Annotated in this window: 68 protein-coding genes (2 of these 68 only partly in view); 51 read left to right on the plus strand and 17 right to left on the minus strand. The window is 68.4% G+C overall.

What is annotated here, in order from left to right; all coding sequences use genetic code 11:
- Together ACIO3S_RS20000 and ACIO3S_RS20005 are read right to left on the minus strand one after the other, a co-directional pair.
- Positions 1-62 carry the start of a DUF4129 domain-containing protein gene (locus ACIO3S_RS20000; protein ID WP_400467363.1) on the minus strand. The gene continues 550 nt to the left of window position 1, outside the view, so the window shows 62 of its 612 coding nt (coding positions 1-62); the start codon lies at positions 60-62; its stop codon lies off the left edge, out of view.
- Entirely contained in the window at positions 59-1,150 is a 1,092-nt protein-coding gene (locus ACIO3S_RS20005; protein ID WP_400467366.1) for a hypothetical protein, read from the minus strand. The genes ACIO3S_RS20000 and ACIO3S_RS20005 overlap by 4 nt, the downstream gene beginning before the upstream one ends.
- Positions 1,151-1,564: 414 nt before the next feature.
- On the opposite strand from ACIO3S_RS20005, the gene rpsJ reads away from it, so the two are divergent.
- The 39 genes from rpsJ (at position 1,565) to rplQ (ending at position 25,692) form a co-directional block, all read left to right on the plus strand.
- Positions 1,565-1,873, plus strand: a complete 309-nt coding sequence (gene rpsJ / locus ACIO3S_RS20010; RefSeq protein ID WP_008360994.1) for a 30S ribosomal protein S10 — start codon at positions 1,565-1,567, stop codon at positions 1,871-1,873.
- A 10-nt stretch (positions 1,874-1,883) separates the two neighbouring features.
- A complete protein-coding gene (gene rplC, locus ACIO3S_RS20015; protein WP_091052379.1) occupies positions 1,884-2,540 on the plus strand; it encodes a 50S ribosomal protein L3 in 657 nt (218 codons plus the stop codon).
- A 2-nt stretch (positions 2,541-2,542) separates the two neighbouring features.
- Positions 2,543-3,436, plus strand: a complete 894-nt coding sequence (rplD, locus tag ACIO3S_RS20020; RefSeq protein ID WP_160027006.1) for a 50S ribosomal protein L4 — start codon at positions 2,543-2,545, stop codon at positions 3,434-3,436.
- Positions 3,433-3,729, plus strand: a complete 297-nt coding sequence (gene rplW, locus ACIO3S_RS20025; RefSeq protein ID WP_008360999.1) for a 50S ribosomal protein L23 — start codon at positions 3,433-3,435, stop codon at positions 3,727-3,729. Before rplD ends, rplW begins: the two co-directional genes overlap by 4 nt.
- Before the next feature lie 16 nt (positions 3,730-3,745).
- Positions 3,746-4,582, plus strand: coding sequence for a 50S ribosomal protein L2 (gene rplB, locus ACIO3S_RS20030; protein ID WP_160027008.1), 837 nt, complete (start codon positions 3,746-3,748; stop codon positions 4,580-4,582).
- A gap of 3 nt (positions 4,583-4,585) precedes the next feature.
- Positions 4,586-4,867, plus strand: a complete 282-nt coding sequence (gene rpsS, locus ACIO3S_RS20035; protein ID WP_008361004.1) for a 30S ribosomal protein S19 — start codon at positions 4,586-4,588, stop codon at positions 4,865-4,867.
- Positions 4,864-5,283 (plus strand): 50S ribosomal protein L22, encoded by a 420-nt coding sequence (gene rplV, locus ACIO3S_RS20040; protein ID WP_160027010.1) that lies wholly within the window; start codon positions 4,864-4,866, stop codon positions 5,281-5,283. The genes rpsS and rplV overlap by 4 nt, the downstream gene beginning before the upstream one ends.
- Positions 5,283-6,110 (plus strand): 30S ribosomal protein S3, encoded by an 828-nt coding sequence (gene rpsC, locus ACIO3S_RS20045; protein WP_008361007.1) that lies wholly within the window; start codon positions 5,283-5,285, stop codon positions 6,108-6,110. Before rplV ends, rpsC begins: the two co-directional genes overlap by 1 nt.
- A gap of 3 nt (positions 6,111-6,113) precedes the next feature.
- Positions 6,114-6,533, plus strand: a complete 420-nt coding sequence (gene rplP / locus ACIO3S_RS20050; RefSeq protein ID WP_008361009.1) for a 50S ribosomal protein L16 — start codon at positions 6,114-6,116, stop codon at positions 6,531-6,533.
- Complete coding sequence (gene rpmC / locus ACIO3S_RS20055; protein ID WP_008361011.1) at positions 6,533-6,775, plus strand: 50S ribosomal protein L29; 243 nt, start codon at positions 6,533-6,535, stop codon at positions 6,773-6,775. Before rplP ends, rpmC begins: the two co-directional genes overlap by 1 nt.
- 2 nt (positions 6,776-6,777) lie before the next feature.
- Positions 6,778-7,056 carry a 30S ribosomal protein S17 gene (gene rpsQ / locus ACIO3S_RS20060; RefSeq protein ID WP_091052388.1) on the plus strand — a complete coding sequence of 93 codons (279 nt, stop codon included), beginning with the start codon at positions 6,778-6,780 and terminating at the stop codon, positions 7,054-7,056.
- Between the two features lie 172 nt (positions 7,057-7,228).
- Complete coding sequence (gene rplN, locus ACIO3S_RS20065) at positions 7,229-7,597, plus strand: 50S ribosomal protein L14 (protein ID WP_008361015.1); 369 nt, start codon at positions 7,229-7,231, stop codon at positions 7,595-7,597.
- On the plus strand, positions 7,597-7,956 hold the full coding sequence (gene rplX, locus ACIO3S_RS20070; RefSeq protein ID WP_141806214.1) for a 50S ribosomal protein L24: 360 nt from the start codon (positions 7,597-7,599) through the stop codon (positions 7,954-7,956). The genes rplN and rplX overlap by 1 nt, the downstream gene beginning before the upstream one ends.
- Positions 7,957-7,958: 2 nt before the next feature.
- Positions 7,959-8,519: a 50S ribosomal protein L5 gene (gene rplE / locus ACIO3S_RS20075; protein WP_091052391.1), complete on the plus strand. Its 561-nt coding sequence runs from the start codon at positions 7,959-7,961 to the stop codon at positions 8,517-8,519.
- A 1-nt stretch (position 8,520) separates the two neighbouring features.
- A complete protein-coding gene (locus ACIO3S_RS20080) occupies positions 8,521-8,706 on the plus strand; it encodes a type Z 30S ribosomal protein S14 (protein WP_017932844.1) in 186 nt (61 codons plus the stop codon).
- A gap of 86 nt (positions 8,707-8,792) precedes the next feature.
- The gene (rpsH, locus tag ACIO3S_RS20085; RefSeq protein ID WP_040755997.1) at positions 8,793-9,200 is read left to right on the plus strand and encodes a 30S ribosomal protein S8; all 408 of its coding nucleotides are present in this window, start codon (positions 8,793-8,795) and stop codon (positions 9,198-9,200) included.
- A gap of 22 nt (positions 9,201-9,222) precedes the next feature.
- Entirely contained in the window at positions 9,223-9,777 is a 555-nt protein-coding gene (rplF, locus tag ACIO3S_RS20090; protein WP_378817831.1) for a 50S ribosomal protein L6, read from the plus strand.
- The gene (gene rplR / locus ACIO3S_RS20095; RefSeq protein WP_008361025.1) at positions 9,777-10,160 is read left to right on the plus strand and encodes a 50S ribosomal protein L18; all 384 of its coding nucleotides are present in this window, start codon (positions 9,777-9,779) and stop codon (positions 10,158-10,160) included. The genes rplF and rplR overlap by 1 nt, the downstream gene beginning before the upstream one ends.
- Before the next feature lie 34 nt (positions 10,161-10,194).
- Positions 10,195-10,806 carry a 30S ribosomal protein S5 gene (gene rpsE, locus ACIO3S_RS20100; protein ID WP_160027014.1) on the plus strand — a complete coding sequence of 204 codons (612 nt, stop codon included), beginning with the start codon at positions 10,195-10,197 and terminating at the stop codon, positions 10,804-10,806.
- A complete protein-coding gene (gene rpmD, locus ACIO3S_RS20105; protein WP_008361029.1) occupies positions 10,806-10,988 on the plus strand; it encodes a 50S ribosomal protein L30 in 183 nt (60 codons plus the stop codon). The genes rpsE and rpmD overlap by 1 nt, the downstream gene beginning before the upstream one ends.
- Before the next feature lies 1 nt (position 10,989).
- Complete coding sequence (gene rplO / locus ACIO3S_RS20110; protein WP_091052397.1) at positions 10,990-11,430, plus strand: 50S ribosomal protein L15; 441 nt, start codon at positions 10,990-10,992, stop codon at positions 11,428-11,430.
- A gap of 183 nt (positions 11,431-11,613) precedes the next feature.
- Positions 11,614-12,924: a preprotein translocase subunit SecY gene (secY, locus tag ACIO3S_RS20115; protein WP_160027016.1), complete on the plus strand. Its 1,311-nt coding sequence runs from the start codon at positions 11,614-11,616 to the stop codon at positions 12,922-12,924.
- Positions 12,921-13,496: an adenylate kinase gene (locus ACIO3S_RS20120; protein ID WP_400467380.1), complete on the plus strand. Its 576-nt coding sequence runs from the start codon at positions 12,921-12,923 to the stop codon at positions 13,494-13,496. The genes secY and ACIO3S_RS20120 overlap by 4 nt, the downstream gene beginning before the upstream one ends.
- 30 nt (positions 13,497-13,526) lie before the next feature.
- The gene (gene map / locus ACIO3S_RS20125) at positions 13,527-14,342 is read left to right on the plus strand and encodes a type I methionyl aminopeptidase (protein WP_350840758.1); all 816 of its coding nucleotides are present in this window, start codon (positions 13,527-13,529) and stop codon (positions 14,340-14,342) included.
- 7 nt (positions 14,343-14,349) lie between these two features.
- Entirely contained in the window at positions 14,350-14,961 is a 612-nt protein-coding gene (locus tag ACIO3S_RS20130; RefSeq protein ID WP_400467382.1) for a 4'-phosphopantetheinyl transferase family protein, read from the plus strand.
- Between the two features lie 271 nt (positions 14,962-15,232).
- Positions 15,233-16,318 (plus strand): enterochelin esterase domain-containing protein, encoded by a 1,086-nt coding sequence (locus tag ACIO3S_RS20135; RefSeq protein WP_400467384.1) that lies wholly within the window; start codon positions 15,233-15,235, stop codon positions 16,316-16,318.
- Between the two features lie 30 nt (positions 16,319-16,348).
- Positions 16,349-17,386 (plus strand): LLM class flavin-dependent oxidoreductase, encoded by a 1,038-nt coding sequence (locus ACIO3S_RS20140; protein WP_400467386.1) that lies wholly within the window; start codon positions 16,349-16,351, stop codon positions 17,384-17,386.
- A gap of 326 nt (positions 17,387-17,712) precedes the next feature.
- The gene (locus ACIO3S_RS20145) at positions 17,713-18,984 is read left to right on the plus strand and encodes an ATP-binding protein (RefSeq protein ID WP_400467388.1); all 1,272 of its coding nucleotides are present in this window, start codon (positions 17,713-17,715) and stop codon (positions 18,982-18,984) included.
- 29 nt (positions 18,985-19,013) lie between these two features.
- Positions 19,014-19,463 carry a roadblock/LC7 domain-containing protein gene (locus ACIO3S_RS20150; RefSeq protein WP_091052410.1) on the plus strand — a complete coding sequence of 150 codons (450 nt, stop codon included), beginning with the start codon at positions 19,014-19,016 and terminating at the stop codon, positions 19,461-19,463.
- On the plus strand, positions 19,460-19,804 hold the full coding sequence (locus ACIO3S_RS20155) for a DUF742 domain-containing protein (RefSeq protein ID WP_160027031.1): 345 nt from the start codon (positions 19,460-19,462) through the stop codon (positions 19,802-19,804). Before ACIO3S_RS20150 ends, ACIO3S_RS20155 begins: the two co-directional genes overlap by 4 nt.
- 34 nt (positions 19,805-19,838) lie before the next feature.
- On the plus strand, positions 19,839-20,372 hold the full coding sequence (locus ACIO3S_RS20160) for a GTP-binding protein (protein ID WP_400467548.1): 534 nt from the start codon (positions 19,839-19,841) through the stop codon (positions 20,370-20,372).
- A 33-nt stretch (positions 20,373-20,405) separates the two neighbouring features.
- Positions 20,406-21,659 (plus strand): styrene monooxygenase/indole monooxygenase family protein, encoded by a 1,254-nt coding sequence (locus ACIO3S_RS20165; RefSeq protein WP_400467391.1) that lies wholly within the window; start codon positions 20,406-20,408, stop codon positions 21,657-21,659.
- A 233-nt stretch (positions 21,660-21,892) separates the two neighbouring features.
- Positions 21,893-22,114, plus strand: coding sequence for a translation initiation factor IF-1 (gene infA, locus ACIO3S_RS20170; RefSeq protein WP_011757309.1), 222 nt, complete (start codon positions 21,893-21,895; stop codon positions 22,112-22,114).
- A gap of 27 nt (positions 22,115-22,141) precedes the next feature.
- On the plus strand, positions 22,142-22,255 hold the full coding sequence (gene rpmJ / locus ACIO3S_RS20175; protein WP_008361054.1) for a 50S ribosomal protein L36: 114 nt from the start codon (positions 22,142-22,144) through the stop codon (positions 22,253-22,255).
- A gap of 160 nt (positions 22,256-22,415) precedes the next feature.
- The gene (gene rpsM, locus ACIO3S_RS20180) at positions 22,416-22,793 is read left to right on the plus strand and encodes a 30S ribosomal protein S13 (protein ID WP_008361056.1); all 378 of its coding nucleotides are present in this window, start codon (positions 22,416-22,418) and stop codon (positions 22,791-22,793) included.
- A gap of 86 nt (positions 22,794-22,879) precedes the next feature.
- Positions 22,880-23,281, plus strand: coding sequence for a 30S ribosomal protein S11 (gene rpsK / locus ACIO3S_RS20185; protein ID WP_091052417.1), 402 nt, complete (start codon positions 22,880-22,882; stop codon positions 23,279-23,281).
- A gap of 34 nt (positions 23,282-23,315) precedes the next feature.
- On the plus strand, positions 23,316-23,924 hold the full coding sequence (gene rpsD, locus ACIO3S_RS20190; RefSeq protein ID WP_160027044.1) for a 30S ribosomal protein S4: 609 nt from the start codon (positions 23,316-23,318) through the stop codon (positions 23,922-23,924).
- 149 nt (positions 23,925-24,073) lie between these two features.
- Positions 24,074-25,090 carry a DNA-directed RNA polymerase subunit alpha gene (locus tag ACIO3S_RS20195; protein WP_008361061.1) on the plus strand — a complete coding sequence of 339 codons (1,017 nt, stop codon included), beginning with the start codon at positions 24,074-24,076 and terminating at the stop codon, positions 25,088-25,090.
- A gap of 74 nt (positions 25,091-25,164) precedes the next feature.
- Entirely contained in the window at positions 25,165-25,692 is a 528-nt protein-coding gene (gene rplQ, locus ACIO3S_RS20200) for a 50S ribosomal protein L17 (RefSeq protein WP_160027046.1), read from the plus strand.
- Between the two features lie 48 nt (positions 25,693-25,740).
- Here the strand turns inward: rplQ and ACIO3S_RS20205 are convergent, their stop codons facing one another.
- Positions 25,741-26,409, minus strand: a complete 669-nt coding sequence (locus ACIO3S_RS20205) for a hypothetical protein (RefSeq protein WP_400467397.1) — start codon at positions 26,407-26,409, stop codon at positions 25,741-25,743.
- 69 nt (positions 26,410-26,478) lie between these two features.
- Entirely contained in the window at positions 26,479-27,426 is a 948-nt protein-coding gene (locus ACIO3S_RS20210) for a ketopantoate reductase family protein (protein ID WP_400467399.1), read from the minus strand.
- 44 nt (positions 27,427-27,470) lie between these two features.
- Here ACIO3S_RS20210 and truA point away from each other — a divergent pair, with 44 nt between their 5' ends.
- The 4 genes from truA to ACIO3S_RS20230 all read left to right on the plus strand — a co-directional run bounded on the left by truA (position 27,471) and on the right by ACIO3S_RS20230 (position 30,533).
- Positions 27,471-28,334 (plus strand): tRNA pseudouridine(38-40) synthase TruA, encoded by an 864-nt coding sequence (gene truA, locus ACIO3S_RS20215; RefSeq protein ID WP_160027052.1) that lies wholly within the window; start codon positions 27,471-27,473, stop codon positions 28,332-28,334.
- Positions 28,321-28,938 (plus strand): methyltransferase, encoded by a 618-nt coding sequence (locus ACIO3S_RS20220; protein ID WP_350840774.1) that lies wholly within the window; start codon positions 28,321-28,323, stop codon positions 28,936-28,938. The genes truA and ACIO3S_RS20220 overlap by 14 nt, the downstream gene beginning before the upstream one ends.
- Positions 28,939-29,015: 77 nt before the next feature.
- Positions 29,016-29,918 carry a hypothetical protein gene (locus ACIO3S_RS20225; RefSeq protein WP_400467401.1) on the plus strand — a complete coding sequence of 301 codons (903 nt, stop codon included), beginning with the start codon at positions 29,016-29,018 and terminating at the stop codon, positions 29,916-29,918.
- Positions 29,919-30,152: 234 nt separating this feature from the next.
- Positions 30,153-30,533 carry a hypothetical protein gene (locus tag ACIO3S_RS20230; protein ID WP_400467403.1) on the plus strand — a complete coding sequence of 127 codons (381 nt, stop codon included), beginning with the start codon at positions 30,153-30,155 and terminating at the stop codon, positions 30,531-30,533.
- 4 nt (positions 30,534-30,537) lie between these two features.
- Here ACIO3S_RS20230 and ACIO3S_RS20235 read toward each other — a convergent pair whose 3' ends face one another.
- Both ACIO3S_RS20235 and ACIO3S_RS20240 read right to left on the minus strand, forming a co-directional pair.
- Complete coding sequence (locus tag ACIO3S_RS20235) at positions 30,538-31,839, minus strand: cytochrome P450 (protein WP_400467405.1); 1,302 nt, start codon at positions 31,837-31,839, stop codon at positions 30,538-30,540.
- A gap of 131 nt (positions 31,840-31,970) precedes the next feature.
- Entirely contained in the window at positions 31,971-32,897 is a 927-nt protein-coding gene (locus ACIO3S_RS20240) for an alpha/beta hydrolase (protein ID WP_400467407.1), read from the minus strand.
- 119 nt (positions 32,898-33,016) lie between these two features.
- On the opposite strand from ACIO3S_RS20240, the gene ACIO3S_RS20245 reads away from it, so the two are divergent.
- Both ACIO3S_RS20245 and ACIO3S_RS20250 read left to right on the plus strand, forming a co-directional pair.
- Positions 33,017-34,714 carry an ABC-F family ATP-binding cassette domain-containing protein gene (locus ACIO3S_RS20245; protein WP_400467408.1) on the plus strand — a complete coding sequence of 566 codons (1,698 nt, stop codon included), beginning with the start codon at positions 33,017-33,019 and terminating at the stop codon, positions 34,712-34,714.
- Complete coding sequence (locus ACIO3S_RS20250) at positions 34,711-35,733, plus strand: GNAT family N-acetyltransferase (protein ID WP_400467410.1); 1,023 nt, start codon at positions 34,711-34,713, stop codon at positions 35,731-35,733. The genes ACIO3S_RS20245 and ACIO3S_RS20250 overlap by 4 nt, the downstream gene beginning before the upstream one ends.
- A gap of 111 nt (positions 35,734-35,844) precedes the next feature.
- Here ACIO3S_RS20250 and ACIO3S_RS20255 read toward each other — a convergent pair whose 3' ends face one another.
- Genes ACIO3S_RS20255 through ACIO3S_RS20265 form a run of 3 tightly spaced genes read right to left on the minus strand, consistent with a single transcriptional unit; the run spans position 35,845 to position 38,096 of the window.
- The gene (locus ACIO3S_RS20255; RefSeq protein WP_400467412.1) at positions 35,845-37,200 is read right to left on the minus strand and encodes a S1C family serine protease; all 1,356 of its coding nucleotides are present in this window, start codon (positions 37,198-37,200) and stop codon (positions 35,845-35,847) included.
- Positions 37,201-37,245: 45 nt separating this feature from the next.
- Positions 37,246-37,518 carry a hypothetical protein gene (locus tag ACIO3S_RS20260; protein ID WP_400467414.1) on the minus strand — a complete coding sequence of 91 codons (273 nt, stop codon included), beginning with the start codon at positions 37,516-37,518 and terminating at the stop codon, positions 37,246-37,248.
- A 38-nt stretch (positions 37,519-37,556) separates the two neighbouring features.
- Complete coding sequence (locus tag ACIO3S_RS20265) at positions 37,557-38,096, minus strand: MarR family transcriptional regulator (protein WP_160027069.1); 540 nt, start codon at positions 38,094-38,096, stop codon at positions 37,557-37,559.
- Between the two features lie 70 nt (positions 38,097-38,166).
- Here ACIO3S_RS20265 and ACIO3S_RS20270 point away from each other — a divergent pair, with 70 nt between their 5' ends.
- Positions 38,167-39,414: an MFS transporter gene (locus tag ACIO3S_RS20270; protein ID WP_400467416.1), complete on the plus strand. Its 1,248-nt coding sequence runs from the start codon at positions 38,167-38,169 to the stop codon at positions 39,412-39,414.
- Here ACIO3S_RS20270 and ACIO3S_RS20275 read toward each other — a convergent pair.
- The 5 genes from ACIO3S_RS20275 to ACIO3S_RS20295 all read right to left on the minus strand — a co-directional run bounded on the left by ACIO3S_RS20275 (position 39,411) and on the right by ACIO3S_RS20295 (position 43,732).
- Complete coding sequence (locus tag ACIO3S_RS20275) at positions 39,411-40,049, minus strand: HAD-IA family hydrolase (RefSeq protein WP_400467418.1); 639 nt, start codon at positions 40,047-40,049, stop codon at positions 39,411-39,413. The genes ACIO3S_RS20270 and ACIO3S_RS20275 overlap by 4 nt on opposite strands.
- Complete coding sequence (locus ACIO3S_RS20280) at positions 40,046-41,350, minus strand: citrate synthase (RefSeq protein WP_400467420.1); 1,305 nt, start codon at positions 41,348-41,350, stop codon at positions 40,046-40,048. Before ACIO3S_RS20280 ends, ACIO3S_RS20275 begins: the two co-directional genes overlap by 4 nt.
- A gap of 69 nt (positions 41,351-41,419) precedes the next feature.
- On the minus strand, positions 41,420-41,611 hold the full coding sequence (locus ACIO3S_RS20285) for a hypothetical protein (protein ID WP_350840797.1): 192 nt from the start codon (positions 41,609-41,611) through the stop codon (positions 41,420-41,422).
- Between the two features lie 35 nt (positions 41,612-41,646).
- Complete coding sequence (locus ACIO3S_RS20290) at positions 41,647-42,675, minus strand: helix-turn-helix domain-containing protein (RefSeq protein ID WP_400467422.1); 1,029 nt, start codon at positions 42,673-42,675, stop codon at positions 41,647-41,649.
- A gap of 52 nt (positions 42,676-42,727) precedes the next feature.
- Positions 42,728-43,732: an alpha/beta hydrolase gene (locus tag ACIO3S_RS20295; RefSeq protein ID WP_400467424.1), complete on the minus strand. Its 1,005-nt coding sequence runs from the start codon at positions 43,730-43,732 to the stop codon at positions 42,728-42,730.
- 173 nt (positions 43,733-43,905) lie between these two features.
- On the opposite strand from ACIO3S_RS20295, the gene hrpA reads away from it, so the two are divergent.
- From hrpA to ACIO3S_RS20315, 4 genes are all read left to right on the plus strand, one after another.
- The gene (gene hrpA, locus ACIO3S_RS20300; protein ID WP_400467426.1) at positions 43,906-47,805 is read left to right on the plus strand and encodes an ATP-dependent RNA helicase HrpA; all 3,900 of its coding nucleotides are present in this window, start codon (positions 43,906-43,908) and stop codon (positions 47,803-47,805) included.
- A 112-nt stretch (positions 47,806-47,917) separates the two neighbouring features.
- The gene (locus tag ACIO3S_RS20305) at positions 47,918-48,514 is read left to right on the plus strand and encodes a hypothetical protein (RefSeq protein WP_400467428.1); all 597 of its coding nucleotides are present in this window, start codon (positions 47,918-47,920) and stop codon (positions 48,512-48,514) included.
- A 240-nt stretch (positions 48,515-48,754) separates the two neighbouring features.
- Entirely contained in the window at positions 48,755-49,165 is a 411-nt protein-coding gene (locus ACIO3S_RS20310) for a type II toxin-antitoxin system PemK/MazF family toxin (RefSeq protein ID WP_378834412.1), read from the plus strand.
- Positions 49,166-49,307: 142 nt separating this feature from the next.
- Complete coding sequence (locus ACIO3S_RS20315; protein WP_400467430.1) at positions 49,308-50,639, plus strand: ABC transporter substrate-binding protein; 1,332 nt, start codon at positions 49,308-49,310, stop codon at positions 50,637-50,639.
- 85 nt (positions 50,640-50,724) lie between these two features.
- Here ACIO3S_RS20315 and ACIO3S_RS20320 read toward each other — a convergent pair whose 3' ends face one another.
- Positions 50,725-52,011, minus strand: coding sequence for an HRDC domain-containing protein (locus ACIO3S_RS20320; RefSeq protein ID WP_400467432.1), 1,287 nt, complete (start codon positions 52,009-52,011; stop codon positions 50,725-50,727).
- Positions 52,012-52,069: 58 nt separating this feature from the next.
- Positions 52,070-52,708 (minus strand): DUF3000 domain-containing protein, encoded by a 639-nt coding sequence (locus tag ACIO3S_RS20325; RefSeq protein WP_160027100.1) that lies wholly within the window; start codon positions 52,706-52,708, stop codon positions 52,070-52,072.
- Positions 52,709-52,778: 70 nt separating this feature from the next.
- Here ACIO3S_RS20325 and hemE point away from each other — a divergent pair, with 70 nt between their 5' ends.
- The gene (gene hemE / locus ACIO3S_RS20330) at positions 52,779-53,861 is read left to right on the plus strand and encodes a uroporphyrinogen decarboxylase (protein ID WP_400467434.1); all 1,083 of its coding nucleotides are present in this window, start codon (positions 52,779-52,781) and stop codon (positions 53,859-53,861) included.
- Here hemE and ACIO3S_RS20335 read toward each other — a convergent pair.
- Positions 53,840-53,869, minus strand: the end of a protein-coding gene (locus ACIO3S_RS20335; protein ID WP_160027104.1) for a LysR family transcriptional regulator. Its footprint extends 900 nt past the window's final position; the window shows 30 of its 930 coding nt (coding positions 901-930); its start codon lies beyond the right edge, outside the window — the gene reads right to left on this strand; the stop codon is at positions 53,840-53,842. The two genes, hemE and ACIO3S_RS20335, sit on opposite strands and share 22 nt — an antisense overlap.

A 53,869-nucleotide genomic window follows, 5' to 3' on the forward strand; every position in this document is an offset into this window, starting at 1 on the left:
AGCCAGGAGCGACCCTCCTCGGGCGTCGGCGCCAGGGGAGGGGTCTGTTGGAGGAGGATCATCTGCTCAGCAGCCCGGCCTGCTCCATCAGCTCGACCTCGTAGGACTCCTTGCGGATGCGCTGGTCGAGATACTGCAGGTTGGTCACCGCGCCGCTGAACGGGGTCACGATCGCAGCGGAGACCACGGTGGAGACGGCGCTGCCGGCGATGGTCGCCAGGAAGTAGAGGTCCGGCTGGACGATGCCCACGACGCTGGCGACCAGGCTGATCGGGAAGGCGACGATCTGGGAAGCGAAGCCGACGATGATCGCGGCCAGCAGCCAGATCCCGAAGAGCCGCCAGAACTGCCTCGCCGACAGCTTCCAGGCCCGTCCGATGGCGCCGAAGACACCGGTGCTCTCCAGCATCAGCGCCGGCACCGCGAGCAGGTAGAGCCGCACCGTCAGGAAGAGGACGGCCACGATCAGCAGCAGGAACATCAGGATGCCGACCAGGATCGCCGGGACGGGGCTGTCGACGACGAGCGCGAGCACCACCACGGGAGTCGCCGCGATCGCCAGGACCAGGGTGAAGGTCACCGCGCTCAGCAGTGCCAGCCCGATCAGCCGCCAGCGGTTGCCGTGGGTCGCCGCCCACGCCTGCGCGAGGGTGAGCTTGCGGCCGATCGCGGCGGCATGGGCGACGTGGGAGATCATCCCGGCCACCAGGATCGCGCCGATCGCCTGCAGGACCGAGCCGAGGAAGAAGGAACCGAAGGCCACCAGCACGCCGATGATCTCGGAGCCACCGGGCGAGTAGTTCGGGTCCTCGATGGTCGTCCCGAACCACTCCAGGCTGTCGCCGGTGATGGTCATCGCCGCGGTCACGCCCAACGGGATGGCCATCGCGACCGCCGCCACGAGGACCGAGGCGCCGACCGTGGCGCCGGGGTTGAAGCGTACGAGCCGGAAGGCGCCGTCGAGCATGTCGCCGAGGCCCAACGGACGCAGCGGGATCGCTCCCGGCTTGTGGGCCGGCGGCAGCGGCTGGGCCCACGCCGGTTGCACCGGCTGGGACTGCACCGGCTGGCCCGGCGGGGGTGGGGTCGACGGGTTCGCCGCGCCCTGGTGAGGTTGCTCACCCGGTGGGGGTGGCCACACTCCTGACATCTGGATGCTCCTCGTCGCGACGACCGGCGAACTCGCTCGGTTGGGGGCATCCTCTCAGAGCGACCCAGACGACATCGTTGATTTGGAGCCACCTGCGTACGCGTGACAAGATTCTCTGGTTGCTCCGGTGAACTGTTCGCTGGGGTGCGCACACCTTGACTACTGAATCGCGTCACCTGAGCAGGCTGATCAGCCTGTCCGGATGTGGTCTGTGGTCGCCGTGTGCCCATCCCGAAGGCGTGGTTCCAGTGAAGCTGATGGTGAAAGTCCCGTCGAGAACTCGGCGTTCGCTTGTGGAAAATAAGCGACACGCCCGACCGCGGGGGTCGGAGCCAGAGGTGAGCAACCGGGCCGACTCAGCCGGAGGAAGCCTGTAGCACGCGGCACGCTGACCAAGAAGGACGAGAGAGACAGATGGCGGGACAGAAGATCCGCATCAGGCTCAAGGCCTATGACCACGAGGTGATCGACACCTCGGCGCGAAAGATCGTGGACACGGTCACCCGTACGGGTGCCAAGGTCGCCGGCCCGGTGCCGCTGCCGACCGAGAAGAACGTGTACTGCGTCATCCGCTCGCCCCACAAGTACAAGGACTCGCGCGAGCACTTCGAGATGCGCACCCACAAGCGCCTCATCGACATCATCGACCCGACCCCGAAGACTGTTGACTCCCTCATGCGGCTCGACCTGCCTGCTGGTGTCGACATCGAGATCAAGCTCTGAGGTTGACGACATGACGATCGAACGCAACGTGAAGGGTCTCCTGGGCACCAAGCTCGGCATGACCCAGCTGTGGGACGAGAACAACGTCGTCGTCCCCGTGACCGTCATCGCGGCGAACACCAACGTCGTGACCCAGGTCCGCACCCCCGAGGCCGACGGCTACAACGCCGTGCAGATCGGCTACGGCGAGATCGACGGCCGCAAGGTGAACAAGCCGGGCGCCGGCCAGTTCGAGAAGGCCGGCACCACGCCGCGCCGCCACCTGGCCGAGATCCGCACCGCCGACGCCGCGTCGTACTCCGCCGGCCAGGAGCTCCCCGTCGACACCTTCGCCATCGGCGAGGAGATCGACGTGACGGGCACCTCGAAGGGCAAGGGTTTCGCGGGCACCATGAAGCGTCACGGCTTCTCCGGTGTCGGTGCCTCCCACGGTGCCCACCGCAACCACCGCAAGCCGGGATCGATCGGCGCTTGCGCCACCCCGGGTCGCGTGTTCAAGGGCGTCCGCATGGCCGGTCACATGGGTACTGACACCGTCACCACCCAGAACCTGACCGTGCACGCCGTCGACACCGAGAAGGGCCTCATCCTGGTCAAGGGCGCCATTCCTGGCCCCAAGGGTGGCCTCGTGGTCCTCCGCTCGGCTGCTAAGAAGCTGGAGGCCTGATCATGGCTATCAAGACTGTCAAGGTCGACTTCCCGGCTGAGATCTTCGATGTTGAGGTCAACATCCCGCTGATCCACCAGGTCGTCGTCGCGCAGCAGGCCGCTGCGCGCCAGGGCACGCACTCCACCAAGACCCGCGGCGAGGTCCGCGGCGGTGGACGCAAGCCCTACAAGCAGAAGGGCACCGGTCGCGCCCGTCAGGGTTCGACCCGCGCGCCGCAGTTCGCCGGTGGTGGCACCGTCCACGGCCCGCAGCCGCGTGACTACAGCCAGCGCACCCCCAAGAAGATGAAGGCTGCCGCCCTCCGCGGTGCCCTCTCCGACCGGGCTCGTGCCGGCCAGATCCACGTGGCCGAGTTCACCCTCGAGGCGCCCTCGACCAAGACCGCGCTGACCGCCCTCAAGGCGATCTCGGACGTCAAGCGTTACCTCGTCGTCCTGGACCGCTCCGAGTCCGTCGCCGCGCTGAGCCTGCGCAACGCCCCTGAGGTGCACCTGCTCTGGGCCGACCAGCTCAACACCTACGACGTCCTCGTCTCCGACGACGTCGTCTTCTCCAAGCCGGCCTTCGAGGTCTTCATCTCGGGCAAGCCGGTCGTCGCCGCCAAGGAGACCGTCACCATCGGTGAGGTCGAGAAGGACGCGATCAAGGAGGCTGCCGTCGAGCCCGCCAAGGAGATCGACCTCCCCGAGGGCGCTGTCGCGCCGCTCGAGGACGGCTCGGCCCCCGAGGGCTTCGACATCAAGGGCAACGTCAAGGGCAAGGACAAGAAGTTCCACGCCCCGGGCGGCCGTTGGTACGAGTCCACCAAGGCGGAGTTCTACTTCAAGTCCGCCGAGGACGCCATCGCGGCTGGTTTCGTTGAGGCCGGCAAGAAGAAGGAGGCCGACAAGTGAGCACGCTGCACTACGACCCCCGCGACATCCTGATCGCGCCGGTGGTCTCCGAGAAGAGCTACGGCCTCCTCGACCAGAACAAGTACACCTTCATCGTTCGCCCCGACGCGAACAAGACCGAGATCAAGATCGCGGTCGAGAAGGTGTTCGACGTCAAGGTGACCTCGGTCAACACGATCAACCGCAAGGGCAAGGCCCGTCGTACGCGTTACGGCCTGGGCAAGCGCCCCGACACCAAGCGCGCGATCGTCTCCCTGGCTGAGGGCGACCGCATCGACATCTTCGGCGCGTGAGAAGGACTGACTGAACATGGCTATTCGTAAGTACAAGCCGACCACCCCGGGCCGTCGTGGCTCGTCGGTGGCCGACTTCGCCGAGATCACTCGGACCACGCCGGAGAAGTCGCTGACGGTGCCCCTTCCCAAGAAGGGCGGCCGCAACAACCAGGGCCGTATCACCACCCGCCACAAGGGTGGTGGCCACAAGCGGGCCTACCGGATCATCGACTTCCGTCGCTACGACAAGGACGGCGTGCCGGCCAAGGTCGCTCACATCGAGTACGACCCGAACCGCACCGCCCGTATCGCCCTGCTGCACTACTTCGACGGCGAGAAGCGCTACATCCTCGCTCCCGTCGGCGTGAGCCAGGGCACCGTCGTGGAGTCCGGTCCCACCGCCGACATCAAGCCCGGCAACAACCTCCCGCTGCGCAACATCCCGGTTGGTACCACCATCCACGCTGTTGAGCTGCGTCCGGGTGGCGGCGCGAAGATCGCCCGCTCCGCCGGCATGAGCGCCCAGCTGGTCGCTCGTGAGGGCTCCAAGGCCACGCTGCGTATGCCTTCGGGTGAGATGCGCTTCGTCGACGTGCGCTGCCGCGCCACCGTCGGTGAGGTCGGCAACGCCGAGCAGTCCAACATCAACTGGGGTAAGGCCGGCCGTATGCGGTGGAAGGGCGTTCGCCCGACCGTCCGCGGTGTCGTCATGAACCCGGTCGACCACCCGCACGGTGGTGGTGAGGGTAAGACCTCTGGTGGCCGTCACCCGGTCAGCCCCTGGGGTAAGCCCGAGGGCCGTACGCGTAAGCGCAAGGCCTCTGACTCGCAGATCATCCGCCGCCGTAAGAGCGGGAAGGGTAGGAAGTAAGCAATGCCTCGCAGCCTGAAGAAGGGCCCCTTCATCGACGACCACCTTCAGAAGAAGGTGGACGCCGAGAACGAGAAGGGCACCCACAACGTGATCAAGACCTGGTCGCGCCGCTCGATGATCGTGCCCGAGATGATCGGTCACACCATCGCGGTGCACGACGGTCGCAAGCACGTCCCGGTCTTCGTGTCCGACTCGATGGTCGGTCACAAGCTGGGCGAGTTCGCCCCGACCCGCACGTTCAAGGGTCACATCAAGGACGACCGGAAGGGACGCCGTCGATGACCACCACCGAACGGCAGCGCATCAGCGCCCGCCGCGACTCCCTGCTCGGCGACCAGCCGGGTGCCTTCGCGAGTGCCCGCTTCGTGCGGATCACCCCGCTGAAGGCACGCCGCGTCGTCGACCTGGTCCGCGGCCTGCCCGTCGACGAGGCTCTGTCCCTGCTGCAGTTCGCGCCGCAGGCAGCCTCCGAGACTGTTTACAAGGTTCTCGAGAGCGCCATCGCCAACGCGGTGACGACCGAGGGTCTGGACCGTGACGACCTCGTCGTCTCGGTCGCCATGGTCGACGAAGGTCCGACCATGAAGCGCTGGCGTCCCCGCGCCCAGGGCCGTGCGACCCGCATCAACAAGCGGACCTCGCACATCACCCTGGTCGTGCAGCCGGCCGACGTCGTCGAGAAGGGCGGTAAGAAGTAATGGGTCAGAAGATCAACCCGAACGGCTTCCGCCTGGGCATCTCGACCGACCACAAGTCGCGTTGGTACGCCGACAAGCAGTACAAGGAGTACGTCGGCGAGGACGTCAAGATCCGCAAGCTGCTCAGCAAGGGCATGGAGCGGGCCGGCATCGCCAAGGTCGAGATCGAGCGCACCCGTGACCGCGTCCGTGTGGACATCCACACCGCGCGTCCCGGCATCGTCATCGGTCGCCGCGGCGCCGAGGCCGACCGCCTCCGCACCGAGCTGGAGAAGCTCACCGGCAAGCAGGTTCAGCTGAACATCCTCGAGGTCAAGAACCCCGAGGTCGACGCTCAGCTGGTCGCCCAGGGTGTCGCCGAGCAACTCAGCGGTCGCGTGCAGTTCCGTCGCGCGATGCGCAAGGCCATGCAGACCACCATGCGCTCCGGTGCCAAGGGCATCCGGATCCAGTGCTCGGGTCGTCTGAACGGCGCGGAGATGTCGCGTACCGAGTTCTACCGCGAGGGTCGCGTGCCGCTGCACACCCTTCGCGCGGACATCGACTACGGCTTCTACGAGGCCCGCACGACCTTCGGCCGCATCGGCGTGAAGGTCTGGATCTACAAGGGCGAGGTCTCCGGATCGCGCGCCGAGCGTCAGGCCGCCCAGGCCGCCCGTGCGGGCGTCCCGGGTCGCGGTGGCAACGACCGTCGCGGTGGCCGCGGCGACCGTCCGTCGCGTGGCTCCCGTGGTGACCGCCCGAACCGCGCTGACCGCGCGGCGAAGACTGAGGCGCCGGCTGCCGCTGAGGCTCCCGCCGCCGAGACCACGTCCCAGGAGGGCTGACCCATGCTGATGCCCCGTCGCGTCAAGCACCGCAAGCAGCACCACCCGAAGCGCACTGGCGTGGCCAAGGGTGGCACGAAGCTGGCCTTCGGTGACTACGGCATCCAGGCGATCGAGGGTCACTACGTGACCAACCGCCAGATCGAGGCAGCGCGTATCGCGATGACTCGTCACATCAAGCGAGGCGGCAAGGTGTGGATCAACATCTACCCCGACGTCCCGCTGACCAAGAAGCCTGCCGAGACCCGCATGGGTTCCGGTAAGGGTTCGCCCGAGTGGTGGGTCGCCAACGTCAAGCCGGGCCGCGTCATGTTCGAGCTCTCCGGTGTCGACGAGAACACGGCCCGCGAGGCGATGCGCCGCGCGATCCACAAGCTGCCCATGAAGTGCCGTTTCATCACGCGAGAGGCTGGTGAGTTCTGATGGCTAACTCCCTGCAGGCGTTCGAGCTGGACGAGCTCACCGACGTCGACCTCGAGGCGAAGCTGCGCGAGGCGAAGGAGGAGCTGTTCAACCTCCGGTTCCAGGCGGCCACCGGCCAGCTGGAGAGCCACGGTCGGCTCCGCACCGTCAAGAAGGACATCGCCCGGATCTACACCGTGGTGCGTGAGCGCGAGCTCGGCATCCGCGTGGCCCCGGGCACCGAGACCACCGAGGAGGCCTGATCATGGCTGAGTCCACCACGGACACCACCGAGCGCAACACGCGCAAGGTGCGCGAGGGCCTCGTCGTCAGCGACAAGATGGACAAGACCATCGTCGTCGAGGTCGAGGACCGCGTGAAGCACCCGCTCTACGGCAAGGTCATGCGCCGTAGCAGCAAGCTCAAGGCTCACGACGAGCAGAACACCGCCGGCATCGGCGACCGCGTCCTGGTCATGGAGACCCGGCCGCTGTCCGCCACCAAGCGGTGGCGCCTCGTCGAGGTCGTCGAGCGCGCCAAGTGATCCTCGTCTCGTAAGAGACGGATCCGGCAGGCGGCAAACGTCGCCAAATTGACCAAAGGGCGCAGGTCCAGCGACCATTGTTCGCTGGGCCTGTGCCCATCAAATCCCATTACGTTCGGCAAGGCTCGACCGCCCTGGATGCGGTTGAGAACCAGCTCGACAAGGAGAAGTAATGATCCAGCAGGAGTCGCGACTCAAGGTCGCCGACAACACTGGTGCGAAGGAGATCCTTTGCATTCGTGTGCTCGGTGGTTCCGGTCGTCGCTACGCCGGCATCGGCGACACCATCGTCGCCACCGTCAAGGACGCTATCCCCGGTGGCAACGTGAAGAAGGGTGACGTCGTCAAGGCCGTCATCGTGCGCACCGTCAAGGAGCGCCGCCGCGCTGACGGCTCGTACATCCGCTTCGACGAGAACGCCGCCGTCATTCTCAAGAACGACGGCGAGCCGCGAGGCACCCGCATCTTCGGCCCTGTCGGCCGTGAGCTGCGCGACAAGAAGTTCATGAAGATCATCTCGCTCGCGCCGGAGGTGCTGTGATGGGTCGCTCGCACATCAAGAAGGGCGACACCGTCAAGGTGATCGCTGGTAAGGACAAGGGCGGCTCCGGCAAGGTGATCGCTGTCCTCACCCAGGAGGACCGTGTGATCGTCGAGGGCATCAACCTCGTCAAGAAGCACACCAAGGTCCAGGACCAGGGCGGCCGCGCCGGCACCACCGGCGGCATCGTGAACACCGAGGCCCCGATCCACGTTTCCAACGTCCAGCTGCTCGAGGGTGGCGAGCCGGTTCGCGTCGGCTTCCGCCGTGAGACGGTCCAGAAGCGTCGTCCCGACGGGTCGACGTACGCCGCCGAGCGCAGCGTTCGCATCTCGCGCAAGACCGGTAAGGACATCTGATCATGACCGACACCGCTGTGGCCCCGCGCCTCAAGACGAAGTACCGCGAGGAGATCGCCCCGGCCCTGCAGGCCGAGTTCGAGATCCCGAATGTCATGCAGATCCCCGGTCTGACCAAGATCGTCGTCAACATGGGTGTGGGCGAGGCTGCTCGCGACTCCAAGCTGATCGAGGGCGCTGTCAACGACCTGACCGCGATCACCGGCCAGAAGCCGCTGATCAACAAGGCGAAGAAGTCCATCGCGCAGTTCAAGCTGCGTGAGGGCATGCCGATCGGTGCGCACGTCACGCTGCGCGGCGACCGCATGTGGGAGTTCCTCGACCGCCTGCTCTCGCTCGCGCTGCCCCGCATCAGGGACTTCCGCGGTCTCAACGGCAAGCAGTTCGACGGCAACGGCAACTACACCTTCGGTCTCACCGAGCAGGTCATGTTCCACGAGATCAACCAGGACAAGATCGACCGCTCGCGGGGCATGGACATCACCCTCGTGACGACTGCCACCAACGACGACCAGGGTCGCGCGCTGCTCAAGGCGCTCGGCTTCCCGTTCAAGGAGAACTGAGATGGCGAAGACCGCTCTCAAGGTGAAGGCCGCCCGCAAGCCGAAGTTTGCGGTTCGCGGTTACACCCGCTGCCAGCGCTGCGGCCGCCCGAAGGCTGTGTTCCGCAAGTTCGGCCTGTGCCGTATCTGCCTGCGCGAGATGGCCCACCGGGGCGAGCTGCCCGGCGTCACCAAGTCCTCCTGGTGAGCGATCACCGTTCCAACCACTGACGTTGAAGGTCCTCATGACTGTGTGTCGTGAGGAAACCACTACGAGAAAGGGCCGTTCGGCCAATGACGATGACTGACCCGATCGCAGACATGCTCACTCGTCTGCGTAACGCCAACCAGGCGTACCACGATGCGGTTTCGATGCCGTACAGCAAGCTGAAGCAGGGCGTCGCTGAGATCCTCCAGCAGGAGGGCTACATCACCAAGTACGAGGTGCTGGAGCCCACCGAGGGCCAGGTCGGCAAGACCCTGTCGATCACCCTCAAGTACGGCCGCAACCGTGAGCGCTCGATTGCCGGCGTACGCCGCATCAGCAAGCCCGGTCTGCGTGTCTACGCGAAGCACACCGGTCTCCCGAAGGTGCTCGGCGGCCTCGGCGTCGCGATCATCTCGACGAGCCAGGGTCTGCTGACCGACCGCCAGGCGAACAAGAAGGGCGTAGGTGGGGAAGTCCTCGCCTACGTCTGGTAATCAGGGAAGGGAGAGAGAAGACATGTCGCGTATTGGCAAGCTCCCCGTCCCGGTTCCGGCCGGCGTGGACGTCACCATCGACGGCCAGGTCGTGAGCGTCAAGGGCCCCAAGGGCTCCCTGGCGCACACCGTGGCCGAGCCGATCACCGTCGAGAAGGGCCAGGACGACGAGGGCCGTGGCGTCCTCGACGTCAAGCGCCCCGACGACAGCCGGGACAACAAGGCCCTCCACGGCCTGTCCCGCACGCTGATCAACAACATGGTCCTGGGTGTCACCGAGGGCTACGAGAAGAAGCTCGAGATCGTCGGCGTGGGTTACCGCGTGCTGTCGAAGGGCCCGACCAAGCTGGAGTTCCAGCTGGGTTACTCCCACTCGATCGTCTTCGACGCGCCCGAGGGCATCACCTTCACCACCGACGGTCCGACCAAGCTCGGTGTCGTCGGCATCGACAAGCAGCTCGTCGGTGAGGTCGCGGCCAACATTCGCAAGCTGCGCAAGCCGGAGCCCTACAAGGGCAAGGGCGTTCGTTACGCCGGCGAGAACATCCGCCGCAAGGTCGGAAAGGCTGGTAAGTGATGGCCATCTCGCTGTCGAACAACAAGCACACCGCTTCCCGTGTCCGCTCGCGCCTGCGTCGTCAGGCCCGCGGTCGCAAGAAGATCGAGGGTACGCCGGAGCGCCCGCGCCTCGTCGTGACCCGGTCGGCCAAGCACATCACCGCCCAGGTCGTCGACGACCTGGCCGGCAAGACGCTTGCCTCGGCTTCGACCATCGAGGGCGACCTGCGGTCGGCCTCCGGTGACAAGACCGCCAAGGCCAAGCAGGTCGGCGAGCTGGTTGCGTCGCGTGCCAAGGCCGCTGGGGTGGAGACCGTCGTCTTCGACCGTGCCGGCAACAAGTACCACGGCCGTGTCGCCGCGCTCGCCGATGGCGCGCGCGAGGCCGGTCTGACCTTCTGATCGCAACGATCGAACGAGAGAAGAGGAAAGTCTGATGAGCGGAGCCCAGCGCGGACAGCGTGGTGGCGAGCGCCGAGGTCGCGACGACCGTCGCAACCAGAGCGCCGACAAGACCGCCTACATCGAGAAGGTCGTCGCGATCAACCGAGTTGCCAAGGTCGTGAAGGGTGGTCGTCGCTTCAGCTTCACCGCCCTTGTGATCGTCGGTGACGGTGAAGGTCTGGTCGGCGTCGGCTACGGTAAGGCGAAGGAAGTTCCCGCGGCGATCGCCAAGGGTGTCGAGGAAGCGAAGAAGCACTTCTTCCGCGTTCCCCGCATCCAGGGCACGATCCCGCACCCGGTGCAGGGTGAGAAGGCCGCTGGTGTGGTCCTTCTTCGTCCGGCCGCCCCTGGTACCGGTGTCATCGCCGGTGGTCCGGTGCGCGCCGTCCTGGAGTGCGCCGGCATCCACGACGTGCTGAGCAAGTCGCTCGGTTCGTCCAACCAGATCAACATCGTCCACGCGACGGTGGAGGCCCTCAGGATGCTCGAGACGCCTGAGGCTGTCGCCGCCCGCCGTGGTCTCCCCGTTGAGGACGTCGCCCCCGACGCGCTGCTCAAGGCGCAGGCCGAGGCTACGGCTCCCGCCGTGGAGGTGTCGGCCTGATGGCGCAGCTGAAGGTCCAGCAGAAGAAGGGCCTCGTTGGTCTCAAGCAGAACCAGCGAGACACCCTGCGTACGCTCGGTCTCAAGCGGATCGGCGACGTGGTCGTCAAGGAGGACCGCCCGGAGATCCGCGGCATGGTCCAGACCGTCCGTCACCTGGTGACGGTCGAGGAGGTCGACTGATATGGCACTCAAGGTGCACAACCTGGCGCCGGCTCCCGGTGCCAAGAAGGCCAAGACCCGTGTGGGTCGTGGTGAGGCGTCCAAGGGTAAGACGGCCGGCCGTGGTACCAAGGGCACGAAGGCCCGTTACCAGGTCCCCGCTTACTTCGAGGGTGGCCAGACCCCGATGCACATGCGACTCCCCAAGCTGAAGGGTTTCAAGAACCCCTTCAAGGTGGAGTTCCAGGTCGTCAACCTCGACAAGCTCAACGAGCTTTTCCCCGAGGGTGGCGTCGTCACCCCCGAGACCCTGATCGAGAAGGGTGCCGTCCGCAAGGGCCACCCGGTCAAGGTCCTGGGCCAGGGTGACCTGACCGTCAAGGTCGAGATCAGCGCCAACGCCTTCTCCGGCACTGCCAAGGAGAAGATCGAGGCCGCTGGCGGAACTGTCACGGTTCTCTGACAGTTCTACTAACGTAGAGCCTGTCACGTGGGAGCGCGGCCGGGTCGCCCCTTCGGGGTCCCGACCGCGCTCCCGCTGTTTCAGCCCTACGTGCAAGAACTGCCGTGGGGGCTGTTAGGCTGCCACGGGTTTTCGCATCGGCGCAGGCCCTGCGACCCCTGATTGTCGAAAGAGGAACCATTCGTGCTTGGCGCGTTCGCATCAGCGTTCCGTACTCCGGACCTGCGCAAGAAGCTGCTCTTCGTTCTCTTCATCGTCGTGATCTTCAGGGCTGGGTCCCAGATCCCGGCTCCTGGCGTTCACGTCGCGAACGTCCAGCAGTGTCTTGACGCGGCTCAGACCGGTGACAGCGCCGGCCTCTACAACCTGGTCAATCTCTTCTCCGGTGGCGCACTGCTGCAGTTGACGATCTTCGCGCTCGGCATCATGCCGTACATCACCGCGAGCATCATCCTGCAGCTTCTCGTCGTGGTGATCCCTCGCCTCGAGCGCCTCAAGAAGGAGGGCCAGGCGGGACAGACGAAGATCACGCAGTACACCCGCTACTTGACCCTCGGTCTCGCGGTCCTGCAGGCCACCGGCATCGTCGCGCTGGCCCGTTCCGGCGACCTGCTCCAGGGCTGCACCCAGCCGCTGCTGCACGACGACGGCACCGCCACCTTCCTGGTCATGGTCATCACCATGACCGCCGGCACCGCGGTCATCATGTGGCTCGGTGAGCTCATCACCGAGCGCGGCATCGGCAACGGTATGTCGATCCTCATCTTCACCCAGGTCGTCGCCACCTTCCCGGCCACCATGTGGGCGGTCAAGAACGACAAGGGCTGGTGGACCTTCGCGATCGTGATCGTCATCGGTCTGGCGATCATGGCGGCGGTCATCTTCATCGAGCAGGCCCAGCGCCGGATCCCGGTCCAGTACGCGCGCCGCATGGTCGGTCGCAAGATGTTCGGCGGCTCGTCGACGTACATCCCGCTCAAGGTGAACCAGGCCGGTGTCATCCCGGTCATCTTCGCCTCGTCGCTGCTCTACCTGCCGGCGATGGCGGCGCAGTTCAACCAGAACGCGCAGAACCCGCCGGCGTGGGTCGACTGGATCAACAACTACTTCGTCCAGGGCGACCACCCTGTCTACATGGCGACGTACTTCGCGCTGATCATCTTCTTCACCTACTTCTACGTGTCGATCACCTTCAACCCGCCGGAGGTCGCCGACAACATGAAGAAGTACGGCGGCTTCATCCCTGGAATTCGGGCCGGGAAGCCGACCGAGGACTACCTGTCCTACGTTCTGTCCCGTATCACACTGCCGGGCTCGCTCTACCTCGGTCTGGTTGCGCTCATCCCGCTGATCGCGCTGGCGCTCATCAACGCGAACCAGAACTTCCCGTTCGGTGGCACCTCGATCCTCATCATGGTCGGCGTCGCCCTCGACACGGTGAAGCAGATCGAGAGCCAGCTCCAGCAGCGCAACTATGAAGGGTTCCTCCGATGAGACTGATCATCATGGGCCCGCCGGGAGCCGGTAAGGGCACCCAGGCGAAGTTCATCGCCGAGCACTTCGAGATCCCGGCGATCTCGACCGGCGACATCTTCCGCGCCAACGTCTCCCAGGGCACGCCCCTCGGTGTCGAGGCCGCGTCCTACATGGACAAGGGAGAGTACGTCCCGGACACGATCACGAACCTGATGGTCCGCAACCGGATCGACGAGCCCGACGCGGCCCAGGGATTCCTGCTCGACGGCTACCCGCGCACGCTCGCGCAGGTCGAAGAGCTCGACGGGATGATCAAGTACACCGGCCACGCGCTGGACGCGGTGGTCGTGCTGACGGTCGACAAGGACGAGATCGTGCAGCGGCTGCTGCAGCGTGCCGAGCTCGAGGGTCGCGCCGACGACACCGAGGACGTCATCCGCCGCCGCCAGGAGGTCTACCTCGAGGAGACCGCGCCGCTGATCGAGGTCTACAAGGGCCGCGGCCTGGTCCACGAGATCGACGGCATGGGTGACGTCAACGACGTCACCAAGCGGATCTTCGACGAGCTCGACATCGTCCCTGAGTCCTGAAACAAATATCTTGTACGCAACGGGGGAGCAGTGGGCTTCTTGAACAAGGTCCAGATCAAGACCCCTGAGCAGATCGAGAAGATGCGTCGGGCCGGCCTCGTGGTCGGCGAGACGCTCGAGGTGCTCCGGGCCGCCGCGCGGCCCGGAGTCACCCTTCTCGAGCTCGACGCCATCGCCGAGGACTCGATCCGGTCCCGAGGTGGCGTCCCGTCGTTCAAGGGCTACCACGGCTTCCCGGGCTCGATCTGTGCCTCGGTCGACGAGGTCGTGGTCCACGGCATCCCCGGTTCCCGGGTGCTCCAGGACGGCGACATCATCTCGATCGACTGCGGCGCCATCGTCGATGGCTGGCACGGCGACGCCGCGATCACGGTGCCCATGGGCTCGGTGCCTGAGGAGGTCTCCGAGCTGATGCGCGTCACCGAGGAGTCCATGTGGCACGGCATCGCCGCTGCCCGCCTCGGCGGACGGGTCACCGACATCTCGCACGCCATCGAGACCTACGTCGACTCCCAGGGCGATTACGGCATCCTCGAGGACTTCAGCGGCCACGGCATCGGCACCGAGATGCACATGGAGCCGTCGGTGTTCAACTACGGCAAGCCCGGCAAGGGGCCGAAGCTGCAGCGCGGCATCGCGCTCGCCGTCGAGCCGATGCTCACCCTCGGTGGCCCCGAGGTCACCACCCTGGAAGACGACTGGACCGTCGTGACCGACGACGGCTCGTGGGCGGCCCACTTCGAGCACACTTTCGCGCTCACCTCCGACGGCGCCTGGGTGCTCACCGCGCTCGACGGCGGCGAGGAGATGCTCGGCAAGCTCGGGGTGCCCTGGGGCGGTCACTGAGCCGCGCATGACCGAGATCGTGCGCTACGCGGCAGTGGCCGAGGTCGACGCCGATCTCGGGCTGCTCTCCACCGCGGAGCGGGCGCGTCACGAGCGGCTGGTCGCCGATGCGGACAAGCAGGCGTACGCCGCCGCGCACGTCCTCGTCCGCGAGTGCGCCGCGGAGTTGCTGGGCACCGTGCGCGAGGAGATCGTGATCGAGCAGCGCTGCGCTCGCTGCGACAGCACCGAGCACGGAGCCCCGTCGGTGGCCGGTGCCGCAGCGGTCCGGGTGAGCCTCAGCCACACCCGTGGCCAGGTCGCGGCGGTGGCCGCCGGCCGACGCTGCGGCATCGACGTGGAGAAGGTCACGCGCGGTCCCGACCGGGCGCTCTCGCCGCGCGAGGCGGCCTGGGTGGCGGGACAGGAGGACGCTGCGTACGCGTTCACCCGGTTGTGGGTGCGCAAGGAGGCGTTGGTAAAGGCCGGCCACGGAAGCATGGCGGCGGCGCAGCGCCTCGACGTCCTCGCCGACGACGTCCCGGCGGGCCAGGTCGGGGAGGTCCGGCTCACCCAGTGGGAGGGCTCCGGATTCCTCGGCGCGGTCGCGATCTGTGCCGACATGTGGACCGAAAACTGATAGGAAACTGAACGATTCCCGCTTACCAACGCGTTTGACTAGCGGATATGCGACATCACCTATCAGTTGACAGAGAAAGGGACCTCGGCATCTCGCGTAGGGCACCCGACTGTGAGTAACTTGGTCAGCCCGCGGGGACAGAGAGAGCCCCGTACTCGGGAGGAAGAACCGGATGAGTACGCAGTTGCGACCACCAACGGCGGCGCGACCCAATCCATCAGCACGGACGCGGAGCGCGATCATCGACCGCCTCAGTCCTGAGGACATCGACATGTTCTGGGACCAGATCGCCACCTCGCTCCCGCTCGTCGAGGAGACTGGCGCCGGCGCCGCGGACCATGAGGTGATCGTCACCTTCTGCTGGCGCGATGACGAGGCCGAGGAGGTGCTCCTCTTCGCCAACAGGCTGACCGACGAGCGTCATCTTGCCGAGACGATGCTCGAGCGGAAGGAAGGCACCGACCTGTGGCACGCCTCGTTCCTGATGAAGGGCGACTGGCGGGCCTCGTACTCCTTCCTGTGCAAGCACCCCGGCGAGCCGGCCCCGTGGGAGAGCGAGGGTCAGGTCGAGCTGCGTGCCGTGCTGCACCGTGGCTACCTCGACCCGCTCAACCCCGACTGGTGCCACAACCGGCAGGGCGTCAAGCAGTCGGTCGTCTCCCTGCCCGATGCTCCGCTGCAGCCGTGGCTGTTCCGCCGCGACGACGTCGTCGCCGGCACCGTGACGCTGGAAGTGGGCCCCGACGGCCGCGACGTCTGGCTCTATGACCCCGCCGGCGCCGGTCTCAACGTCGATCTGCCGCTCGTGGTCGCCCTCGACGGTGAGATCTGGACCGACCACCACTCGCTGCCGACCACGCTCGACAACCTGATCGCAGACGGCCACCTCCGCCACGTACGCTGCGTCCTGCCCGCCTCCGGCGGCCGCGACAAGCGGTGGGAGGAGCTCGCCGGCGGCGAGGGTGCCGACTACATCGTCAACCAGCTGCTGCCGTGGGTGCGCGAGCGCCGTGCGGTCTCCGAGGAGACGTACGTCGTGGGTCAGAGCCTCGGCGGCGTCACCGCGCTGCGTGCCGGTCTCACCTATCCCGAGCACATCCACGGGGTCGCCAGCCAGTCGGCCTCGCTGTGGCTCGATGACCTCGCCGACGCTGTCACGGCGGAGGCGAAGACGCGTGTGCACCTGGCGCACGGCACTCAGGAGTGGGTCCTCGACGAGCTCCACCATGACCTCGTCGACCGTCTCCGTGCGGCTGGGATCGACGTCACGTCCGCCGAGCACAACGGTGGCCACGACTACGCCTGGTGGCGCTCGGCCGTCGCCGACGGCCTGCGCGCGCTGCTGCCGCCGGAATAACGGACGCCCCGGGGCGGGTTGAGACTTCACGTGAAGCTGAGCGTTCTCGACCTCGTCCCGGTCCGCAAGGACCAGTCCTCCGCAGATGCCCTGGCCGCGACGCTGTCGTTGGCGAAGGTGGCCGACGAGCTCGGGTTCGAGCGCTACTGGCTCGCCGAGCATCACAACATGCCCGCGGTCGGGTCGACCAACCCGCCGGTGCTGATCTCACTGGTGGCCGGCGCGACCGAGCGGATCCGGGTCGGGTCCGGGGGAGTGATGCTGCCCAACCACGCACCGCTGGTGGTGGCCGAGCAGTTCTCGCTGCTCGAGGCGGCGTTCCCGGGACGCATCGACCTCGGCATCGGCCGCGCGCCGGGGACCGACCCGGTGACCTCCTGGGCGCTGCGTCACGGCGCCGGTGGGGTGAGCGACGACGCGGTCAACCGCTTCCCGGAGTACCTCGACAACATCGTCGCGATGATGGCGCCGGAGGGCGTCGGGCTGATGGCCGGCGGCCGCCAGCACGTCCTGCACGCGACCCCGTCGGCTGCGTCGGTCGCCGAGCTCTGGCTGCTCGGCTCCTCGGACTACTCCGCGCGCCTGGCTGCCGAGAAGGGCCTGCCCTACGTCTTCGCCCACCACTTCGCGGGCAACGGCACCGACACCAAGGCGATGATCGAGCTCTACCGCTCGACCTTCCAGCCCTCCGAGCTCCTCAGCGAGCCGAAGACGTTCCTCACCGTGAACGCGAGCGTGGCCGAGACCGCCGAGGAGGCCGACCGCCGGGCGCTGCCCCAGCTGCTGACCATGCTGAAGCTGCGCACCGGCCAGCCGCTGACCGCGCAGCCCAGCATCGACGAGGCCGAGAAGACGGAGATCCCCGAAGCCCACCAGGGGCTGGTCGACACGATGCGTGGCCGTTGGATCATCGGCTCCGCCGCGTACGCGAAGGCCCGCCTGGCCGGGATGGCCAAGGAGTACGGCGTGGACGAGGTCATGGTGAACCCGGTTGGATCGGCGTACGAGGGCACGGACCCGCGCACCGCGCCGGCGCGTGAGGAGACGCTGCGCCTGCTGGCCGGCTGAGTTGGGCGGCCGCGTAGGATCGGGCCACCTCGTCGCGAGGTGACGGCGCGCCTGAGCCACTTGGGACGAGGGACCTAGGACACTGTCTGCTTCTGGGTGCGTAACTCTGCACTCGCGCACCGGTTGTGCCAGTCTGATCACCGCTCTGTTTCCTTCTCCACATTTGAAAGTGCCGCCTCATGACACGCTGGAGCCTGCGCTGGTTGAAGCGCCGGGGGCCCCAGACTGCGACGCTCGCTGAGCAGTCAGATCCGGGTCTTGCTCGCTCATTCCCTCCGACCGGGGGTCAGGCCGTGCCTTTTCCGCCGGTGCCACCGAACCCCGCCATGCCACAGATCTCCTCCACGCCACCACCCCTACAGGTGGAAGAGGACGAGGCCTGGCCCGAGATCATGGAGCAGTTCGGGCTCCACCTGATCAGTCTGGCCGAGCAGATGCGGATCTCGCTCGACGGCCTCGAGGCCGACGAGGACGACCCCGACCGGCTGAAGCAGCTCTATGAGGTGGACCATGCCGTCACCCGCATGCGGCGCGCGAGCCGCGACCTGCGTACGCTCGCCGGCCGCGCCGAGGACGAGATGGGCGGCATCGACACCTCGCTGCTGGACATCATCCGGATGGCGCTGTCGGGCATCGAGCGCTACAACCAGGTCACGATCGGCCGGGTGAGCGACCTCGCCGTCATCGGCTACGCCGCCGACGATGTCTCCTGCCTGATCGCCGCGCTGCTGGACAACGCGACCAAGTACTCCCCGGGTGCGGTGACGGTCAACGTCCACCTCGCCGACGCCGGGGACGTGCTGTTCCGCATCGAGGACACCGGCATCGGCATCCCGGAGCGGTCGGTGGGCCGCCTCAACGCGCTGCTGGCGGGCCCGATCGTGGAGCTGGTCAGCAAGTCCGGGAGCCACACCGGCTTCCCGGTGGTGCACAGGATCGCCCGCAAGTACGACATCGACGTACGCCTCGCCACCCGCCCCGCGCCCGGCAACGGGATGATCGCGATGGTGACGGTGCCGGCCCAGCTCCTCTGTGAGGTGCCGGTCACCCCGCTCGAGCCGGCCGAGCTGCCGAGGGCCTCGAGCGCGAGCAGCGTCGCGGTCCTGCCTCCCGCCCCGCGGCGGCGTGGACCCCAGTCCGTGACGCAGCCGGCCGCCCAGCCGGTTCGGCGCGAGATGCGACCGTCCTCGCTCGAGCCGTTGCGACGGCCGACGCCGCCGGCCGAACAGGTTGCGCCGCAGACCGGGCAGCAGCCCGTGGTGCACCAGCCTGTGCAGCCGCCGGCGGCGCAGTTCGCACCGGCGCCCAGCGAGCAGCCGTCGCCGGATCTCGCCACCGACACGATGAAGACGTCGATCCCGCTCCCTGGCGAGACGGATGGGACGGATGAGACGAATGAGGCCTCCGTGCCCGCTGAGCAGAGCAGCCCAGTAGAGTCAGGTGCGCTCCCGCGCCGGGAGCCGGTCAGCCTGCGCAGCAAGCCGGCCGTGCCCGAAGCAGCCGTTGGACCGCAGATGGATGAGTCCTCGCCCGAGGACCAGTCGGCGGCCCGGCACTCCTTCGCCGACGATCTCGACGCGTTCTCCCTTGGTAGCTAAGACCCAGCAGTGAAAGGAACCCTTTCGTAATGGAAAGCCCGGTCGTCCCCCGCGACCCCAAGGAATTCAGCTGGCTGATCGACAACTTCGCCAGCTCCACCCCCGGTGTGACCCATGCGCTCATCGTCTCCTCCGACGGACTCCCGCTGATCGGTGCCGGTGGCATGTCCGCCAACGTCGCCGACCCGCTCGCCGCGATGACTGCCGGAGTGATCAGCCTCGGCAACAACATCGCGCGCGAGGTGGGCGAGCCCGGCTGTGACCAGGTGATGCTGAAGTTCCACACCGGTCACTTCCTCTTCATGGGCATCGGTGACCTCGCGGGCTTCGCCGTCCTCGTCGGCGCCGGCGCGAACCTGGGCGTCGTCGCCCACAAGATGGCCCAGATGGTCGACGCCGTCGGCCACGTACTCACTCCCCAGATGCGCGACGAGCTGCGCCAGATGACGGTCAGCTCGATGGCGGGAGAGCGCGCGTGAGTTCGAACCCGTGGGTGCGTCCTTACGTACTGACGGGAGGCCGCACCAAGACCAACCACCAGCTGTACGTGCACACGCTGGTCTCGGCGGCGCACTTCGACGCGCGCGCGGCCGCCAAGCTGACGCCCGAGTCGCGCCGGCTCTACGACCGCGTACGCCTCGGGCCACAGTCGGTCGCGGAGCTGTCCGCACACTGCGGGATCTCGCTCGGGGTGACGCGCGTGCTGCTCGAGGATCTTGCCTCGACCGAGCACCTGCAGATCAATGAGGGGGCTTACGACTCCCCGTTCGACCACCGTCTGTTGAAGAGAGTTATCGATGGCCTTTCCGAGCTCGGCTGACCGCCCGGCACTGACCGTCACCTCTGCAAAGCTCGTGATCGCAGGAGGGTTCGGCGTCGGGAAGTCGACCCTGGTCGCCTCGGTCTCAGAGATCCCGCCGGTCAACACCGAGGCGTGGATGACGCAGGCCGGTGAGTCGGTGGACCCGCTCTCGGACGCGAGCGCCAAGACGACCACCACGGTCGCGATGGACTTCGGCCGGGTCACCCTCGCCCCCGACCTGCTGCTCTACCTGTTCGGCACCCCGGGCCAGCCCCGGTTCTGGCCGATGTGGGACGACCTGTGCCGCGGTGCCAGCGGTGCCGTCGTACTTGTCGACACCCGCCAGCTCGACGCGTCCTTCCCCGCGGTCAACTACTTCGAGAACGACAGCGACGTCCCGTTCATCGTGGCGGTCAACCTGTTCGACGGGAAGCTGACCCACTCCCTGGAGAAGGTGCGCGACGCGCTCTGCCTCGACGAGCGGACGCCACTGGTGACCGTGGACGCCCGCGACCGCAGGTCGACGGCCAAGACGTTGGTCGCCTGCCTGTCGCACACGATGAAAACCACCCCCACACGCGCCTGAGCCCGGAGGCGTACCCACTCCGAAGGAGTTTCATTGCGCAAGATCCTGATCGTCGGCGCCGGACAGGCGGGCATGCAGCTCGCTCTCAGCCTCCAGGCCGAGGGCTACGAGGTGACGGTCATGTCCGCGCGTACGCCCGATGAGCTGCGCGACGGCTGGCCGATGTCGACGCAGGTCATGTTCGACCCTGCGCTGCAGTACGAGCGCGTCTACGACCTCAATCTGTGGGAGGACGAGGCGCCCCGCATCCCTGCGGTCGGCATCTCGGTCAGCCCGGAGCCCGGAGTCCGCGCGCTCAAGTTCGACGGGCCCTGGGAGCCGTACGCCATGTCCGTCGATCAGCGCCTGAAGATGTCCTCCTGGCTGGAGCTGTTCGAGGACCGGGGCGGCCGGATCATCTACCACCCGGTGATGACCTCCGACCTGGCCGGCCTCGCGTCGATGTACGAGCTGACCCTGATCGCGGCCGGCAAGGGCGAGATCGTCGAGCTGTTCGACCGCGACCCGGTCCGGTCCAAGTACGACACCCCCGGCCGTGCGCTCTCGGCGATCTACCTCCACGGCATGGCCGAGCCCGACGACTTCCCGGCCGGGAGCATGCGGATCAACGTCGCGCCCGGGGTGGGGGAGCTGTTCGTGATCAGCGCCCTGACCCAGTTTGGGCCGAGCCGGGTCGCGTTCGTCGAGGCCATCCCCGACGGTCCCTTCGACTGCTTCTGGGATCGCCCCCGCCCCGACGAGCACCTGCGCCGGCTGCAGCACGTGATGCTCGAGCACATGCCGTGGGAGGGCGAGCTGATGCGCGACTGCGAGCCCACCGACGCCCGCGCCTCGCTCTCGGGCGCCTTCACCGGCACGATCCGCAAGCCGTACGCCGAGGTCGCGGACGACACCTTCGTCTTCGGCATGGGTGACGTCGTCGTGGTCAACGACCCGATCGCGGGGCAGGGCTCCAACAACGCCGCCCACTGCGCCGGGATCTACACCCAGGCGATCCTCGAGCGCGGCGACCGGCCGTTCGACCCCGAGTGGATGCAGGCGACCTTCGAGACCTTCTGGGAGACCCGTGCCCAGCACTCGACCGGCCTGACCGACGCGCTGCTCAACCCGCTTCCCGACCACGTGCAGCAGGTGCTCGGCGCGGCCACGCAGCACCAGGCGGTGGCGGACCGGTTCACCCGGCTCTTCCCGCACCCCGAGGACCTCGGACCGTTCCTCGGCGACCCGGAGGCGGCGCTCGCGTACGTCGCGGAGGTCGCTCAGGCGGACGCGGCCGCCCGGGCTTGACGATTAGGGCATTGCTGTTCTAGGGGTCTAGGCTTGGTATTCGGTCCAACGTGGGTCTGTCTCGTCGTGCCTCGCGGCTGCCCGGTCAGCGCGCTTCTGTGCGCTCGCGGGTGAGACATGCAGATGGCTTCACGAGGTCCACTCCGAGTTTTCGGAGAGGTTCCCGGACCGCCCGCGGGTCATCCGATCCGTGGTTTGAACGGTAGATGACCGACCAACAGATTGCAGAGGGCATGCCGAAGAAAGAAGGCGTGATCGAGATCGAGGGCACCGTAGTGGAGGCCCTCCCCAACGCCATGTTCCGTGTGGAGCTGAGCAACGGACACAAGGTTCTCGCCCACATCAGCGGCAAGATGCGACAGCACTACATCCGGATCCTTCCTGAGGACCGCGTGGTGGTGGAGCTGTCTCCCTACGACCTGACGCGCGGTCGGATCGTCTACCGGTACAAGTAACCAGCCGACGATCAAGAAAGGGCTGACATGAAGGTCAACCCGAGCGTGAAGAAGATCTGTGACAAGTGCAAGGTGATCCGTCGCCACGGCCGCGTCATGGTGATCTGCGAGAACCCGCGCCACAAGCAGCGCCAGGGCTGAGCCCAGCTCGCAGCAACAACTGAATATTCGCATCGAGTCGCTAGGACGCTGAACCAGATTTCTGGAGTCCGAAGTCACCTCCGGAGCAGAGGCCGGAGCCCGAGGGTGCCACCCCGGGGCGCGACCCGACCGACACCTCTGTCGAAACGTAAGGAACACAATGGCACGCCTCCAAGGTGTTGACCTTCCGCGCGACAAGCGCGTGGAGATCGCTCTCACCTACATCTACGGCATCGGCCGTACCACCTCGCAGAAGCTCCTCGAGGCCACCGGCGTCAACCCGAACACCCGGGTGCACGCTCTGGCTGAGGACGAGCTGGTCAAGCTCCGTGACGAGATCGAAGCCCAGGGCATCCAGACCGAGGGTGACCTCCGTCGTGAGGTCCAGGCTGACATCCGCCGCAAGATCGAGATCGGCAGCTACCAGGGTCGCCGCCACCGTCAGGGCCTTCCGGTCCGCGGTCAGCGCACCAAGACCAACGCGCGCACCCGCAAGGGCCCGAAGCGCACCGTCGCCGGCAAGAAGAAGGCCAAGTGATCCGACGCCTGTACCGGAACTTTCCGGGCAGCGTTGATCCGGCTTTCGCCTCGATCTCACAGACCAGCCAACACAGGAGTTAATGCATGCCTCCGAAGACCCGACAGGGTGCGACGAAGGTTCGTCGCAAGGAGAAGAAGAACGTCGCTCAGGGCGAGGCCCACATCAAGAGCACGTTCAACAACACGATCGTCACGATCACCGACCCGACCGGTGCGGTGATCTCGTGGGCCTCGGCCGGCACCGTCGGTTTCAAGGGCTCGCGTAAGTCCACCCCGTTCGCCGCTCAGATGGCCGCCGAGGCCGCTGGTCGCCGTGCGATGGACCACGGCATGAAGAAGATCGACGTCTTCGTGAAGGGCCCGGGCTCGGGCCGCGAGACCGCGATCCGTTCCCTGGGTGCGATCGGCCTCGAGGTCGGCACCATCCAGGACGTCACGCCGGCCCCGCACAACGGTTGCCGTCCGCCCAAGCGCCGCCGCGTTTGATCCCCACCGAGACATAGAAGGAGACTGAAGAGTAATGGCCCGTTACACCGGACCCATGACCCGCAAGTCGCGCCGTCTCGGTGTCGACCTTGTCGGCAACGACGCGGCGTTCGAGAAGCGCCCCTACCCTCCCGGCCAGCACGGCCGCGGCCGCATCAAGGAGAGCGAGTACCTCCTCCAGCTTCGTGAGAAGCAGAAGGCTCGCTTCACCTACGGCGTGATGGAGAAGCAGTTCGCTTCCTACTACGCCGAGGCCCACCGTCGCGGTGGCAAGACTGGTGACAACCTGCTCCAGCTGCTCGAGGGCCGCCTGGACAACGTCGTCTACCGTGCCGGCTTCGCCCGCACCCGCCGCCAGGCCCGCCAGCTGGTCGTTCACGGCCACTTCCTGGTCAACGGCAAGAAGGTCAACGTGCCTTCGTTCCAGGTCTCGGCTCACGACGTCATCGACGTTCGCGAGAAGTCGCTGGAGATGACCCCGTTCATCGTGGCTCGCGAGACCCACGGCGAGCGCGTCGTCCCGGCCTGGCTCGAGGCTGTCCCGAGCCGGATGCGCATCCTGGTTCACCAGCTCCCCGTCCGGGCTCAGATCGACGTCCCGGTCCAGGAGCAGCTGATCGTCGAGTACTACTCGAAGCTCTGATCAGCCCCACGCAGTAACCACGGTGAGTCCCCGGCGTTCAAACTTCACAGAAGACGTACGCCGGGGCCTTGCCGCCCCCACAGCCTTCCGTCATCACCCCTTGAAGTTCGGGTCCGTCAAATAGCGGTCGGCCCGGAAAGGACAAATCAGTGCTTATCGCACAGCGCCCCACCCTGTCGGAAGAGTCCGTCGAGGAGTTCCGCTCCCGCTTCGTGATCGAGCCCCTCGAGCCGGGCTTCGGTTACACGCTGGGCAACTCTCTTCGCCGCACCCTGCTCTCCTCGATCCCCGGTGCTTCGGTCACCTCGATCAAGATCGACGGCGTCCTCCACGAGTTCTCGACCATCGAGGGCGTCAAGGAAGATGTCACCGAGATCATCCTCAACCTCAAGGGTCTGGTCGTCTCCTCGGAGCACGACGAGCCCGTCACCATGTACCTGCGCAAGTCCGGTGCCGGTGACGTCACCGCCGCCGACATCGCGCCGCCGGCCGGTGTCGAGGTGCACAACCCCGACCTGAAGATCGCGACGCTGTCTGACAAGGGCAAGATCGAGCTCGAGCTCGTCGTCGAGCGTGGCCGTGGCTACGTCTCCGCCGTCCAGAACAAGGGCGCCGAGAACGAGATCGGCCGCATCCCGGTCGACTCGATCTACTCGCCGGTCCTCAAGGTCAGCTACAAGGTCGAGGCCACCCGTGTCGAGCAGCGCACGGACTTCGACAAGCTCGTCATCGACGTCGAGACCAAGCCGTCCATCGCTCCCCGCGACGCGATCGCCTCGGCCGGTAAGACCCTGGTCGAGCTCTTCGGTCTGGCCCGCGAGCTGAACGTCGACGCCGAGGGCATCGACATCGGCCCGTCGCCGGTCGACGAGCAGCTCGCCGCCGACCTCGCCCTCCCGGTCGAGGACCTGCAGCTGACCGTTCGTTCCTACAACTGCCTCAAGCGTGAGGGCATCCACACCGTGGGTGAGCTCATCTCGCGCTCGGAGCAGGACCTGCTCGACATCCGTAACTTCGGCGCCAAGTCGATCGACGAGGTCAAGCTGAAGCTGCACGAGATGGGCCTGTCCCTCAAGGACAGCGCTCCGGGCTTCGACCCGTCCGCCGCCCTCGCCGCCTACGGCGACGATGACGACGACGCGTTCGTCGAGGACGAGCAGTACTGAGTTTCCACCAAAACCGCCCCGTGAGGGGCGTCTACCCCGGTACCTGATACGGCCGGAGAGAAGGAGCAGGCACGATGCCTACCCCGAAGAAGGGTGCCCGTTTCGGCGGTTCGCCCGCGCACCAGAAGCTGATCCTCTCGAACCTCGCCACCGCGCTGTTCGAGAACGGCCGCATCACCACCACCGAGGCCAAGGCTCGGCACCTCCGCCCCGTCGCGGAGAAGCTGATCACCAAGGCCAAGAAGGGTGACCTGCACAACCGTCGCGAGGTCCTCAAGACCATCCGCGACAAGTCCGTCGTGCACACCCTCTTCACCGAGATCGCCGAGCAGTTCGCGGAGCGTCCGGGTGGCTACACCCGGATCACCAAGATCGGTCCCCGCAAGGGCGACAACGCTCCGATGGCTGTGATCGAGCTCGTCAACGAGGCCTACGAGCCGAAGACCAAGGCTGCTCCGGCTGCCGCGGCTCCGGTTGCGGCCCCCGTCGAGGAGAAGGTCGAGGAGGCGCCGGTCGAGGAGACCGCTGCCGACGAGACCACCGAGGCCGCCGCCGAGGAGGCTCCCGCTGCGGAGACCACCGAGGACGAGGCCAAGGCCTGATCTGGTTCTGAACTGTGGCCCGTCACCCGCGAGGGTGGCGGGCCACTGTCATTTCTCGGCGGTCTGCTCGGATCGGGCCAGCAGCCAGCAGATGACCCCGCCGCCCACGATGGCCACCGTCGTCGCGACGGTGGAGAGCGCGGAGTACAGCTGCACCGTGGCGAAGTTGTCGAAGGACATCGCCGGCGTCAGCACGAGAGATATCGGCACCTGCACGACGATGAGCAGGAGATAGGTGATCGGCAGTCCGATCAACCAGCGTCGGCCGGTCCAGGCGGCACATCCCCAGCCGGCCAGGACCAGCAACAGAATCAGCGGTCCGAGAATGCCGGGGACGACCGGGTTGTAGAACTGGAACAGCTGGACGAGGCCGTACCAGAGCAAGGTGCTCAGCAGCCAGGACAGCATCGGCAGCACGATGCCGAGGAGCCGGGCAGTCGGGGTGCGCGCGATGTACGCTGCGCCGCCCGCCACCACGGCGTACAACAGCGCGTTGAGCACGATGGTCACGATGTTGACGATGCCCATGCTGGCCGCCGTGCCGCCGAGGAGGTACGTCAGGACGAACCCGACCATCGCGATCGTGACCTGAAGGATCAGCACCGCCACGATGACGACGATGGTGGTGCCCATGATCGAACGGGGAACGGAGCCCGAGACGTGGGTCGGTGGCAGCGGCGTCGGGGGCGGCGGGGGAGGCGGCGCGGCGTGGCTCATGGCAGGCAGCCTGCCGGACTCGCTGTGTGCCTGCCACCCCTTTCGGAGACGGGTTTCAGCGGTCGGCTGTCAGAGGCCGGCGAGGAAGGCGGCGCCGTCGAGGCTGCCGGGCTCGGCGCCGGTGCGGGCGATGTCGTGGACCGCGCGCTGGATTGCCTCGTTGACCGGGGTCGAGACGCCGTGGAGGCGACCGAGCAGCACGATCTCGCCGGAGAGGTAGTCGATCTCGACGCCGGTCCCGCGGGTGAGGCTCTGCCAGGTCGAGCTGTTGTTGGCACGGCCGCGTCCGGTGATGTGGCCGGCTCGCCGCGTACGGTCCTGGTCGGCGGTCACGACGCTGATCCCGGCGGCAGCGAGGGCGGCTTCCGCCTCGGCCAGGCAGCGGGCGTAGATCTCCTCGTCGCTGGGGCCGGGGGCGATCGCGGCGTTGATGCCGTTGCCGAGGTTGTTGAGGAGCTTGCGGTGCTTCCAGGCCATGATGTCGGCGCGCGGCTCGCTCAGGAACCCAGCCTTGACCAGGTCGTTCGCGATCTCGGTGGCGGTCTCGTCGATGCCGGTGGGGTAGCGGCCGATGTCGAGGATGCCGGGCGTGTTGCCAGAGTCCTGGACGACCGCGCCGGGGGTCAGGAAGGTGGCAGGGAGGATCACATGGATGGCGTACGTCCGGGCGAAGCGGCGCAGGATCCGCGGCTCGTTCGCGACGCCGTTCTGCATCGCTACGACCGGTGTGCCAGACGGGGCGAACGCCGCCAGGTCCTCGAGCGCGGCCTCGGTCTGCTGGCCCTTGACGCTGAGGAGGACGACGGTGTCCTCGGTCCAGGCGACCTGGCTCGCGTCCTCGACGGCGGGTACGTCGAGGGTGAGCACGCCGTCGGGAGTGTCGAGGGTGAGGCCCTGCTCGCGGATCACCCGGAGGTGCTCGCCGCGGGCCACGAGCGTGACGTCGACACCTGCACGGTGCAGCAGCCCGCCGGTTACCCCGCCGACAGCCCCGGCACCGAAGATCACATAGCGCATGCGCCGAGTCTGGCAAACGACGTGGTCGCTGCGAGAATGGGCCCGTGCGCATCAGGATCGACCTCGCCTACGACGGCACCATGTTCCACGGCTGGGCGACCCAGCCGGGGCTGCGTACGGTCCAGGGGGAGCTCCAGAACGCGCTGGCGACCGCGCTGCGGGTGCCGGCGACGGGGGAGCGGTCCCAGGTGTGGGTGACGGTCGCCGGGCGTACGGACTCGGGTGTGCACGCCCGCGGACAGGTCGCCCACTTCGACATCGACGCCGACGTGCTCGAGTCCTCGCGGGGACGGTCGGAGCAGTCGCCGCTGGACTCGCTGGTGCGCCGGCTGAACGGGATCCTCCCGGCCGACCTGCGCGTACGTGCCGCTGTCGAGGCGCCGGTGGGCTTCAACGCCCGGTTCTCGGCGCTGTGGCGACGCTACGTCTACCGGATCGTGGACGACCCGGCGTACGTCGACCCGCTGCTGCGCGGGCACGTGCTCTACCGGACCCGGCCGCTCGACCTGTCGCTGATGAACGTCGCCTCCGCCGACCTCATCGGGCTCAACGACTTCGCCAGCTTCTGCAAGCCGCGCGAGGGCGCGACCACGATCCGCGATCTGCGCCAGCTCAGCTGGGAGCGGCGCCCCGATGGGATCATCGAGGCGACGGTGCTCGCCGACGCCTTCTGCCACTCCATGGTGCGCTCGCTGGTCGGGTGCCTGATGGTGATCGGGGAGGGGCGCAAGGACGTCAGCTGGGCCAAGGAGTCGCTTGCCTCGCGTTCGCGGTCCTCGTCGATCCCGATCGCGCCGGCCAACGGCCTGACCCTCGAAGAGGTCGCCTACCCGCCCGACGAGCTGCTGGCGGCCCAGCACGAACGCACCATGAACCGCAGAGAGGCGAGCGAGCTTGACCGGGACTGACGACGAGCACTACTTCTCCGCCGACCCGTCGGTGCCCTTCGAGCGGATCCCCGTCTCGACGACCGTGTGGGACATGGACCTGTCGCTGGTCTCCGGGTCGGGCGTCTTCGCCAAGGGGCGCCTCGACATCGGCACCTCGGTGCTGTTCAAGGAGACCGAGCCGCCCTCGCTGAAGCCCGGCGCGCGGGTCCTCGACCTCGGCTGCGGCTACGGCATGATCGGGCTCGCCCTGGGACTCGCGGTGCCGGAGGCGTACGTCACCGGCGTCGACGTCAACGAGCGCGCGGTCCTGCTGGCCAACGAGAATGCGGCGAAGCTGGGTCTGGGCGACCGGTATCGCGCCGCGGTGCCCGCCGAGATCGACCCCGAGGTGACGTACGACGAGATCTGGAGCAACCCGCCGATCCGGATCGGCAAGCCGGCCCTCCACGAGCTGCTCCTCACCTGGCTCCCGCGTCTCGCCCCTGACGGCCGAGCGGTCATGGTCGTCGGCAAGAATCTCGGCGGCGACTCGCTGCAGCGCTGGATCACCGAGCAGGGCTACCCCACCACCCGCATCGGCAGCGCCAAGGGGTTCCGCGTCCTGGAGACCCGCCGCGCCTGAGGCTTCGCCACGGCGCGCGAGTCGACAGTTCGGTGACATCACCTGCGGAACGTGGACTCATGCGTCAGGCTCCGTGCGTGAGCGTGGACGAGGCGATAGCAGGATCCGGTACCGGGCGGGCGGGGTCGGTCCCACGACGCCTGCTCGTGCGCGTGGGGGCATCGGTCGGAAAGTCGTACGGCATCTTCGTGATCGGCATCGCGGTCGCGGTTGCCGGCGTGGTGCAGATCCGCTTCGCCAGCCTCGGGCCGGACTGGCTGCCTGACGAGAGCCGCCGGGCCTACGTCGAGGGCCAGGTGCTCACCGGTGCCGTGGCGCTCTGGGCGGTGGTCACCTTGCTCGCCGGTTTGATCGCGAGGGTCGCGATCCCCGCTCTCCTGACCGTCGTGGCGGCGGTGGTCATCTTCGCGACTGGCTTCGGCCCGGCTGACCAGGAGCTTGTCAGGCCGCTCTTCGATGCGGAGGGGCCGGGAGCGTTCCTGGGCGATCTCGGCCAGCTCCTGTTCGGACCACTTCTGCTCGCCCCGCTGATCGGAGCTCTGGTGATCCGTGACCTGTGGCGGCTGATCGCCTGGGTCGTGGGGGGAGTGCCGCGTCCCCTCTGGGTCGCTGTCGCCAAGGTGGCAATCCCGGTGCTGGCGTTGGTCGCCTCGGATGTTGCGTACGCCATCCACATGCGCGAGAAGATCGTTGACTCGACGATCGCGGTGCAGCTGCCAGGAGCGGACTCGGAGTGGCAGGTCGTTCAGGGATCACTGCAGATGACGGCCTGGCCGGAGTACGACGTAGTGGAGTACCGGATTCAGAGAGGTGGCGTGATCTGGGACGTGTTTCTCTTCCCGGACGACAGGGCTGGTTTCCGGCTATCCGGGGACATGGCTCGCGACGACGGATCCAACGCAGCCGAGATCTTCATGGAGATGGAGCCAGGCACACCCGGCGAGCTTGTCAGGGCCAACTGCTGGGCCTGCCCGGACTGATCGGCACAGGATCGCCTGCTCGGCGACTATGGCAGAGGGTCCGAGTTCGTGAATCGTTCACAAACTCGGATCCTCCGCCATAGTCAGGCGCAATCGTCGTAGGCGGGCGGACCAGCAGGGCCAAGGGCTTCCGCGTCCTGGAGACCCGCCGCGCCTGAACGGTCCAGATGCCGGTTTCCGCCGTCTCGCGCGTCTCGCGGCCGGTCGCGCCTGGTGCGCTGCGAGACTCCGCCCATGACCAACCGTGCGATGACGACTCCCGCACTGACGAACCGTCAGCGCCTGGCCCGCTCCTACCAGGCCTGGGGCGTCGCCGCGCTGGTGAGCCTGGTGACGGTGCTGCCTGTGTACGTTGCCGTGACGAGCTCCGGCATCGAGATGTCGCGGCTGGTGAGCGTGCCGGTGATGGTCGTCGTTGGGTTGATCGGGCCGGTGGTCGGAGCGTTCTTGAGCATGCGCGCCGGGCTGGGGCGGTTCTGCACCGGGGCCGCGTTCGTGATCATCGCGACCCCGATGACGAGCCTGCCGCTGCTGGCGATCCCGGCGTACGTCCTGGCACCCTGGATCGCCGTGGCGATCAGTGAGGAGCCGGTACCTCAGCGCCGGAACGGTTGAGCGCTCAGGCGGGGACCGGGTCCTTGGCCAGTCGGACCGGGAGGCGGTCGAGGCTGTAGACGACCGAGAGGTCGCGCCAGCCGAGGTCGCCGGGGTCGTCGGTGGCCATGGAGAGGTCGGGGAAGCGGCGGGCGAGGCCGGTGAGGGCGGCGCGGAGCTCCATGCGGGCCAGCTCGGCACCGACGCAGCGGTGCATGCCGTGGCCGAAGGCGAAGTGCATGGTGTCGGCGTTGCGGAGATCGAACTGCTCGGGCTTCGGCATCACCGCGGGGTCGCGGTTGGCGCCGGTGAGGCTGACCAGGACGACGGCGCCCTTCTTGACCGGCAGGCCGAAGAGATCGTGGTCCTCGCGGGCGAACCGCGGGAACGCGAGCTGCACCGGGCACAGGTAGCGGAGCAGCTCCTCGACGACCTTGTCGACCTCGGCCCGGTCGCCGGAGCGCAGGATCTCGTAAGCCTCCTGGTTCTGCATCAGGACGTAGGCGCCCATGGAGAGCATCGAGGCGGAGGTCTCGTAGCCGCCGAGGAAGACGCCGTCGGCGAGGCCGCCGAGCTCGACGTCGTCGTACTCCGCGCCCTTGTTGCGGATGATCTCGCCGATCATGCCGTCGCCGGGGTTGGCGCGCTGCTGGCGGACCTGCTCGATGAGGAACGTCCTGGTCTCGGTCGCCGCGCCGAAGGCTCCGGCGCCACCCTCGGAGAGGTCGAAACGGGCCATGCCGAGCTTGTGGAACTCGTCGCGTACGTCCTCGGGCATGCCCAGCAGCTCACAGATCACCCGGAACGGGATCTCGAAGCCGAAGTGGTGGACCAGGTCGACCTCGGGGCCGTGGGCCTCCATGCCGTCGAGGGCGTCGGTGACGATCCGGTCGATCATCTCGTTGAGACGGCCGAGGCGGCGCATGGTGAACTCCGGGGTCAGCAGCCCGCGGAGCTTGGTGTGGTCGGGCGGGTCGGTCATGCCGAGTCCGCCGATGCCCTCGGCGTCGGTGCGCTTGCGGGTGCCGAGCAGGTGGCGCATGTCGTTGGAGTAGGCGTTCTTGTCGGCCAGGACGTGCTTGGACTCGGCGTGCCCGGTGACCAGCACGATGTCGAGGCCGAGCACCGAGCCGAGCTTGGTGACCGGCGCCTGCTCGCGGCTCTCGGCGAGCAGCGGCACCGGGTCGACGCCGTCACGGCGTAGCGGGAAGGTCAGGTGCTCGGGGATCTTGCGCAGCGTGGTGATGTCGGGAATCGGCGACTCCTTGCCCCGCATCGCGAACTGCAGGGCAAACTTGCGGACACGCTCCGTCAGCGGTCGCGTCATCGCCCGTCCAAAGGAACGTAGCTGGGCAGCAATCGGCATGCGGCCAGTCTGGACCATCGTCAATCGACGGTCATCAGGAATACCCCTGGTTTGACCGTGTGTCTTGGCTCACCCTTCAGAATCGCGTCGGATCACCCGTGGAGCACGGTCCTGAACAGCGCACACGTCTCCTCGATCGCCAGCTGTGCGGCCTGCGAAAGATGGCCCATGGCGAAGAAGCCGTGGATGAGACCGTCGCAGTGGCGGTACGTCGTCGGGACCCCCGAGCTCTCCAGCGCCTTGGCGTACGCGATGCCCTCGTCGCGCAGCGGGTCGAACTCCGCGGTCACCACGACCGCCGGCGCCAGGCCCTCCAGGTTGCCCTTGATCGGGCTCAGCCGCGGGTCGGCGCGATCGGCGTCGCCCACGTAGTTGTCCGAGAACCACTTCATCGTCGGCAGCTCGAGGAAGTAGCCGTGGCCGTTCTCCGCGTACGACGGGTAGCCGCTGGTCATGTCGATCCCCGGGTAGATCAGCAGCTGTCCCGCGAGCTCGCGTCCTTCGTCGCGGAAGGCCTGGGCTACCACGGCCGACAGGTTGCCGCCGGCGCTGTCGCCGGCGACCGCGACCCGGCCGTCACCACCGAGCGTCGCGGCGTTGTCGCTGACCCAGCGAGCGGCGGCCACCGCGTCGTCGTAGGCGGCGGGGAAGGGGTGCTCCGGGGCGAGCCGGTAGTCCACCGCGACGACCACGGCGTCGCAGATGGTGGCGAGGTTGCGGGCCTGGTCCTCGTGGGTGTCGAGGTCGCCGACGACCCAGCCGCCGCCGTGGAACATCACGATCGTGGGCAGCGGCCCCTGCGTGGTGGGCCGGTAGATGCGTACGTCCAGGTCGCCCGCCGGCCCTGGGATCACCCCGCTCTCCACCGATCCGACCGGTGGAAGCGGGATGCCCTCGCCCAACGCACGGTAGAGCGCTCGTGCCGTCGGCGGGTCGAAGGACTCCAGGGGCTGGCCCTTCGCGAAGAGGGTGAGCAGGTCAGCGATCTGGCTGTCGAGCGGAGGCATGGCGTCAGTCATATCGCTATTCGCCAAAATGTGTCGAGCGTCACGTTCTACTGATGGGACCGCTCGACCCAAGAACGTCTGTGGAGCCGATACGGAATAACCATTCGACACGGGTGCCAGACTGGACGGCTGTGGGACATGTGGACGTTGCTGGAGTGAGTTTCCAGCTGCCTGACGGACGAGTGCTGCTCGACGACGTCTCCTTCCGGGTAGGTGAGGGCGCGAAGGTCGCGCTGGTCGGCGCCAACGGCGCGGGAAAGACGACGCTGCTGCGGATCGTCACCGGTGAGCTGACCCCGACGACGGGATCCGTCGTGCGCTCGGGCGGCCTCGGGGTGATGCGGCAGATGGTCGGCAAGGGCTCCTCGACCGTCGGTGAGCTGCTGCTCTCGGTGGCGCCCGCGCGGGTGCGCGAGGCGGCGGCCGCGGTGGAGGCGTGCGAGCTGGAGCTGATGTCGTCGGAGGACGAGCGGCTGCAGATGCGCTACGCGACCGCGCTGGCCGAGTACGCCGACGCAGGCGGCTACGACATCGAGGTCGTCTGGGACGTGTGCACCATGGCCGGGCTCGGGGTGCCGTACGACCGCGCCCGCTACCGCTCCCTGGACACCCTGTCCGGCGGCGAGCAGAAGCGGCTGGTGCTCGAGTATCTGCTGCGTGGTCCCGACGAGGTGCTGCTGCTCGACGAGCCGGACAACTTCCTCGACGTCCCCGGCAAGATCTGGCTGGAGCAGCGCATCCGGGAGTCTCCGAAGACGATCCTCTACGTCAGTCACGACCGTGAGCTGCTGGACAACACCGCGACCAGGGTGGTCACGGTCGAGCTCGGCGCGTCCGGCGCCGGCAACAGCACGTGGACGCATCCTGGTGGTTTCGCCTCCTACCACGAGGCCCGCAAGGACCGGTTCCTGCGGTTCGAGGAGCAGCGTCGTCGCTGGGACGAGGAACACGCCAAGATCAAGGCGCTGGTCCTGCGGCTGAAGGTCAAGTCGGAGTACAACGACGGGATGTCCAGCCAGTACAAGGCGGCCCAGACACGGCTCCGGAAGTTCGAGGAGGCCGGGCCGCCCGTCGAGCAGCCACGGGAGCAGGCGGTGCAGATGCGGCTGCGCGGCGGGCGCACCGGCAAGCGGGCGGTGGTCTGCGAGGCGCTCGAGCTCACCGGGCTGATGAGCCCGTTCGACCTGGAGGTCTGGTACGGCGAGCGGGTTGCCGTGCTCGGCTCCAACGGCTCGGGTAAGTCCCACTTTCTGCGGCTGCTCGCCCGCGGCGGCACCGACCCGGACGTGGAGCACCGCCCGGTCGAGGACACCCCCATCGAGCCGGTCCGCCACCGTGGGAAGGCCAAGCTCGGTGCCCGCGTGCGGCCGGGCTGGTTCGTGCAGACCCATGCCCATCCGGAGCTGGTGGGACGTACGCTGCTCGACATCCTGCACCGCGGCGAGGCCACGCCGGACGGGCGGGGGCGCACGGGTATGGGTCGCGAGGCGGCCTCGCGGGTGCTCGACCGCTACGAGCTCGCGCACGCCGCGGAGCAGACCTTCGACTCGCTCTCGGGCGGGCAGCAGGCGCGCTTCCAGATCCTTCTGCTCGAGCTCAGCGGCGCCACCCTGCTGCTGCTCGACGAGCCGACAGACAACCTCGACGTCCAGTCCGCCGAGGCGCTCGAAGCCGGGCTGGAGTCGTTCGAGGGCACCGTCATCGCGGTCACGCACGACCGCTGGTTCGCCCGTGGCTTCGACCGCTTCCTGGTCTACGGCGCCAACGGTGATGTCTATGAGTCCCCGGAGCCGGTCTGGGACGAGACGAGAGTGGAGAGGTCCCGATGAGTGAGCTGGTGATCGAGCGCGTCGACCCGTTTGACGACGACGCCTTCGACGCGTGGTACGACGTGATGACCGCGTCGTGGCTCGACGTACGCGGCCCCGACGCGGATCTGTGGGCGCGTGAGGAGCAGCGAGTCGAGCTGCAGCAGCAGACCGAGAAGACCGACCGTCGTGCCTACCTCGGGCGTGTCGGCGGGGAGGCGGTCGCCGCCGCCTGGATGGCCATGCCGCTGCTCGACAACCTCCACCGGGCGACCTTGGTGGTGGCGGTGCTGCCGGACCACCGCAGGCAGGGACACGGCACCGCTCTGCTCGACCACGTCGAGGCGGAGGCCCGCGCCCAGGGGCGTACGTCGTTCACGGGTGAGGTCTGGTGGCCCTGGCCGCTCGGTTCCGGCGGTGAGGGATCGCCGGGGCGGGACTTCGGGATCGCACGGGGCTATGCGCCCGCCCTGGTCGAGGTACGCCGCCTGCTGCGGCTCCCGGTGGCGGACGACGTCCTCGACCGGCTGGCGGCGGAGGCCGCCGAGAAGCACGGCGACTACACGCTGCGCTCCTGGGTCGGCCCGGTGCCCGACGACATCGTGGAGAGCTGGGCGGTGCTCGACGCCAGCCTGGAGACCGAGGCGCCGACCGGCGACCTGGACATCGAGGCACTCGAGCCCGACGTGGCGAAGGTGCGCGAGACCGAGGAGCTGGTCGCGGCCCAGAAGCGGACCCTCTACCACTCGGTCGCGCTGGACGCCGACGGCCGGGTGGTGGCGTACACGGTGATCGGCTACTCGAGCTTGGACGGCAACAGCTATCAATGGGGCACCTTGGTCGAAGGGGCTCACCGGGGCCACCGGCTCGGCCTGGCGGTCAAGGTCGCCAACCTGAGGTTGCTCCAGGCCGAGCGGCCGGAGGTGCCGACCCTGGCGACCTACAACGCCGAGGTCAACGCCCACATGATCCAGGTCAACGAGGCCATGGGCTTCGAGCCGGTCGAGTGGCTCTGCAGCATCCAGAAGCAGGTCTCCTGAGTCGCAACGGGGGCGAGCGCCTCATACCCGATCGGTGTCGGGTATGAGGCGCTCGGTGGTTGGCACCCCGCGACGCTGAGTCCCGCAGGGGCCCAGCGTCTTGCGGGGAGATCAGGTTGCGTCGGAGTCCAGGGTGATCTTGGCGCTCTGCTCCTTGCCGTCGCGAGACCAGGTCACCTCGACCTCGTCGCCGGGGCGATAGGAGCGGACCGTGGCGACCAGCGAGTCGGAGCCGTTGATCTGGTGGTCGTCGACCTTGGTGATCGTGTCACCCTTCTTCAGCCCGGCCTTCTCGGCGGCGCTGTCCGCGGTGACCTCCTGCACGACGGCACCGGTGACGGTGTTCTCACCGGACTGGGCTGCGGAGCTGTCGCCCACCGAGATCCCCATCCGGGCGTGGGTGGCCTCGTCTCCAGCCTTGAGCTGGTCGATGATCGGGAGCACCTCGTCGATCGGGATCGCGAAACCGAGGCCGATGGAGCCGGCCTCCTCGCTGGAGGAGGAGTTGGACCTGATCGAGGCGTTGATGCCGACGACGTTGCCGTTCATGTCGACCAGCGCCCCACCGGAGTTGCCGGGGTTGATGGCGGCGTCGGTCTGGATCGCCGGGTAGACGGTCGCGTTGCCGGAGGAGTCCGAACCGACGTTGACCGGGCGGTCCAGGGCGCTGACGATGCCGGTGGTGACGGTCGAGTCCAGGCCGTACGGGGACCCGATCGCGACAACGTCCTGCCCGACCACGAGGTTGCTGGACTTGCCGATCGTCGCCGGGGTGAGGCCGGAGACGTTCTCGGCCTGGATCACCGCGGTGTCGGTGAGCGGGTCGGTGCCGACCACCTTGGCCGAGGCCGAGGTGCCGTCGCTGAAGTCGACGGTGATCGAGGAGCCCTGCTGCTGCTCCTGCCCCTGGTCCTGGTCCTGGTCGGGCGAGCCGGGGAATCCGGGGTTGGTCTCCTGGGTGCTCTCGGAGGAGAGGTCGACGACGTGGTTGTTGGTCAGGATCAGCCCGTCGGAGGAGAGGATGATCCCCGAACCCGACCCACTGCCGGCCTGGCCAGAGACCTCGATCTTGACCACCGAGGGCAGCACCTTGGCCGCGACCTTCTCGGCGGTGCCCTCAGGTGCGTTGCTGTCGACGACCTGGGAGCCGGTCGCCGAGCTGCCGCCGTTCCGGGCGCCGTCCCCCTGGGTTGAGTAGAACAGGGCCGCGCCACCGAAGCCGGCACCGCCGCCGAGCACGAGGGCGCCGACGAGTGCCGTGGCGGCGAGCGTGGCCCGGCGCGTCTTCGGCTTGGGGGTCGTGGCGAGGGCCGCCGGGGCCGTCGACAGGACTGCGGTCGGAGCCACCCCGGGAGGCGGGGTGGTCGGAGCGGCGGGGGGCGGAGGCGTCGCGGTTGCGTCGGCACCCGGGGGTGCCCACTGCGGCGGGGTCCCACCGGGCTGCTGCTGAGGAGTGGGTTCGGTCATGTCATTCAGTGTGCTCAGCGTCGCTGTGAACCTGCTGAGACTGGGCTATGCGGTCTCGAAGAGATGCCTCAGGATCCGATCGGCTCCGCGAGCCGGTCGACGCGTACGCCTGGCCGGTCGAAGCCCAGCCCCAGCATCGCGTTCTCCCGGGCCGAGTCGGGGCGCCCGGCGCCGAGGCCCAGCGTTGTCCGGCATGACGAGCGTGTCGTAGTCCGCGCTCTCGACGCGGCGGGCGAGGTCGCTCCAGGCGGCGCCCGTGGGCGCCTGAGCCGCGACGACGCCGAAGCGGAAGGGTCTGGTCTCAGGTGTGGTGGTCATGCCTCCAGGCTGGTCGGCGTACGCAGATTCGCGCAGCCCTACTCGGCCTCGATCCGCAGGGTCACCTGCTTGAGCAGAGCCGCCAGCTCCGTACGCCGCTCCGGGCTCAGCGTCTCCAGCAGTCTGGTCTCGGCCTCGCCCCGAAGGTCCATCGCCCGTCGCCAGATCTCGATGCCGGCCTTCGTCGCCTCGACGCTGATCTTGCGACGGTCCTCCACCGAGGCCGTCCGCCGCACCCACCCGGCCTTCTCCATACTGTCGAGCCGGCCCGTCATCCCGGCCGGGCTGATCCCCAGATCCTTCGCGAGCGTCGTGGGGGAGGCGTGTCCAGGGGTGTCACGGATCATCAGCTCGTGCAGTGTCATGTACTCGAAGTCGGCGAGCCCGACCGCGCTCGCCGCGTCGGCACGAGCGTCGTTGAAGAACTTCGAGATGCGGCCGATGCGTACGGTGATCGCCTCGATCTCGTCGTCGAAGTCGATGTCGATCCAGTGGTCACGCCAGCGGGCGACGTGACGGTCGGCAGCGTCTTCGTTGAGGTCGCCGTCGAACGTGTCGGAGGGTCTCGGGTCGGACATGGCTCGACCTTACCCTTCGCTCGCTGATAATTCGTTGACGAATAATTCGTCGGCGAAGTACTTTGGGATCATGACCGCCACGACCGAACCGCCAAGCCCGCCACCGACCCAGCGTCGGTCGCCGTTGAGGCACCGCAACTTCCGCCGGCTCGTGACCGGGACGGCGGCTTCGTCGCTGGGCAACGCGATCACGCCGATCGCGCTGGCGTTCGCGGTGCTCGACCTCGGCGGGACCGTCACCCAGCTGGGCATCGTGGAGGCCGTCTTCGCGACCTGCCAGGTGGTGACCACGCTGGCCGGGGGAGTGCTCGGCGACCGGGTCTCGCGCAAGGTGATGATGGAGGGCACGGCCGCGATCAGTGCCGTGGTGACCGGTGCACTGGCTGCGACGGTGATCCTCGGGATCGCGACGATCCCGTCGATCGCGGTGATGGGCGGGCTCGCGGGCATCGTCGCCGCGCTCAACCAGCCCTCAGCGATGGCGATGACCAAGGTCGTCGTGCCCGCGGAGGATCTCGGCGCCGCCGTCTCGCTCCGGTCGCTGCTCCAGACCACGGCCTCGACCATCGGCTACGCCCTCGGCGGGGTGCTCGTCGCGGCCGTCGGTCCCGGCTGGGCGATCACGGTCGACGCGCTCACCTTCGCCGTCGCGGCCGTTGCATACGCCGGCATGCGTGTGCCCCATGAGCGCCCGCCCCACAAGGCGTCGATGCTCGGCGACCTGGCCGAGGGCTTCCGCGAGGTGATGCGGCACTCGTGGCTGTGGTTCCTCATTCTGCAGGCGCTGCTCTACCACCTGTTCTGGTCGGGGGCGCACAGCGTGCTCGGCCCGATCGTGGTCGGCGAGGGCATCGGCCGGGCGTCGTGGGGCTTCGCGCTCGCCGCCCTGATGGCCGGCTTCTTCGTCGGCGGCCTGTTCTGCCTGAGGTTCCGCCCGCGCCGGCTGCTCTCGGTGGGCGTGTTCTTCCTCGCGATGACCGGTCTCTTCCCGATCTCGATGGCGGTCTCCGACACGCTCTGGCCGATCCTCCTGGGCGCGTTCCTGCACGGGTTCGGCCTGCAGGTCTTCGACATCTTCTGGCAGATCGCGATCCAGCAGGAGATCCCCGAGGAGAAGCTCTCCCGGGTCTACTCCTTCGACATCGTCGGCTCGTTCGTCGCCCGCCCCGTGGGGCTCGCGCTCGTCGGCCCGGTCGCTGTCGCGGTGGGCTTCGACACCTGGCTACTCGTGGTCGCCGCGGTGATCTCCGGCAGTGCTCTGCTGTCGTTCTCCTTCGCGGGCGTACGCCGTCTGGAGCGCGCGCCCGACCAGGTCTAGAGCGGGAGGCCGAGCGCGACCAGGTCCTTGCGGAGCTTCTCGGCCCCGGTGAACTGGATCGCCTGCATGCCCAGCGCTGCGGCGGCGGCCACGTTGGCGACGCTGTCGTCGATGAACACCAGCCGCTCCAGCGGCATCCCGGCGCGCTCGGCGACGAGCCGGTAGATCGCCGGGTCGGGCTTGGCCAGGCGCACCTCGCCGGAGACGACGACGTCGCCGAGCAGCTCGATCACGTTGTACGTCGCCGGAGCGTGCGGATAGAGCTCGGCCGACCAGTTGGTCAGTCCGAGCTGGGGGACCCCGGCCGCGGCGAGCTCGCGGACCATCTCATGGGTGCCGGGGACCGGGCCGAGCAAGGAGAGCGGGAAGTTGTCGACGTACGCCGCTCCGGCCGCGAGCCACTCCGGCGCCGCCTCCTCGAGCACCGTGAGCGCCTGGGCCCAGGTGCGGCCGGCGTCCTGGACGTGGTTCCACGACCCGAAGTCGAAGGACTCCATGAACCTGCGGGCATCGGCGTCCCCGACTCCGGCCGCGATCGCCGGGAGCGGGTCCCACCGGATCAGGACGTTCCCGAAATCCCAGACAACCCCGTCCACCACGGGGGTGGACGGGGTCTGCGTGCCGGGGACGGTCACTTCCAGCGAACGTCGCGCGGGACGAAGGTGAGTCCGCGCTCGCCGGTGTAGATCTGCTTCGGACGGGCGATCTTCTGCTCCTTGTCCTGGACGAGCTCCAGCCACTGGGAGAGCCAGCCCGGCGTGCGCCCGATGGCGAACAGCACGGTGAACATCTCCGGCGGGAACTCCAGGGCCTCATAGATCAGGCCGGAGTAGAAGTCGACGTTCGGGTAGAGCTTGCGCTTGACGAAGTACTCGTCCTCGAGCGCGATCTTCTCCAGCTCCATCGCGATGTTGAGCAGCGGGTTGGTGCCCGTGACCTCGAAGACGTTGAGCGCCTGCTGCTTGATGATCGTGGCGCGCGGGTCGTAGTTCTTGTAGACCCGGTGGCCGAAGCCCATCAGCCGCTCGTTGCCGGCCTTGACGCCCTCGATGAAGGCGGGGATGTTCTCCACCTTGCCGATGCGGCGCAGCATCCGGAGCACGGCCTCGTTGGCGCCGCCGTGGAGCGGGCCGAAGAGGGCGCCGACGCCGGCAGCCACCGAGGAGTAGGGGTCGACCTGGGTCGAGCCCACGCTGCGGACGGCGTTGGCCGAGGCGTTCTGCTCGTGGTCGGCGTGCAGGATGAAGAGCGTGTCGAGCGCCTTCTCGATGCGGTCGTCCGAGGCGTACTTGCTCTCGCTCATCTTGAAGAGCATGGAGAGGAAGTTGCCGGTGTAGGACAGGTCGTTGTCCGGGTAGACGTACGGCTTGCCCTGCGCGTGCCGGAACGCCCACGCACCCAGCGTCGGCATCTTGGCGATCAGTCGGATGATCTGCAGGCGACGGTTGTCGGGGTCGGAGATGTTCGCGGCGTCCGGGTAGAACGTCGACATCGCACCGACCGACGCCATGAGCATGCCCATCGGGTGGGCGTCATAGCGGAAGCCCTGCATGAACTCCTTGATGTTCTCGTGCACGAACGTGTGGAAGGTGATCTCGTGCACCCACGCGTCGTACTCCTCCTTGGTCGGCAGCGCGCCGTGGACCAGGAGATAGGAGACCTCCAGGAAGCTCGACTTCTCGGCGAGCTGCTCGATGGGATAGCCCCGATACTCGAGCACGCCCTTGTCACCGTCGATATAGGTGACGGAAGATCGGCAGGAAGCGGTGTTGACGAAGCCGGGGTCATAGACGGCCAGGCCAGGACCTTCTTCGTGGGTGGCCGGGTCAGCGGCCTTGATCTTCCCCAGGTCGGCGGCGCGGATGGTGCCGTCGGTGATCGGGATGTCGTACTCCACCCCGGTGCGGTTGTCACGCACTGTTAGAGATTCGGTCACGATCAGCAACGGTAACCCTCTTGAAATCCCCTACGTAACTCGGCGTCCCACCCATTGGCCGATTTCGACTCAGAGTCGGAACCTGTCCCGCGCCGGTTTGGTGTCGCTGGACGGCTCGTCGTCGCCGAACCGGGTCAGCGCATCGCGCAGCCGATGGAGGTCGAGAGCGGTCTGCACCGACCGCTCGTTGAGGGTGTCGTCCTCTCCTCGGAGCGCACGCAGCGCATCCTGGACCTCGGTCTCGCTCGGCTCCCCGGTCATGGGGACATAATCTAGGTGCCCGGACCAAGACCCGCCTAGTGCGGATCGCCCACGACCTGCTGTTCGGTGCCGTGAGCCACACGCCACAGCAGCAGCGTGACCGCCGCGCGCTGCCGTCCACGCCCCTTGGTGGGCGCGTAGCCGAGCTGTCCACTCAGCCAGGTCAGCCGCTCCTGCAGCGTCGAATGGTGCACATGGAGCATCGCGGCCGACTGCCTCAGACTCGGCTGGTCGAGCACCGCGTGGAGGGTGTCCACGACCCACGGATGCCCAGCGAGCAGCTCATCCAAGCGTCGTACGTCGCCCACGCCCGCCGCCTCGTCGGCGCTGATCCGCTCGGCGATGACGGCAAGTGCCCCGAGGTCGTCGTAGCGGACCATCGCGGGCGCGAGACCGCCGACGTCGGCAGCCAGCCGGAGGGCCGTACGTGCCTGCTCCAGCGCGGTCGGCAGCTGCAGCGGGTCGGGGGCGACGGCGGCGCCGGCGCGGACGCCCTCCGGGATGGAGGGCGTGCCGGGAAGCAGCGCGACCACCAGGGCGCCGACGGTGCTGATCAGTGTCGCTCGCAGGTGGGCCGAGGTGCTCAGCACGACCGTGATGGGGCCGCTCAGGCCGAGCCGGGCGACCGCGTCGCGTCGGTCGGCGTCGGTCGCGTCGGGGTCGCACGCGATCCTGACCAGCCCGCTCGTCGAGGGATCGGACGAGCCCGTGCTGAGCGCCTGCAGGGCGCGGGCGGCACGCTCGAGGATGAGCGCGTCGAGCGGGCCGTCGCCCCCGGTGCGCTCGAGCCAGAGCCAGGAGCCGGGCTGCCCGGGGATCGGCTCGTGGCGCCAGTTGCCCTCGGCCTCACCGGCCAGCGCGCGGCCGTCGGCCGCGAACCGCTTGACGAGGCCCCGCGCGGCGTCGTGGAGTCCCGCGGGGGAGCCGGCCAGCGCCGCCGCGGCGCGCACGACCGCGGCGGTCGACGTCCGTTCGTCCACGAGCCGGTCGAAGTGGTCGATGACGCGCAGCGCACTGGCCGTGTCGTCATCGACCACCTCGAGCTTGCCGATCAGATCTCGCACCTGGAACCTCCCCTCGCCACTATCGCCCACGGGACGCGAGCGGGCCAGGGGATCAGGCCTCGAGTGCTCTGCGGATGAACTCCTCACGCGTCGCGACCGAGGCGCGGGAGAGCGCCGTGTGTCCGGCCACCAGGTCGAACCCGTGGAACCCACCGCCCCACATGTGGAGGTCGACGCTGACACCGGCCTCGGACAGCCGGCGGGCATAGGTCAGCGTCTCGTCGCGGAACGACTCCGCCGAGCCGGTGTCGATGTAGGTCCGCGGGAGGCCGGTGAGGTCCTCGGCACGTGCCGGCGCGGCGTACGGCGAGACGTCCGGCCCGCCGCGGCGCTCGCCGAGCAGGGCCGTCCAGCCGAACAGATTGGAGTTGCGGTCCCAGACCCCCTCCTCGTCGAGCATGCGGCTGCTGTGGGTCTCGAGGCGGTCGTCGAGCATCGGGCAGATGAGGATCTGGTGGCTCAGCCTCGGGAAGGCCCGGTCCCTGGCAAGGAGGGCCGTGCCGGCGGCGAGACCCCCACCGGCGCTGGCGCCCGCGATGATGATGCGCTCGGGGTCGATGCCGAGCTCCGCGGCGTTCTTCGCGGTCCAGACGAGGCCGGCATAGCAGTCCTCCACGGGAGCCGGGTCCGGGTGCTCGGGTGCGAGGCGGTACTCGACGGAGACCACCACGGCGTTGCCCTCGGCCACCTGCGGCAGGAAGGTCTCCACGCCGAAGCTGCGGTCGCCGACCACCATGCCGCCGCCGTGGGTGTGGTAGACCGCCGGCCGCGGGGCGCCCTCGGCGGTGGGCCTCAGGATCAGCAGGGTGATGTCCGGAGCGCCCTCGGGCCCGGGGACCTGCCGCTCCTCGACCTGGACCGCGCCGCCGACGGTCAGGTCGACCGGGTCCATGCCGGGGAAGCCCTCGGCGGTCTGCTGCCGCACCGCGGCGAGGTTCTCCGCGGTGAACGTCGGGAGGGCCTGGCGTACCGCCTCGAGGACCGGCACGAGCTCGGGATCGAACGGCGGTCGGACGGGGGTCTCGGGGAAGATCTGGTCGGCGGTCTGCTCGGTCATGGGGGTGCTCCTTCGGTGAACGGGGGTGGATCCAGCCTCCTCCCGGCGCCGCCGGTCACGGTACCCGGCCTGTGGCGGGAATCACATCGGCTGCCCCCGCCATCCGGCGGGCCGGGCTCTGCGAGAAACCGATGTGCGGTCGAGGGGCACGCCGGGGGAGAATGGGTGACCTCATGTCCTCCGACCTGCCTGCCGCCGTCTCCGTGGCGATCACCTACCCTGCCGAGCTCCCGGTCACCCAGCGCCGCGAGGACATCGCCGCGGCCATCCGTGATCACCAGGTCGTGATCGTCGCCGGTGAGACCGGCTCGGGGAAGACGACGCAGCTGCCCAAGATCTGCCTGGAGCTCGGGCGCGGGTCGGCCGGCCTGATCGGGCACACCCAGCCGCGCCGGATCGCGGCACGTTCGGTGGCCGAGCGGATCGCGTCCGAGCTGGGCACCGAGCTCGGGGACCTGGTCGGCTATCAGGTGCGGTTCATGGACAAGTCCTCGGCCGCCTCGCGGATCAAGCTGATGACCGACGGCATCCTGCTCGCCGAGCTGCAGCGCGACCGCGACCTGCGCCGCTACGACACGATCATCATCGACGAGGCCCACGAGCGGTCGCTGAACATCGACTTCCTGCTGGGCTACCTGCGCCGGCTGCTGCCGCGGCGGCCGGACCTGAAGCTGATCATCACCTCCGCGACGATCGACCCGGAGCGGTTCGCGGCCCACTTCTCCGATGTGAAGACAGGTGAGCCTGCGCCGATCATCGAGGTCTCCGGGCGCACCTATCCGGTCGAGGTCCGCTACCGGCCGCTGATGGAGCTCTCCGAGGAGGACGAGGAGGGCGAGGTCGTCGTCCGCGACCAGACCGAGGCCATCGTCGACGCGGTCAAGGAGCTCTCTGCCGAGGGGCCCGGCGACGTGCTCGTCTTCCTGCCGGGTGAGCGGGAGATCCGGGACGCGGCCGATGCTCTGGGCGATGCGCTCGGGCTGAACAAGGGTCGCTCCGGAACGGGTCTCGTCGAGATCATCCCGTTGTTCTCGCGGTTGTCGGCCGCGGACCAGCACCGCGTCTTCTCGCCCCACACCGGCCGCCGGATCGTGCTCGCGACCAACGTCGCCGAGACCTCGTTGACGGTCCCCGGGATCAAGTACGTCGTCGACACCGGTGTCGCCCGCATCTCGCGCTACTCCGCCCGCACCAAGGTGCAGCGGCTGCCCATCGAGCCGATCTCGCAGGCGTCGGCCAACCAGCGGTCGGGACGTACGGGCCGGGTCGAGGCGGGCATCGCGATCCGGCTCTACTCCGAGGACGACTATCTCGGACGGCCGGAGTTCACCGACCCGGAGATCCTGCGCACCAACCTGGCCTCGGTCATCCTGCAGATGGCCTCCCTCGGGCTGGGGGACATCGCCCGGTTCCCGTTCGTGGAGGCGCCGGACCGGCGCAACATCACCGCCGGCGTACAGCTGCTCGAGGAGCTCGGCGCGATGCGGGGGCAGCGGCTGACCAAGCTGGGCCGGCGACTGGCCAGGCTGCCGATCGACCCGCGGCTGGCCCGGATGGTGCTCGAGGCCGAGCGGCTCGGGTGCGTACGCGACGTCATCGTCGTCGCCGCCGCGCTCTCGCTCCAGGACCCGCGTGAGCGGCCGGGGCAGGACCACCCCAAGGAGCAGGCGCAGGCCGACCAGCTGCACGCGCGGTTCAAGGACGAGACCTCCGACTTCCTCACCTGGCTCAACCTGTGGCGCTACCTCAAGCAGCAGCAGCACGAGCTCTCCTCCAGCGCGTTCCGGCGGCTGTGCAAGCGGGAGTTCCTGCACTACGTACGCGTCCGGGAGTGGCAGGACCTGGAGTCGCAGCTGCGCCAGGTGTGCCGGGAGATGAAGATCGACCTCGGCAAGGGACACCGCGACGTCATCGAAGCCGGCGAGGACGCAGGCGAGGACGCTCTGTCGATTGCCTCTGGCTCCGCTTCGGCTGCGTACGACGCCGACGGGATCCACCAGGCGCTGCTCTCCGGGCTGCTCTCGCACATCGGGGCGCTCGAGGTGCGGGACAAGAAGGCCGAGGCCGCGACAGGACGGGACCGACGTCGGCCTGGCCCGCGGGAGTACGAGGGTGCCCGCGGCGCGAAGTTCGCGATCTTCCCCGGGTCGGCGCTGCACCGGAAGAACCCGCAGTTCGTGATGTCCGCCGAGCTCGTCGAGACCTCCCGGCTCTGGGCCCGGCAGAACGCCTCGATCAAGCCGGAGTGGGCCGAGAGCCTCGGTCGCGACCTGGTCAAACGCACCTACTCCGAGCCGCACTGGTCGCAGAAGCGTGCCTCGGTGATGGCGCGGGAGAAGGTGACCCTCTACGGCGTGCCGCTGGTCGCCGACCGTCCGGTCGCCTTCGGCAAGATCGACCCCGAGCTCTCCCGCGAGCTCTTCATCAGGCATGCCCTGGTCTACGGGGAGTGGCGTACGAATCACCGCTTCCTCCGCGACAACGCGAAGCTCGTCGAGGAGGCCGAGGAGCTCGAGCACCGCGCCCGGCGCCGCGACATCGTGGTCGACGAGCACGCGCTCTTCGACTTCTACGACCGCCGGCTGCCGGCCTCCATCGTCTCCGGGGCCCACTTCGACCAGTGGTGGAAGCAGACCCGGCGGGAGACGCCCGACCTGCTCACCTTCGAGCTGTCGATGCTCACCAACGACGCCGCGGGGGAGGTGACCGAGAGCGACTTCCCGGCCGAGTGGGACGCAGGACCGCTCACGTTCTCGCTGAGCTATCACTTCGAGCCGGGCGCGGCCGATGACGGACTGACGATCGACGTACCCGTCGCCACGCTCAACCGTGTCGGCGCCGACGACTTCTCCTGGCTGGTGCCGGGGCTGCGCGAGGAGCTGGTGACCGCGCTGATCCGGTCGCTTCCCAAGCCGCTGCGGGTCAGCTTCGTGCCGGCTCCCGACAAGGCGCGCGCCTTCCTGAAGGAGACCCCGCCGGGGGAGGAGCCGCTGCTGACCGCGCTGGAGCGCTGGGCGCGGTCGACCGCGGGCGTACACATCCCTCGCGAGGCCTGGGACTGGGCCAAGGTGCCCGAGCACCTGCGCCCGACCTACCGAGTCGTCGGCGAGGACGGCAAGGAGACCGCGAAGGGCAAGGACCTCGACGCGCTCAAGGCGCCGCTCGAGGGCGAGTTCAAGGCGGCCATCGCCGAGGTCGCGGCGTCGGCCGGTCACACCCGCACCGGCGAGACGAGCTGGGTCTTCGGTGACATCGCCACCACGGTGACCGAGAAGCGTGCCGGTCATGAGGTCACGGTCTTCCCGTGCCTCTCCGACGAAGGCGCGACGGTCGGCCTCGTCGTCGCCGGATCCGCGGAGGAGGCCGAGGCGCGTCATCGTCTCGGCGTCGTACGCCTGCTGCTCCTGGCGCTGCCCGACGTCACCAAGCAGGTCGTCGACGGGCTCTCCACCATGGAGAAGCTCGCGCTGGCCGGATCCCCCTACCCCAGCGCCGCCGAGCTCGTCGAGGACTGCCGCGCCGCCGTCGTCCGCCAGCTGGTCGATGCCCGTCCGCTGCCGCGGACGCAGGAGGCGTACGCCGCCGTCCTGGCCGCCGCGGGCACGCCGGCCGACCTGGTCGCGGCCGTGCGTGCGGTCCTGGCCGACGTGATGCGGGCGCTCGAGGCGTATCGCGAGACCGACAAGGCGCTCTCCGGGCGGGCCGACATGTTCCAGCTCCCGGCGCTGACCGACATGAAGGACCAGCTCGCCCGGCTGGTGCACCGTGGGTTCGTCGCGGAGGCGGGTGCCCAGCAGATCAGGCGGTATCCGACCTATCTGAAGGCCATCGTCGAACGCCGCCGCAAGCTCGACGCCGACCTGCGCGCCGACCGGACGACCCACGACCGGATCGCGTCGCTCCAGGACGCCTACCTGCACCAGGTCGAGGCGCTGGCCGAGGGCCGGCCGCCCGGTCCGCGGCTGCGGCAGGTGCGGTGGATGCTCGAGGAGTACCGCGTCCAGCTCTGGGCCCAGCATCTCGGCACCGCCGAGAAGGTCTCCGACGCGCGGATCCGCAAGCTGCTCGGGTAGCGCCGGAGCGGGTGTAACACGTCGTTCGTAGCACTACTCGCCCTATCCGATAGGGCGAGTAGTGCTCCGAACGACGTGTTACATGCGTGCGGCGGCCGCTACGCTCAATCCGATGTCCAGAGAGTTCCATTCGCCGATGCGTCCCGGGGACGGCTTCTTCGACTCCCTCCTCGGGGGCGACGACCCTGCCCTGGTGCAGGAGGCGGCCGATGCGGCGGCGACGGCCCTCGTACGTGGCGCGCGGGACAGCGACGACCCCGCGGTCGCCGAGCGGATCCTCCACCTGGCCGAGTCCGAGGGCATCGAGACGATCGCTGAGGTCTGGTCGAGCTCGCCGGCGGAGTCGCTGGCCGGCTGCCTGTGGCGCCTCTACCTGCTCCGCAGCTGGGTCTACGCCGACCCGGTAGGCGCCGCGCGCGAGTTCGACGCCGGCCGGGCGAAGGCCCAGGTCGCGCAGGTCGTGGCCGGTGTCGCGGATCCTCCGGGCCCGGAGGAGCTCAAGGCGATGGTCGACGAGGTCCTGCGCGGCATCGCCGGCAGCGACTTCGCCGTCGTGCTCCTCCGCGCCGCCGCGTTCGCCCGCGTCATCGCCGCCGGGCGGGCGGCCCTGGATCCGGACGCGGCCGCGAAGGACGTACGCAACATGCTGCAGCTCTCCGAGCAGCTCGAGGCGGCGGGTCATGCCGAGCTCGAGCAGCGGTTGATCTGACTGCAGAGGAACGGCCCGTAGCGATAGGTTGTAGCCTCCTGTTCGCTTTGATGCGGAGGAGGTTGGGGGCACCGTTACACTGGTGCCGAACACGTCGGGCTGCGGCAGCCCCGGGTCCCAACTTCAGCCGCTTCGAGCGGCCTTGCGCCGTGAGGCGCTCCCGGTCCGGCGTGTTCATCATCTTTTTCGGTGCACCTCGGCTGGGTGGCCATGACGCCAGCCACCGACCAAGGAGCCGAAGTGACCGACACCCAGCCCGCACCGCGCGAGGGCGCCATCTCCTACGAGCCCGAGATCGGTGACGGCAACGCCGACCCGGGCGAGGTCGTGTGGGGCTGGGTGCCCTACGAGGACGACGAGACCCAGGGCAAGGACCGGCCCGTCCTCGTGATCGGCCAGAAGGCCGGCGTACTCCTGTGCCTGATGCTGACCAGCAAGGACCACGACCGCGACGAGGCGCAGGAGGCGCGGAACGGGCGGCACTGGATGGATGTCGGCACCGGCGGCTGGGACCGCCAGGGGCGGCCCTCCGAGGTGCGCCTGGACCGGCTGATCCGGATGGATCCCGCAGACGTACGCCGTGAGGGCGATGTGCTGGCCAAGGAAATCTTCGATGATGTGATCAAGGCCGCACGCGATCACCTCGCCTGAGGCCGCCTTCTCAGGAAGTGTCCAGGTACGTATCGTAAAGTGAATCGCTGGTAAACCGGGTCTGTGGTTCCATCACAGACCCGGTCCTGGTGTTGAGATGGAGGAAATGGTGCGGCGCACGCGGCTGGCAACGGCGCTTCTGGTGACGGTTCTCTCGGCGTCCCTCGCCGCCTGCGGTGGTGGTGACCCGGCCTCGAAGCCCTCGCCGAGCACCACGACGAAGGCCCCTGCCGAGGTGAAGCTCGTCTTCGGGGTCTCCGGCCACAAGACGCTGGTCGACACCTACAAGCAGCTGGCCGCCGAATACACCCAAGAGGTCCCCAACGTCACCGTCGAGGTGAAGTCCTGGCCGACCGCCGACCAGCTCACTGCAGCGGTCAACAGCGGCGAGAAGGTCGACGTGGTGCTCACCCCGCGTGCCGACGTCGCCGCGTTCGCCGAGGACAAGCGGATCCAGCCCGTCGACACCCTGCTCGAGGCCCGCAACGTCGACTTCGGCGACAAGTACTCCCGCGAGGCGATGGAGGACTTCTCCGTCGAACGCCGCCTCGAGTGCATGCCCTACTCGGTCTCGCCGCAGGTCGTCTACGTCAACACCGGGCTGCTCGACTTCGACGCCATGAAGGAGGAGGGCCTGCCCACCCCCAGCGTGCGGGCCGACGGCTCCCTGCGTGGCTGGACCCTCGAGCAGTTCAGCTCGGCGATGTCGTACGCCGCCGAGCACCACAAGGGTGTCCGGGGCACCTACGTCGAGCAGAACCTCTCCGCGCTGATGCCCTGGCTCGCCGGCGCCGGTGCGACCCTCTTCGACGACCCGCTGGCTCCGACGTCCACCGCGCTGGAGGACTCGGCCGGGGCGTACGAGGACCTGGTCGAGGCGCTGACCCAGCCCAACGTGCTGGCCACCGCGAAGGACCTCAACGGCCGCACCCCGTTCCAGGCCTTCAAGCAGGGCCGTCTGGTGGCGCTGGTCGGTGACCGTTCACTGGTCTCGGACCTTCGCGCGACCGACGCGATGGAGTGGGACGTGATGCCGATGCCGGGTGGCAACGGCACCACCGGCGACTACGCCGGACTGTGCATGGGCTCGGAGACCGCCGACCCCGACGCCACCGCCGACTTCCTCACCTACCTGATCTCGACCGAGTCGGTCGTGAAGATGGTCCGCACCGGCCACTTCGTGCCGGTCAACTCCGAGGTCGGCTACGCGCCGGTCTTCACCCAGCCCGAGCGCAACCCCAAGAACGCCCGGATCTTCACCGACACCGTGCGCGACATGCAGGTCCTCCCCGAGGCCACCCAGCTCGCCCAGCTCCAGAAGGTCGCCGCCGTCGCGGTCCGAGGCTCCTTCGCGGTCACCGAGCCCGACCAGGTCGAGGACTACGCGGTCCAGATCGACGAGCTCTCCAAGACCGTCTTCCCCCAGCCCACGCCGCCGGCCTCCCCGTCCCCCTCGATCTCACCCAGCTCCTAGCTGCCGAGGCGTCACCCCCGTCGGCCGAGCCGTCACGGCGATGCCAGCTCGGCCGTCATAGGTGACGGCTCGGCCAACGTACGGGTCAGGGTTCGATGTCCGCGTGGAGGACGGCGTCGGTGAGGAGCGGGGCGGTGAGGGCGATCTGCCAGCCGCGGGCGCCGAAGCCGGAGAGGAGCTCGATGATGCCGTCGAGCAGAGCGCCGGGGTCGCGGGTCTTCGGGGGCGTCCACATGGCGCGGCGCAGGAAGTCGGGAGTGAGCAGGTTCTCGGCGGGGAGGTTGCGGGCCTCGGCGAGGGCGTTGACGGACTCGCGCGCCAGCGTGAGACGACGCGCGGCGGTGGGGTCCTTGTCGGCCCACGCGCGCGGCGGGGGAGGACCCTCCGAGCGCGGCGACCGCACCGGGAGCTCGTCCTCGTCCATCGTGACCGCGCGGTTGAGCGCCTTCACCCAGGAGGTCGCGTAGCGCTCGGCGCCACGGCCGTGGAACCCCTTCAGTCCGAGCAGCGCGGCCTTGTCCTGCGGGAGATCCTGCGCGGCGGCGACGATCGCGGCATCGGGAATGATCCGGCTCGGGGTGACGTCACGCTGCTGCGCGATCCGGTCGCGCTCGGTCCACAGCTCACGCACCGCGGCGAGACCGCGGCGGCCGCGGACGCGGTGCATGCCGGAGGTGCGTCGCCAGGCATCCGTACGCACCGGCGCCTCGAACCCGCGCAGCCAGTCGAACTCCTGGCGGGCCCAGGCCTCCTTGCCCTGCGCGACGAGCTCGTCGGCCAGCGCGTCGCGCAGCTCGACGAGCACTTCGACGTCGAGCGCGGCGTACTCGAGCCAGGCGTCCGGCAGCGGCCGGGTCGACCAGTCGGCCGCGGAGTGCTCCTTGAGCATGGTGAAGCCCAGCACCGTCTCGACCAGGGTGCCGAGCCCGACGCGCGGATAGCCCAGAAGCCGCCCCGCGAGCTCGGTGTCGAACAGGGCGGAGGGGTGCAGGCCGAGGTCGCTGAGACAGGGGAGGTCCTGGGTGGCGGCGTGCAGAATCCACTCGGTGCCCTCGAGCGCGTCGACCAGCGGCTGCATCGTGGACAGCTCGATCGGGTCGATCAGCCAGATCCCGGAGCCTTCGCGGCGCAGCTGGATGAGGTAGGCGCGGTTGGAGTAGCGGTAGCCGGAGGCGCGCTCGGCATCGATCCCGACCGGACCCGAGCCGGCGGCGATGGCTGCGGCGGCCTTGACCAGGCCTTCGTCGGTGTCGGTCACCGGAGGCAACCCGTCGCGCAGGGTCAGCAGCGGCGCCGGAGCATCTTCTGGTGTGTCCGGCCCTGTCTCGGCCTCGGTGTTGTCCTCGATCACGCCGCCACCTCCGTCGCGCATGCGCCATGATACGGACGCGGCGGCGTGTTGGCCCGATGGGTCACTCGCTGACGTTCGATCACACGCCTCGCTGCCCTCGCCGGCTCGGTATGACGGTGACGCCCTCCGGCACCGGAGGAAGTCCCGCGGCCGTGCAGAGCAGCTCGCCCCATGCCTCGGTGTGTGGTCGCAGGTCCAGGTCGCCCGAGGCCGTCCCCACCGGCGTCCAGGAGGCGCGGATCTCGATCTGCGCGGTGCCGTCCTCATCGGCCATCCCGCCGTAGGCCTCGGTGGCGACGCGGGTCACGGTGCCGGCGGCGGCGACGTGCTCGGCGCCGTGACCGGAGAGCGCGTCGAGGAGCCAGGACCAGCCGACCTCACCGAGCAGCGGGTCGCTGATGTGCTCGACGTCGATGTCGGCCCGTGCGTACGCCACCAGCCGGAAAGTGCCGGGCAGTCCGTGCACCGTGCCCCAGGCATCGTTGCCGTCGGGGTCGTGCAGCAGGATCAGCCGTCCGGTCGCCACGTCGACGTCGCCGACGGTCACCTCGGCGGACAGCGCCGCAGCGTACGGAGCGATCCGCTGGGGCGCCGGCATCTCCTCGGCCAGCACCTCGGGTCTGAAGGTCGCGGCGCGCATCCCTTCCGCGGCGGACCGGAACACGGCAGGACCGGTCTCCGGTCCCGCGGCGGGACGCGACTCTCCACGGACGACCATGTGAACAGGGTATGTCTTCTGCGCGATTCGCGATGTGCGTACACGCCGCGCCGGGTGGGACCATTGCCGAGTGGCTGCCGTGAACCCTCCTGAGAACCCTTCCGACGCGCTCGCGTCGTCCCCGTTCCTGCAGGCGCTCAGGGGAGAGAAGCCGAGCCGTACGCCGGTGTGGTTCATGCGCCAGGCCGGCCGGTCGCTGCCCGAATATCTCAAGGTCCGCGAGGGCATCGGCATGCTGGAGTCCTGCCAGGACGCCGACCTGATCACCGAGATCACCCTCCAGCCCGTACGTCGCTACGGGGTCGACGCGGCCATCTTCTTCTCCGACATCGTGCTGCCGCTGAAGGCGGTCGGCGTCGACCTCGACATCAAGCCCGGAGTCGGCCCGGTGATCGCGAACCCGGTGCGCACGCTCGCCGACGTGGAGGCGATCCCGGACCTGACCCCAGAGCACGTCACCTACATCACCGAGGCCGTCCAGAACCTGGTCGGCGAGCTCGGAAGCATCAACGGCGGCACCCCGCTGATCGGCTTCGCTGGCGCCCCGTTCACCGTCGCCTCCTACCTCGTCGAGGGCGGCCCCTCGAAGGAGTACGCCAAGACCAAGGCGCTCATGTTCGGTGCCCCCGACGTGTGGGACGCCCTGATGCGCAAGATCGCCGGGATCTCGGGCGCGTTCCTGGAGGTCCAGGTCCGCGCGGGTGCCTCCGCGGTGCAGCTCTTCGACTCCTGGGCCGGCGCCTGCACGCCCGCCGACTACGAGCGCCACGTGCTGCCCTACTCCACCCAGGTGATGTCTCGGATCGGCGAGCTCGGTGTCCCGCGGATCCACTTCGGCGTCAACTCCGCCATGCTCCTCCCGCTGATGGGCAGCGCCGGCGCCGAGGTCGTCGGTGTCGACTGGCGTACGCCGCTGGACTGGGCGATCGGGCAGCTCGGCGACGACTTCGGCGTCCAGGGCAACCTCGACCCCGCCCTCGTCTTCGCGCCCACCGAGGTGATGCTCGAGCAGGCCGGGAAGATCATCGAGACCGGACGTACGGCCAAGAGCCACGTCTTCAACCTCGGGCACGGCGTCATCCCGACCACCGACCCCGACCAGCTCGCCCGGCTCACCGAGTTCGTGCAGAGCTACGAGCCGGCCGAGGGCTGAGACCGAGA

The organism is Nocardioides sp. NPDC087217, assembly GCF_044744805.1.
Lineage (GTDB): Bacteria > Actinomycetota > Actinomycetes > Propionibacteriales > Nocardioidaceae > Nocardioides.

Coding starts and splice junctions, on each gene's coding strand:
- ACIO3S_RS20005 (WP_400467366.1), bottom strand. CDS start 1,150: ATGTCAGGAGTGTGGCCACCCCCACCGGGTGAGCAACCTCACCAGGGC.
- rpsJ (WP_008360994.1), top strand. CDS start 1,565: ATGGCGGGACAGAAGATCCGCATCAGGCTCAAGGCCTATGACCACGAG.
- rplC (WP_091052379.1), top strand. CDS start 1,884: ATGACGATCGAACGCAACGTGAAGGGTCTCCTGGGCACCAAGCTCGGC.
- rplD (WP_160027006.1), top strand. CDS start 2,543: ATGGCTATCAAGACTGTCAAGGTCGACTTCCCGGCTGAGATCTTCGAT.
- rplB (WP_160027008.1), top strand. CDS start 3,746: ATGGCTATTCGTAAGTACAAGCCGACCACCCCGGGCCGTCGTGGCTCG.
- rpsS (WP_008361004.1), top strand. CDS start 4,586: ATGCCTCGCAGCCTGAAGAAGGGCCCCTTCATCGACGACCACCTTCAG.
- rplV (WP_160027010.1), top strand. CDS start 4,864: ATGACCACCACCGAACGGCAGCGCATCAGCGCCCGCCGCGACTCCCTG.
- rpsC (WP_008361007.1), top strand. CDS start 5,283: ATGGGTCAGAAGATCAACCCGAACGGCTTCCGCCTGGGCATCTCGACC.
- rplP (WP_008361009.1), top strand. CDS start 6,114: ATGCTGATGCCCCGTCGCGTCAAGCACCGCAAGCAGCACCACCCGAAG.
- rpmC (WP_008361011.1), top strand. CDS start 6,533: ATGGCTAACTCCCTGCAGGCGTTCGAGCTGGACGAGCTCACCGACGTC.
- rpsQ (WP_091052388.1), top strand. CDS start 6,778: ATGGCTGAGTCCACCACGGACACCACCGAGCGCAACACGCGCAAGGTG.
- rplN (WP_008361015.1), top strand. CDS start 7,229: ATGATCCAGCAGGAGTCGCGACTCAAGGTCGCCGACAACACTGGTGCG.
- rplX (WP_141806214.1), top strand. CDS start 7,597: ATGGGTCGCTCGCACATCAAGAAGGGCGACACCGTCAAGGTGATCGCT.
- rplE (WP_091052391.1), top strand. CDS start 7,959: ATGACCGACACCGCTGTGGCCCCGCGCCTCAAGACGAAGTACCGCGAG.
- ACIO3S_RS20080 (WP_017932844.1), top strand. CDS start 8,521: ATGGCGAAGACCGCTCTCAAGGTGAAGGCCGCCCGCAAGCCGAAGTTT.
- rpsH (WP_040755997.1), top strand. CDS start 8,793: ATGACGATGACTGACCCGATCGCAGACATGCTCACTCGTCTGCGTAAC.
- rplF (WP_378817831.1), top strand. CDS start 9,223: ATGTCGCGTATTGGCAAGCTCCCCGTCCCGGTTCCGGCCGGCGTGGAC.
- rplR (WP_008361025.1), top strand. CDS start 9,777: ATGGCCATCTCGCTGTCGAACAACAAGCACACCGCTTCCCGTGTCCGC.
- rpsE (WP_160027014.1), top strand. CDS start 10,195: ATGAGCGGAGCCCAGCGCGGACAGCGTGGTGGCGAGCGCCGAGGTCGC.
- rpmD (WP_008361029.1), top strand. CDS start 10,806: ATGGCGCAGCTGAAGGTCCAGCAGAAGAAGGGCCTCGTTGGTCTCAAG.
- rplO (WP_091052397.1), top strand. CDS start 10,990: ATGGCACTCAAGGTGCACAACCTGGCGCCGGCTCCCGGTGCCAAGAAG.
- ACIO3S_RS20120 (WP_400467380.1), top strand. CDS start 12,921: ATGAGACTGATCATCATGGGCCCGCCGGGAGCCGGTAAGGGCACCCAG.
- ACIO3S_RS20130 (WP_400467382.1), top strand. CDS start 14,350: ATGACCGAGATCGTGCGCTACGCGGCAGTGGCCGAGGTCGACGCCGAT.
- ACIO3S_RS20135 (WP_400467384.1), top strand. CDS start 15,233: ATGTTCTGGGACCAGATCGCCACCTCGCTCCCGCTCGTCGAGGAGACT.
- ACIO3S_RS20145 (WP_400467388.1), top strand. CDS start 17,713: ATGCCACAGATCTCCTCCACGCCACCACCCCTACAGGTGGAAGAGGAC.
- ACIO3S_RS20150 (WP_091052410.1), top strand. CDS start 19,014: ATGGAAAGCCCGGTCGTCCCCCGCGACCCCAAGGAATTCAGCTGGCTG.
- infA (WP_011757309.1), top strand. CDS start 21,893: ATGCCGAAGAAAGAAGGCGTGATCGAGATCGAGGGCACCGTAGTGGAG.
- rpmJ (WP_008361054.1), top strand. CDS start 22,142: ATGAAGGTCAACCCGAGCGTGAAGAAGATCTGTGACAAGTGCAAGGTG.
- rpsM (WP_008361056.1), top strand. CDS start 22,416: ATGGCACGCCTCCAAGGTGTTGACCTTCCGCGCGACAAGCGCGTGGAG.
- rpsK (WP_091052417.1), top strand. CDS start 22,880: ATGCCTCCGAAGACCCGACAGGGTGCGACGAAGGTTCGTCGCAAGGAG.
- rpsD (WP_160027044.1), top strand. CDS start 23,316: ATGGCCCGTTACACCGGACCCATGACCCGCAAGTCGCGCCGTCTCGGT.
- rplQ (WP_160027046.1), top strand. CDS start 25,165: ATGCCTACCCCGAAGAAGGGTGCCCGTTTCGGCGGTTCGCCCGCGCAC.
- ACIO3S_RS20205 (WP_400467397.1), bottom strand. CDS start 26,409: ATGAGCCACGCCGCGCCGCCTCCCCCGCCGCCCCCGACGCCGCTGCCA.
- ACIO3S_RS20210 (WP_400467399.1), bottom strand. CDS start 27,426: ATGCGCTATGTGATCTTCGGTGCCGGGGCTGTCGGCGGGGTAACCGGC.
- ACIO3S_RS20230 (WP_400467403.1), top strand. CDS start 30,153: ATGACCAACCGTGCGATGACGACTCCCGCACTGACGAACCGTCAGCGC.
- ACIO3S_RS20235 (WP_400467405.1), bottom strand. CDS start 31,839: ATGACGCGACCGCTGACGGAGCGTGTCCGCAAGTTTGCCCTGCAGTTC.
- ACIO3S_RS20240 (WP_400467407.1), bottom strand. CDS start 32,897: ATGACTGACGCCATGCCTCCGCTCGACAGCCAGATCGCTGACCTGCTC.
- ACIO3S_RS20250 (WP_400467410.1), top strand. CDS start 34,711: ATGAGTGAGCTGGTGATCGAGCGCGTCGACCCGTTTGACGACGACGCC.
- ACIO3S_RS20255 (WP_400467412.1), bottom strand. CDS start 37,200: ATGACCGAACCCACTCCTCAGCAGCAGCCCGGTGGGACCCCGCCGCAG.
- ACIO3S_RS20260 (WP_400467414.1), bottom strand. CDS start 37,518: ATGACCACCACACCTGAGACCAGACCCTTCCGCTTCGGCGTCGTCGCG.
- ACIO3S_RS20265 (WP_160027069.1), bottom strand. CDS start 38,096: ATGTCCGACCCGAGACCCTCCGACACGTTCGACGGCGACCTCAACGAA.
- ACIO3S_RS20270 (WP_400467416.1), top strand. CDS start 38,167: ATGACCGCCACGACCGAACCGCCAAGCCCGCCACCGACCCAGCGTCGG.
- ACIO3S_RS20285 (WP_350840797.1), bottom strand. CDS start 41,611: ATGACCGGGGAGCCGAGCGAGACCGAGGTCCAGGATGCGCTGCGTGCG.
- ACIO3S_RS20295 (WP_400467424.1), bottom strand. CDS start 43,732: ATGACCGAGCAGACCGCCGACCAGATCTTCCCCGAGACCCCCGTCCGA.
- hrpA (WP_400467426.1), top strand. CDS start 43,906: ATGTCCTCCGACCTGCCTGCCGCCGTCTCCGTGGCGATCACCTACCCT.
- ACIO3S_RS20305 (WP_400467428.1), top strand. CDS start 47,918: ATGTCCAGAGAGTTCCATTCGCCGATGCGTCCCGGGGACGGCTTCTTC.
- ACIO3S_RS20320 (WP_400467432.1), bottom strand. CDS start 52,011: ATGCGCGACGGAGGTGGCGGCGTGATCGAGGACAACACCGAGGCCGAG.
- ACIO3S_RS20325 (WP_160027100.1), bottom strand. CDS start 52,708: ATGGTCGTCCGTGGAGAGTCGCGTCCCGCCGCGGGACCGGAGACCGGT.